49 protein-coding genes, 2 pseudogenes and 1 riboswitch (2 of these 52 cut by a window edge) are annotated in these 55,888 nt (G+C 72.5%); of the genes and pseudogenes, 32 read left to right on the forward strand and 19 right to left on the reverse strand.

Annotated features, from left to right (window positions below; translation table 11 throughout):
• Both ABZ858_RS20295 and ABZ858_RS20300 read right to left on the reverse strand, forming a co-directional pair.
• Nucleotides 1-489: the 5' portion of an iron dependent repressor, metal binding and dimerization domain protein gene (locus ABZ858_RS20295; protein WP_361380040.1), read on the reverse strand. It extends 246 nt beyond the left edge of the window; the window shows 489 of its 735 coding nt (coding positions 1-489); its start codon is at nt 487-489; the stop codon falls past the left edge of the window.
• Between the two features lie 8 nt (nt 490-497).
• Nucleotides 498-1,031, reverse strand: coding sequence for a YbhB/YbcL family Raf kinase inhibitor-like protein (locus ABZ858_RS20300; protein ID WP_361380042.1), 534 nt, complete (start codon nt 1,029-1,031; stop codon nt 498-500).
• Nucleotides 1,032-1,220: 189 nt separating this feature from the next.
• Here ABZ858_RS20300 and ABZ858_RS20305 point away from each other — a divergent pair, with 189 nt between their 5' ends.
• Together ABZ858_RS20305 and ABZ858_RS20310 are read left to right on the forward strand one after the other, a co-directional pair.
• The gene (locus ABZ858_RS20305) at nt 1,221-1,913 is read left to right on the forward strand and encodes a GntR family transcriptional regulator (RefSeq protein ID WP_361380045.1); all 693 of its coding nucleotides are present in this window, start codon (nt 1,221-1,223) and stop codon (nt 1,911-1,913) included.
• Between the two features lie 128 nt (nt 1,914-2,041).
• Nucleotides 2,042-2,158: pseudogene (locus ABZ858_RS20310) on the forward strand (RNA polymerase subunit sigma-24); the annotation flags it as partial.
• 63 nt (nt 2,159-2,221) lie between these two features.
• On the opposite strand, the gene ABZ858_RS20315 reads toward ABZ858_RS20310, so the two are convergent.
• Nucleotides 2,222-3,133 carry an aldo/keto reductase gene (locus tag ABZ858_RS20315; RefSeq protein ID WP_361380048.1) on the reverse strand — a complete coding sequence of 304 codons (912 nt, stop codon included), beginning with the start codon at nt 3,131-3,133 and terminating at the stop codon, nt 2,222-2,224.
• 236 nt (nt 3,134-3,369) lie between these two features.
• Nucleotides 3,370-4,395: an Lrp/AsnC family transcriptional regulator gene (locus ABZ858_RS20320; RefSeq protein WP_361380051.1), complete on the reverse strand. Its 1,026-nt coding sequence runs from the start codon at nt 4,393-4,395 to the stop codon at nt 3,370-3,372.
• Between the two features lie 136 nt (nt 4,396-4,531).
• Here ABZ858_RS20320 and ABZ858_RS20325 point away from each other — a divergent pair, with 136 nt between their 5' ends.
• The 6 genes from ABZ858_RS20325 (at nt 4,532) to ABZ858_RS20350 (ending at nt 12,005) form a co-directional block, all read left to right on the forward strand.
• Nucleotides 4,532-5,968, forward strand: coding sequence for an MFS transporter (locus ABZ858_RS20325; protein ID WP_361380054.1), 1,437 nt, complete (start codon nt 4,532-4,534; stop codon nt 5,966-5,968).
• Nucleotides 5,965-7,212, forward strand: a complete 1,248-nt coding sequence (locus ABZ858_RS20330; RefSeq protein ID WP_361380056.1) for an amidohydrolase — start codon at nt 5,965-5,967, stop codon at nt 7,210-7,212. Before ABZ858_RS20325 ends, ABZ858_RS20330 begins: the two co-directional genes overlap by 4 nt.
• 339 nt (nt 7,213-7,551) lie before the next feature.
• The gene (locus tag ABZ858_RS20335) at nt 7,552-7,962 is read left to right on the forward strand and encodes a hypothetical protein (RefSeq protein ID WP_361380058.1); all 411 of its coding nucleotides are present in this window, start codon (nt 7,552-7,554) and stop codon (nt 7,960-7,962) included.
• A 110-nt stretch (nt 7,963-8,072) separates the two neighbouring features.
• Nucleotides 8,073-8,136: riboswitch (Fluoride riboswitch) on the forward strand.
• A 40-nt stretch (nt 8,137-8,176) separates the two neighbouring features.
• Nucleotides 8,177-9,844: an energy-dependent translational throttle protein EttA gene (gene ettA, locus ABZ858_RS20340; protein WP_361380061.1), complete on the forward strand. Its 1,668-nt coding sequence runs from the start codon at nt 8,177-8,179 to the stop codon at nt 9,842-9,844.
• Between the two features lie 24 nt (nt 9,845-9,868).
• Complete coding sequence (locus tag ABZ858_RS20345; RefSeq protein WP_361380064.1) at nt 9,869-10,270, forward strand: hypothetical protein; 402 nt, start codon at nt 9,869-9,871, stop codon at nt 10,268-10,270.
• A gap of 10 nt (nt 10,271-10,280) precedes the next feature.
• A complete protein-coding gene (locus tag ABZ858_RS20350) occupies nt 10,281-12,005 on the forward strand; it encodes a dynamin family protein (RefSeq protein WP_361380067.1) in 1,725 nt (574 codons plus the stop codon).
• An 85-nt stretch (nt 12,006-12,090) separates the two neighbouring features.
• On the opposite strand, the gene ABZ858_RS20355 is transcribed toward ABZ858_RS20350, so the two are convergent.
• Nucleotides 12,091-13,647 carry a hypothetical protein gene (locus tag ABZ858_RS20355; protein ID WP_361380070.1) on the reverse strand — a complete coding sequence of 519 codons (1,557 nt, stop codon included), beginning with the start codon at nt 13,645-13,647 and terminating at the stop codon, nt 12,091-12,093.
• Nucleotides 13,644-15,197 (reverse strand): hypothetical protein, encoded by a 1,554-nt coding sequence (locus ABZ858_RS20360; protein WP_361380073.1) that lies wholly within the window; start codon nt 15,195-15,197, stop codon nt 13,644-13,646. Before ABZ858_RS20360 ends, ABZ858_RS20355 begins: the two co-directional genes overlap by 4 nt.
• A gap of 448 nt (nt 15,198-15,645) precedes the next feature.
• Between ABZ858_RS20360 and ABZ858_RS20365 the strand changes: the two genes are divergently transcribed.
• The 11 genes from ABZ858_RS20365 (at nt 15,646) to ABZ858_RS20415 (ending at nt 26,220) form a co-directional block, all read left to right on the forward strand.
• Entirely contained in the window at nt 15,646-16,632 is a 987-nt protein-coding gene (locus ABZ858_RS20365; RefSeq protein WP_361380076.1) for a phosphatase PAP2 family protein, read from the forward strand.
• Nucleotides 16,633-16,812: 180 nt separating this feature from the next.
• The gene (locus tag ABZ858_RS20370) at nt 16,813-17,775 is read left to right on the forward strand and encodes an NADH-quinone oxidoreductase subunit H (RefSeq protein WP_361380079.1); all 963 of its coding nucleotides are present in this window, start codon (nt 16,813-16,815) and stop codon (nt 17,773-17,775) included.
• On the forward strand, nt 17,775-18,458 hold the full coding sequence (locus ABZ858_RS20375; protein WP_361380082.1) for a hydrogenase: 684 nt from the start codon (nt 17,775-17,777) through the stop codon (nt 18,456-18,458). Before ABZ858_RS20370 ends, ABZ858_RS20375 begins: the two co-directional genes overlap by 1 nt.
• Nucleotides 18,459-18,478: 20 nt before the next feature.
• The gene (locus ABZ858_RS20380) at nt 18,479-19,951 is read left to right on the forward strand and encodes a proton-conducting transporter membrane subunit (RefSeq protein ID WP_361380085.1); all 1,473 of its coding nucleotides are present in this window, start codon (nt 18,479-18,481) and stop codon (nt 19,949-19,951) included.
• Entirely contained in the window at nt 19,948-21,474 is a 1,527-nt protein-coding gene (locus ABZ858_RS20385) for an NADH-quinone oxidoreductase subunit C (RefSeq protein WP_361380088.1), read from the forward strand. Before ABZ858_RS20380 ends, ABZ858_RS20385 begins: the two co-directional genes overlap by 4 nt.
• 35 nt (nt 21,475-21,509) lie before the next feature.
• The gene (locus ABZ858_RS20390; RefSeq protein WP_361380091.1) at nt 21,510-22,307 is read left to right on the forward strand and encodes an NADH:ubiquinone oxidoreductase; all 798 of its coding nucleotides are present in this window, start codon (nt 21,510-21,512) and stop codon (nt 22,305-22,307) included.
• Nucleotides 22,304-24,439: a proton-conducting transporter membrane subunit gene (locus tag ABZ858_RS20395; protein ID WP_361380094.1), complete on the forward strand. Its 2,136-nt coding sequence runs from the start codon at nt 22,304-22,306 to the stop codon at nt 24,437-24,439. Before ABZ858_RS20390 ends, ABZ858_RS20395 begins: the two co-directional genes overlap by 4 nt.
• Nucleotides 24,440-24,485: 46 nt before the next feature.
• On the forward strand, nt 24,486-24,947 hold the full coding sequence (locus ABZ858_RS20400; RefSeq protein ID WP_361380097.1) for a universal stress protein: 462 nt from the start codon (nt 24,486-24,488) through the stop codon (nt 24,945-24,947).
• A gap of 64 nt (nt 24,948-25,011) precedes the next feature.
• Nucleotides 25,012-25,362, forward strand: coding sequence for a DUF190 domain-containing protein (locus tag ABZ858_RS20405; RefSeq protein WP_361380100.1), 351 nt, complete (start codon nt 25,012-25,014; stop codon nt 25,360-25,362).
• A 31-nt stretch (nt 25,363-25,393) separates the two neighbouring features.
• Complete coding sequence (locus tag ABZ858_RS20410) at nt 25,394-25,678, forward strand: DUF211 domain-containing protein (protein ID WP_361380103.1); 285 nt, start codon at nt 25,394-25,396, stop codon at nt 25,676-25,678.
• Nucleotides 25,675-26,220 (forward strand): hypothetical protein, encoded by a 546-nt coding sequence (locus tag ABZ858_RS20415; RefSeq protein ID WP_361380106.1) that lies wholly within the window; start codon nt 25,675-25,677, stop codon nt 26,218-26,220. The genes ABZ858_RS20410 and ABZ858_RS20415 overlap by 4 nt, the downstream gene beginning before the upstream one ends.
• A 36-nt stretch (nt 26,221-26,256) precedes the next feature.
• On the opposite strand, the gene eno is transcribed toward ABZ858_RS20415, so the two are convergent.
• The 3 genes from eno to ABZ858_RS20430 form a co-directional block, all read right to left on the reverse strand.
• A complete protein-coding gene (gene eno / locus ABZ858_RS20420) occupies nt 26,257-27,528 on the reverse strand; it encodes a phosphopyruvate hydratase (protein WP_361380109.1) in 1,272 nt (423 codons plus the stop codon).
• Nucleotides 27,529-27,566: 38 nt separating this feature from the next.
• Nucleotides 27,567-28,778, reverse strand: coding sequence for an MFS transporter (locus tag ABZ858_RS20425; protein ID WP_361380112.1), 1,212 nt, complete (start codon nt 28,776-28,778; stop codon nt 27,567-27,569).
• Between the two features lie 258 nt (nt 28,779-29,036).
• Nucleotides 29,037-30,809 (reverse strand): M4 family metallopeptidase, encoded by a 1,773-nt coding sequence (locus ABZ858_RS20430; RefSeq protein ID WP_361380115.1) that lies wholly within the window; start codon nt 30,807-30,809, stop codon nt 29,037-29,039.
• A gap of 279 nt (nt 30,810-31,088) precedes the next feature.
• On the opposite strand from ABZ858_RS20430, the gene ABZ858_RS20435 reads away from it, so the two are divergent.
• Nucleotides 31,089-32,057: a transposase gene (locus tag ABZ858_RS20435; protein WP_361380232.1), complete on the forward strand. Its 969-nt coding sequence runs from the start codon at nt 31,089-31,091 to the stop codon at nt 32,055-32,057.
• On the opposite strand, the gene ABZ858_RS20440 is transcribed toward ABZ858_RS20435, so the two are convergent.
• Nucleotides 31,958-33,463 (reverse strand): sigma-70 family RNA polymerase sigma factor, encoded by a 1,506-nt coding sequence (locus tag ABZ858_RS20440; RefSeq protein WP_361380118.1) that lies wholly within the window; start codon nt 33,461-33,463, stop codon nt 31,958-31,960. The two genes, ABZ858_RS20435 and ABZ858_RS20440, sit on opposite strands and share 100 nt — an antisense overlap.
• A gap of 326 nt (nt 33,464-33,789) precedes the next feature.
• Here ABZ858_RS20440 and ABZ858_RS20445 point away from each other — a divergent pair, with 326 nt between their 5' ends.
• Complete coding sequence (locus ABZ858_RS20445) at nt 33,790-34,911, forward strand: abortive phage infection protein (protein WP_361380121.1); 1,122 nt, start codon at nt 33,790-33,792, stop codon at nt 34,909-34,911.
• 13 nt (nt 34,912-34,924) lie between these two features.
• On the opposite strand, the gene coaD is transcribed toward ABZ858_RS20445, so the two are convergent.
• Nucleotides 34,925-35,470: a pantetheine-phosphate adenylyltransferase gene (gene coaD / locus ABZ858_RS20450; protein WP_361380235.1), complete on the reverse strand. Its 546-nt coding sequence runs from the start codon at nt 35,468-35,470 to the stop codon at nt 34,925-34,927.
• On the opposite strand from coaD, the pseudogene ABZ858_RS20455 reads away from it, so the two are divergent.
• Nucleotides 35,357-35,818: pseudogene (locus ABZ858_RS20455) on the forward strand (His/Gly/Thr/Pro-type tRNA ligase C-terminal domain-containing protein); the annotation flags it as partial. The gene coaD and the pseudogene ABZ858_RS20455 overlap by 114 nt on opposite strands.
• 28 nt (nt 35,819-35,846) lie before the next feature.
• On the opposite strand, the gene ABZ858_RS20460 reads toward ABZ858_RS20455, so the two are convergent.
• Nucleotides 35,847-36,698 (reverse strand): helix-turn-helix transcriptional regulator, encoded by an 852-nt coding sequence (locus ABZ858_RS20460; protein ID WP_361380124.1) that lies wholly within the window; start codon nt 36,696-36,698, stop codon nt 35,847-35,849.
• 151 nt (nt 36,699-36,849) lie between these two features.
• On the opposite strand from ABZ858_RS20460, the gene ABZ858_RS20465 reads away from it, so the two are divergent.
• The 6 genes from ABZ858_RS20465 (at nt 36,850) to ABZ858_RS20490 (ending at nt 42,594) form a co-directional block, all read left to right on the forward strand.
• On the forward strand, nt 36,850-37,143 hold the full coding sequence (locus ABZ858_RS20465) for an Atu4866 domain-containing protein (protein WP_361380127.1): 294 nt from the start codon (nt 36,850-36,852) through the stop codon (nt 37,141-37,143).
• Between the two features lie 78 nt (nt 37,144-37,221).
• Nucleotides 37,222-38,685 (forward strand): MFS transporter, encoded by a 1,464-nt coding sequence (locus tag ABZ858_RS20470; protein WP_361380130.1) that lies wholly within the window; start codon nt 37,222-37,224, stop codon nt 38,683-38,685.
• A gap of 40 nt (nt 38,686-38,725) precedes the next feature.
• Entirely contained in the window at nt 38,726-39,496 is a 771-nt protein-coding gene (locus ABZ858_RS20475) for an SDR family oxidoreductase (protein ID WP_361380133.1), read from the forward strand.
• Nucleotides 39,497-39,581: 85 nt separating this feature from the next.
• Nucleotides 39,582-40,190 carry a TetR family transcriptional regulator gene (locus ABZ858_RS20480; protein ID WP_361380136.1) on the forward strand — a complete coding sequence of 203 codons (609 nt, stop codon included), beginning with the start codon at nt 39,582-39,584 and terminating at the stop codon, nt 40,188-40,190.
• Nucleotides 40,187-41,473: an MFS transporter gene (locus ABZ858_RS20485; RefSeq protein ID WP_361380139.1), complete on the forward strand. Its 1,287-nt coding sequence runs from the start codon at nt 40,187-40,189 to the stop codon at nt 41,471-41,473. The genes ABZ858_RS20480 and ABZ858_RS20485 overlap by 4 nt, the downstream gene beginning before the upstream one ends.
• Nucleotides 41,428-42,594 carry an epoxide hydrolase family protein gene (locus ABZ858_RS20490; protein ID WP_361380142.1) on the forward strand — a complete coding sequence of 389 codons (1,167 nt, stop codon included), beginning with the start codon at nt 41,428-41,430 and terminating at the stop codon, nt 42,592-42,594. Before ABZ858_RS20485 ends, ABZ858_RS20490 begins: the two co-directional genes overlap by 46 nt.
• A gap of 30 nt (nt 42,595-42,624) precedes the next feature.
• Here the strand turns inward: ABZ858_RS20490 and ABZ858_RS20495 are convergent, their stop codons facing one another.
• A complete protein-coding gene (locus tag ABZ858_RS20495; protein ID WP_361380146.1) occupies nt 42,625-43,059 on the reverse strand; it encodes a MarR family transcriptional regulator in 435 nt (144 codons plus the stop codon).
• An 89-nt stretch (nt 43,060-43,148) separates the two neighbouring features.
• On the opposite strand from ABZ858_RS20495, the gene ABZ858_RS20500 reads away from it, so the two are divergent.
• Nucleotides 43,149-43,988, forward strand: a complete 840-nt coding sequence (locus ABZ858_RS20500; protein ID WP_361380149.1) for an alpha/beta fold hydrolase — start codon at nt 43,149-43,151, stop codon at nt 43,986-43,988.
• Nucleotides 43,989-44,058: 70 nt separating this feature from the next.
• Here ABZ858_RS20500 and ABZ858_RS20505 read toward each other — a convergent pair whose 3' ends face one another.
• The 4 genes from ABZ858_RS20505 to ABZ858_RS20520 form a co-directional block, all read right to left on the reverse strand.
• Nucleotides 44,059-44,247, reverse strand: coding sequence for a hypothetical protein (locus ABZ858_RS20505; protein WP_361380152.1), 189 nt, complete (start codon nt 44,245-44,247; stop codon nt 44,059-44,061).
• Nucleotides 44,248-44,268: 21 nt separating this feature from the next.
• Nucleotides 44,269-45,468: a hypothetical protein gene (locus ABZ858_RS20510; RefSeq protein ID WP_361380155.1), complete on the reverse strand. Its 1,200-nt coding sequence runs from the start codon at nt 45,466-45,468 to the stop codon at nt 44,269-44,271.
• A 337-nt stretch (nt 45,469-45,805) separates the two neighbouring features.
• Nucleotides 45,806-46,516 carry a response regulator transcription factor gene (locus ABZ858_RS20515; RefSeq protein WP_361380158.1) on the reverse strand — a complete coding sequence of 237 codons (711 nt, stop codon included), beginning with the start codon at nt 46,514-46,516 and terminating at the stop codon, nt 45,806-45,808.
• Nucleotides 46,513-47,808 (reverse strand): sensor histidine kinase, encoded by a 1,296-nt coding sequence (locus ABZ858_RS20520; protein WP_361380161.1) that lies wholly within the window; start codon nt 47,806-47,808, stop codon nt 46,513-46,515. The genes ABZ858_RS20515 and ABZ858_RS20520 overlap by 4 nt, the downstream gene beginning before the upstream one ends.
• A gap of 318 nt (nt 47,809-48,126) precedes the next feature.
• Here ABZ858_RS20520 and ABZ858_RS20525 point away from each other — a divergent pair, with 318 nt between their 5' ends.
• The 3 genes from ABZ858_RS20525 (at nt 48,127) to ABZ858_RS20535 (ending at nt 53,308) form a co-directional block, all read left to right on the forward strand.
• Nucleotides 48,127-48,819 carry an ABC transporter ATP-binding protein gene (locus tag ABZ858_RS20525; RefSeq protein ID WP_361380164.1) on the forward strand — a complete coding sequence of 231 codons (693 nt, stop codon included), beginning with the start codon at nt 48,127-48,129 and terminating at the stop codon, nt 48,817-48,819.
• Entirely contained in the window at nt 48,816-51,233 is a 2,418-nt protein-coding gene (locus ABZ858_RS20530; protein WP_361380167.1) for an FtsX-like permease family protein, read from the forward strand. Before ABZ858_RS20525 ends, ABZ858_RS20530 begins: the two co-directional genes overlap by 4 nt.
• 413 nt (nt 51,234-51,646) lie before the next feature.
• Entirely contained in the window at nt 51,647-53,308 is a 1,662-nt protein-coding gene (locus ABZ858_RS20535) for a beta-propeller fold lactonase family protein (RefSeq protein WP_361380170.1), read from the forward strand.
• A gap of 209 nt (nt 53,309-53,517) precedes the next feature.
• On the opposite strand, the gene ABZ858_RS20540 is transcribed toward ABZ858_RS20535, so the two are convergent.
• Together ABZ858_RS20540 and ABZ858_RS20545 are read right to left on the reverse strand one after the other, a co-directional pair.
• A complete protein-coding gene (locus tag ABZ858_RS20540; protein WP_361380173.1) occupies nt 53,518-54,672 on the reverse strand; it encodes a hypothetical protein in 1,155 nt (384 codons plus the stop codon).
• Nucleotides 54,669-55,888, reverse strand: the 3' portion of a protein-coding gene (locus tag ABZ858_RS20545; RefSeq protein WP_361380176.1) for a hypothetical protein. Its footprint extends 220 nt past the window's final position; 1,220 of the gene's 1,440 nt are visible here — the last part of the coding sequence; its start codon lies off the right edge, out of view; the stop codon is at nt 54,669-54,671. The genes ABZ858_RS20540 and ABZ858_RS20545 overlap by 4 nt, the downstream gene beginning before the upstream one ends.

The raw sequence follows: 55,888 nt of genomic DNA on the forward strand, positions 1-55,888 counted from the left end.
GTCGAAGCCTGGCTCCACGGTGTCGTCCCCACCGAGGCCGACACCGGGACCGGGACCGACGCCGGAGCCAGGACCGAGTTCCGCCAGGCCCGGGATCGGGTTGCCGTACGGTGAGTGCGTCGGGTGCCGCAGCAGGTGCAGGACGCGGCGTTCGACGGCCTCGCTCATGACGTGTTCCCAACGGCAGGCTTCGGTGTGGACCTCCTCCCATTCCAGGCCGATCACGTCGAGGAGCAGGCACTCCGCGAGCCGGTGCTTGCGCAGGACGCGTACGGCCGTCCGGCGGCCCTCGTCGGTCAGTTCGAGGTGCCGGTCGCCGGCCACGCGCAGCAGGCCGTCGCGTTCCATGCGGGCCACGGTCTGGCTGACCGTCGGACCGCTCTGGTCCAGGCGCTCGGCGATGCGGGCGCGCAGCGGGACCACGCCTTCCTCCTCGAGTTCGAGGAGGATGCGCAGATACCTCTCGGTGGTGTCTATGAGCCGGGACATGCCCGTGGTCAGGCGGGCGTCTCGGCGGTGGCGGTCAGCACCGCCCGGCCGAGGATGTGACCGGCCATGGTGAAGCCGAAGACGGCCGGGGTGGCGTCGGCGGGGACCCCGATGGCGGCGACGTCGAGGGCGTGCACCACGACGAAGTAGCGGTGGGGGCCGTGTCCGGCCGGCGGGGCGGCGCCCATGTAGCGGGCCAGCCGCATGTCGTTGGGCAGTTGGAAGGCCCCTTCGGGCAGGGTCGAGCCGGTCTCGTCGCCGGCGCCCTCGGGCAGCTCGGTGACCGTGGCGGGGATGTCGGCGACCGCCCAGTGCCAGAAGCCGGAGCCGGTGGGGGCGTCGGGGTCGTACACGGTGACGGCGTAGCTCTTGGTGCCGTCGGGTGCGCCGCTCCAGGACAGCTGCGGGGAGATGTCCTTCCCGCCGGGCAGGCCGGAGGCGTGCTGCTCGGACGGCCAGGCGGCCCCGTCGGTGACGGTGGTGCTGGTGACGGTGAAGGACGCCGCCTCCGGGAGGCGGGCGAAGGGGTCGTTGGCGCTCATCGCGGTGTTCCTTTCAGGGCTGTGCTGGGGTGGCGGTGCGGGCGACGTCCGGGGCCGCGGGCCGCGGGGTCGACAGCCGGGCACTACGGCAAAACCCACCGAGTCGGGGCCGTCGCGTCTTCCGATCACCACCGAATCGACAGTAACACAGATAATCGATTATTCGAGGGATCGTCTACACTGAGGCTCATGACTGGTACGGCTCAGCCCTCACCCCCCTCCGGAAAGCAGATGCTCTCCGAGCAGGTCTACGCACAGCTGCGGGACGCGATCCTGCGCGGCGACCACGCCCCCGGCGACGCCCTCAAGCCGCAAGTCCTCGCCAAGGAGCAGGGCGTGAGCCTGGCCGTGGTGCGCGAGGCACTCGTGCGGCTGGTCGGCGAGGGCTTCGCCGACCGGCTGCCCAACCGCGGCTTCGCCGTCCCGGCCTTCTCCGACCACCGCTGGCAGCAGATCGCGGAGGCGCGCCGGACCATCGAGCCGGTCATGCTGCGCATGTCCATCGAGCGCGGCGATGTCGACTGGGAGGCCCGCGTACGCGCCGCCCACCACCGCCTGGTCCGCACTCCGGTGCACGCGCCGGAGGAAGGCGAGTACTACAGCAGTGCGTGGTCCGAGGCCCACCGCCTCTTCCACCGCACCCTTCTGGAGGGCTGCGGCAACCCCGTCCTGCTGGAGACCTTCGACCGGATGTGGACCGCCAGCGAGCTGACCCGCCGCTGGTCGGCGCACCGCGATCCCGACCGGGACGGCGCCCTGGAGCACCGCCGGCTGGAGGAGGCGGCACTCGCCCGCGACGCCGACACCGCGGCCGAGGTCCTGGCCCTGCACCTCACCCAGACGGCGGACGTCCTGACCGCCGCGCCTTCCTCCAGCCTGTGACGCCCGCGAACTGATCCCCCACACTCCTCTCCCCCACGGCGGGCGGGACGGCTCCGCAGGCCTGTTCAACCGCCGTGCGGCGAGCCTGGGTTCGCGCCGTGACCTGCCCCACGCCAGTCGCATGTCAGGTCCGGGCCCGGCGGCCGCGCTCCGCCGCGGACCGGGCACACCGGCGCCAGGCCACCGAGCGGTTCCGCACCGCCGCGGCCGGCGGTGACGTCAACGCCCTGATGGAGCTGCTCTCCCTCCGAGTACGGTTCACGGCATCGGAACGCGGCAAGCGGGTCCCGTACGACCGGCCTTCGGGGCTATGCCGCGCCGCCGGTCGCAGCCAGGCCGATGAGTTCCAGTTCCTCCGCCGAGAGCCGCAGTGCGCCGACCGCCATGTTCTGCGCGAGGTGGTCCGGGTCGCCGGTCCCGGGGATGGCCAGCACATGGGGGCCCTGGTGCAGGGTCCAGGCCAGCCGGACCTGGGCCGGGGAGACCCGGCGCGCCCGGGCGACGGCGCGCACCTCCTCCCCGTCCTCGGCCACCGGACCCGCCTCCCGCCCGGGTCCGGCGATCGCGAAGAACGGGACGAAGGCGATGCCGAGTTCGCCGCAGTGGTGCAGCAGGGCCTGGTCGTCGCTCGACGCGCCGACTCCGTACGGGTTCTGCACGCAGGCGACGGGGGCGATGGCGCGGGCCTCGGTCAATTGGGCGGCGGTGACATGGGAGACGCCCAGGTGCCGGATCAGTCCGGCATCGCGCAGTTCCGCCAGCGCTGCGAAGTGGTCGCTGATCGCTCGTGTCCGCCGACTCGGCGGCACCCGCAGGTTCACCACGTCCAGGTGATCCCGGCCGAGTTGCCGCAGGTTCTCCTCCACCTGGCCACGCAGCTGCTCCGGTGTGGCCCACCACCACGCGCCCGAGGCGTCGCGGCCCGGCCAGACCTTGGTCGCGATGACGAGGTCCTCCGGGTACGGCGCCAGTGCCCGGTTGATCAGCTCGTTCGCGGAACGTGTCGTCGAGAAGTAGTAGGCGGCCGTGTCGATGTGGTTCGCACCCAGCTCGACCGCTCGCCGGAGCAGGGCGATCGACTGCTCCCGGTCGCGCGGGACACCTCTGTCGAAGGGCGCGGTACCGGTCAGGCGCATCGCGCCGAACCCGAGGCGGTTGACGGTCAGATCACCGAGTCGCCATGTACCGGCGGCTGCGGCGGTGTTCGTTCGCTGACTCATGAAAGAGGCTCCTCACTACGGGGGGGGGCGGGGCGGACATGCGACGGTTCGTCACGGGACGCACGCGCTGGCTTGCCGGCCACCTTCCTGACTGCCCGCCAGGTGGCTGCGGTGCTGCGGCACGGTCGCATCCGCACCGGTGCTCGGGTCGCGCTCGCCCGGGCATGAAAAAAGCCTCCTCGGCGGATCGTGGTCCGCGCCGAGAAGGCTTACGTGTGTCGGCACTATAGCAGCTTCTACCAGCACTGGATCGGCCGCGTCGCGACACGGCGTCCGTCGGCGTCCAGCAGGTGGCCCATGCGTTTGACGGTGCGGACGCCGATGACCCGGTCGGTGATCTCCAGGGACGGCAGCCGGGCGTGCATCGCCGTCTCGTGGTGCTGTACGGCTCCGATGCTCGGCAGCCAGTAGGTGGCGAGGAGGTTGGCGCCGCCGGTGACGGCGGCGACCAGCCGGCAGCCGGGCAGGGTCGCCAGGGTACGGTGCAGGCCGTTGGCGTCCCTGACCGGTGCGCGGCCGCGGAAGGTCACGCTCACCGGGAGTCCCGTCAGGTGCCGGGCCATGTCGCAGCGGAACGCGACCGTTCCCGAGCGGGTGAGTCCGCCGAGCCGGCGCCGGACGGTCGCGGCGCTGGTGCCCAGGCGCTCGGCCAGCGCGGCCAGTCCGAGGCGACCGTCGTGGGCCAGGGCCTCCAGCAGTTCCCGGTCGATGTCCCCGAGCGCGGCCCTGGACCGCTCGCCGCCCTGGTCCGTCCGGTCGGGACGGGCCAGGGCGGAGAGCTGGGCGGAGTCCAGGGAACCGAGCCGCCACCGGCTGCCCTCCGTGTACAGCGAGGTCGCGAACAGGCATTCCACCGCCGTCACGCCGGGCAGCCGGGCCAGGTGTTCGTCGATGAACCGGTGCACCCCGGCCATATCTCGCGCCAGTACGTCCAGCAGCAGGTCGGCGCCGCCCGGAGCGGTCAGTTCGACGGTGGCCGCCTCGTCCAGCCCGGCGATCCGTGCGGCCAGGGCCTCCCGTGCCGCGGGCCGGCACTTGACGAGGACGAACGCGCTGCACCGGGTCCGGGAGAAGGCCGGGCCGGGTACGGCGGACAGCCATGCCAGCCCTTCCCCGGTCAGTCGCTCCCAGCGGCGGGCCAGGGTCACCGCCGTCACTCCCAGCGACGGCGCCAGGTCGGTCCACGCGGCACGCGGCTGGATCTGCAGGGCGTGCACGAGGGCGAGGTCCAGTTCGGTGGTGCTGCCCGATTCCTTCATCATGCTCGGCTCTCCCGCACGATTCTCCCGAAGTCGGCGACCGGTTCCGTCGGCGCTCGCACTGTAGTCACCACTTCGTGCCCCGGCCAAGAGCAAGGGCAGCGGGCAGGGGCACCGGGCGAGGGAAGAGGGTGAGACGATGACGCGTGCCATCGACCGTGGCCGAGGGCTGCTCGCGGTCATGACGTTGATCGTGGTCTGCAGCGGAGTGGTCCAGGGATATCTGACGCCGCTGCTGCCGGCGGTGGGTGACCGCGTCGGGATCGGCGGGGTGGGGCAGAGCAACCTGTACCTGCTGTCGCAGCTCGCGTTCGCGGTGCTGACCCCGCTGCTGTCCCGGTGGGGTGACATCTGGGGGCACCGGCGGCTGCTGCGGATCGCGGTCGCCATGGTGGCGGCCGGTTCGCTGCTGATCGCCGTGCGTCCGACGACCGCCACGCTCGCGGTGGGCATGGTGCTCCAGGGCGCTGTCGTGGGCTTCTTCCCGCTGCTCGCCGGAATCCTGCGGTCCCGTGCCCCGGAACACGGCCGCACGGGAATGTCGGTGCTCGTCGGCGTACTGCTGCTGTCCATCGGCACCGGCGGCCTCGTCGCCGGCTCGCTGAGCGAGGAGCACGCCCTCGCGGGCCTGTGGACCGCGGTCCCCTTCGGTGTGCTGGCGCTCGCGGCGGCGTTCGCCCTGCCCGCCGGAACCGCGCCGCGCGCGGGCCGCTTCAACGCGCCGGCCGCCGTCCTGCTGACCCTCGGGCTGGGCGCGCTGATCCTGCTGCTCACCGAGGGCGGCTCCTGGGGATGGCTGTCGGTGCCCTCCGCGCTCGGCGCGGTGGCCGCGACGGTCCTCCTCGCCCTGTGGGTGAGGGTGGAACACCGGTCGGACCACCCGCTGGTGAACCTCTCCCTGCTGCGCAATCCGCGGCTCAGGCTCGTCAGCGCGCACACCTTCTGTGCCGCGTTCGGCGCCATCGGCTTCCTCGGCGCCAACGCCGTCTTCCTCGGCGCGCGGCCGGACGGTGACGGCTACGGGATGGGCCTGGGGACACAGGCCATCGCGCTGGTGTCGCTGGCGATGGTGACCGCGGGCTTCTGCGGGTCCACGGCGTCGCCGAGGCTGGCCCGTCGCGTCGGCGACCGGGCCATGATGGTCGTCACCGGCTGTCTCGGTGCGCTGGGCTTCCTGTCGCTGACGCTGTTCCACGACACGCTGCCGCAGTACCTCGTCGGCGCCCTGCTGGTGGGTGCGGCGACCGGGATGTTCGAAGCGGTCACCCGGACCATGTCGGTGGAGGTGGTCGAGGAGACGGAGACGGCCCTGTCCGTCGGCATCAACGAGCTGGCGCTCTCCCTCGGGGCGGCGATCGGTGCCGCGCTGATCAGCGCGCTGTTCGCCGGTCATCCCGGACCCGGCGGCGGTGTGGCCGGGCCGGGTTACCTGTGGGCGTGGGGGGTCTGTGCGGCGGTGGCGCTGGGCGGGGCACTGCTCGGCCTGCCGTTCCGCGACGGACCGCGCGAGCGCGGTGACGGACGGCGCCCGGCCACGCCGGCCCCCGGACTCGCCCCCGCCGAGGAGGCGGCATGACGCGCGAACGCACGGACACCTCGCAAAAGGACGCCCTCACGGCCGTCACGGCCGCCGTCGAATCCTGGCGGGGGGACCTGATCGGCCTGAGCCACAGCCTGCACGCGGAACCGGAGACCGCGCTGCGCGAGCACCGGTCGGCCGCGAAGATCGCCTCCCTCCTGGGGAACGCGGGCTTCCAGGTGACCCGGGGCGCGGCCGGGCTGCCGACCGCTCTCGTCGCCACCTACGGCACGGGCGAACTGGTGATCGCGCTGTGCGCCGAGTACGACGCGCTGCCGGGCATCGGGCATGCCTGCGGGCACAACGTCAACGGCGCGGTGGCCGTGGGCGCGGCCCTGGCCCTGGCGGCCGTCGCGGACACCGTCGGGATCACCGTGAAACTGGTGGGCACCCCGGCCGAGGAGGACATCGGGGGCAAGGTGCCGCTCCTGGAAGCGGGCGTGTTCGACGACGCCGCCGCGGCGATGATGGTGCACGCGGCCCCGGAGGACTCGGTCGGCGCCTCCTCGCTCGCCGTCGGCGCCTGGGACGTCACCTACCGCGGCACCCCGGCCCATGCCGCGCTCGCCCCCTGGGAGGGAGTGAACGCGCTCGACGCCGTGGCCTTGGCGCACACGGCCGTCGCCATGCTGCGCCAGCAGTTGCCGCCCGGCACCCTGGTCCACGACGTGGTCCGCGAGGCGGGGCACGCGGTCAACGTCATCCCCGAGCTGGCGCGGGCCCGCTACGAGGTGCGCGCCCGCACCCTGGACGACCTCGTCGCCGCCCGCAGCCGGGTCCGGGCCTGCCTGGAGGCGGGCGCCCTGGCCACCGGAGCGGCCCTCGAACTCGTCCCGCACGGCTATGACTTCGCCGAGCTGCGCCAGGACCCGTTCCTGACCTCCGCCTACCTCCGGGCCGCCCGCGCCCTGGGCCGCGAACCGGTTCCCCGGCACGGCGAGTTGACGGCCTCCACCGACATGGGCAACGTCTCCCACGCCGTACCGTCACTGCACCCGTGCATCGGCTACGACACCGGCGGCGCCCTCCAGCACACCGCGGACTTCACCCGGTACGGGAACGGTCCCGGCGCCGACCGGGCCGTCCTGGACGGCGCGACCGCCCTCGCCCATGTCTCGGTGGAGCTGGCCACCGATCCCCGACAGCGGGCGGAGTTCCTCCGGCGGGTGGCCGGGCGCCGGGCCACCCCCGCCACCGCCCGGCCGGAGCCGCGCAGCCCTGCGGGACTCGACACCCCGTAGGGGCCGGCCCTGCCCCCGGCCGCCGAGGTCCCGAGGACGGCGGCCGGGTGGGAGGCGTGGACGGCGGCCGAGGCCCCGAGGGCGGTGACCGGGTCGGAGTCGTAGACGGCGGCGGCCCGCAGAACGTACGGGCCTCCCCCGGGTCGCCCGAGACGTGGCCGCTGCCTGCCGCATGGGCAGCGACGTGGCCGCGGCCTGCTGCATTGGCAGCACCGAGATCACCGGGTCGGGGGAACAAAACACCGGCTGCCGAGCCGGACCCCCCGAGAAGGTGTGACCATCACGCAGAGATGACCCGGCGACTCCGGCCGGTCACGACCGCACCAGGAGGACCCACCGATGGACCTGACCGTGAAGCACCTCTTCCGCGTCGCCGCGGCGATCGCCATAGCCGCGCCGGCCCTGCTCGGCACCGCCGCCTCCCCCGCAGCCGCTGCCGTCGAACGGGCGCATTGCGACCGCGCCCAGCAGGACATGTGGGACGACGGGCCCAGCCGCACCATCACCGCCCATCGGTGCGGCATCCCGTCCCACGGGAGACGCTGGTACACCGTCGAGATCGACACCCTCGTGCAGACCCACCACAAGGGCGACTCCCTGGACGGACCAGCCGACCGGACCAAGACCCTGCACCGCATGACCATCAGGTGCCTCGGCCACACCTCCGACGAGGACGCCGACGCCGACACCGGCGCCCACACCGGCGCCGACGCCGACGCGGTCATCTGGTTCGGCTGCCCGCCCCTCTGACGCCACGGGCCGACGGTCCGGGGCCGGCCCGGGACGCCGCGCCGGGACCGGCCCGGGACGCCGCGCCGGGACCGGGTTGGCATGAGCATCCGGTCGGGCGCACCATGGACGGTGAGACGGGCGATGAGGCTCGCCCTTGACCGCACGTCCTGTGCTGATGGCCTCTGCGAGCACCGGCCGCCGCCCTGGCGGCCCGGCCACGGAGGCGCCACGGATGTACGTGTACACGATGCGCAAGGCCCGCATGGCCCATGGTGACAAGGTCGTCCTCGACGACGTCACCCTGTCCTTCCTGCCGGGCGCCAAGATCGGGGTGGTGGGTCCCAACGGCATGGGCAAGTCCACCGTGCTGCGGATCATGGCGGGGCTGGAGCGGCCCACGAACGGGGACGCGTTCCCGGCTCCCGGCATCAGCGTCGGCATCCTGGAACAGGAACCGTCGCTCGACGACACGACGACCGTCCAGGGCAACGTCGAGGAGGGCGTGGCGGAGGTCCGCGGCGCGCTGCACCGGTACGAGGAGGTCACCGCCCGTCTCGGTGCGGCCGGCGGCGAGGAGACGCAGCGGCTTCTCGACGAACTCGGCTCCCTCCAGGAATCTCTCGACCACGCCGGTGCCTGGGATCTCGACTCCCGGCTCGACCAGGCCATGGACGCGCTGCGCTGCCCGCCACCGGACGCTCCCGTGCGCGACCTGTCGGGCGGCGAGCGCCGCCGCGTCGCGCTGTGCCGGCTGCTGCTGTCCCAGCCGGACCTGCTCCTGCTGGACGAGCCCACCAACCACCTGGACGCCGAGTCGGTGGCCTGGCTGGAACAGCACCTGGCGGACTACCCGGGCACGGTCGTGGCCGTCACCCACGACCGCTATTTCCTGGACAACGTCGCCCAGTGGATCCTGGAGATCGACCGCGGCCACGCCTACCCGTACGAAGGGAACTACTCGACCTACCTGGAGACGAAGGCGGCGCGCTTGCGGGTGGAGGGCCGCAAGGACGCCAAACGGCAGAAGCGGCTGGCCGACGAGCTGGCCTGGGTGCGCTCAGGTGCCAAGGGCCGGCAGGCCAAGTCCAAGGCCCGGGTGCAGCGGTACGAGGAGCTGGCGGCCGAGGCGGCCCGGGCCCGGAAGCTGGACTTCGAGGAGATCCAGATCCCGCCGGGACCGCGGCTGGGCGGCCTGGTCCTCGAAGCGGACCGTGTCACCAAGGGCTTCGGCGAGCGGCTGCTGATGGAGGATCTGTCCTTCTCCCTGCCGCGCGGCGGCCTGGTCGGTGTCGTCGGCCCCAACGGGGTGGGCAAGTCCACCCTGTTCAAGATGATCGTCGGCGAGGAGCAGCCGGACGACGGTGTGTTGCGGCTCGGCGGCACAGTGAAGATCTCCTACGTCGACCAGAACCGCACCGGCCTGGAGCCGGACCGTACGGTGTGGGAGGCCGTTTCCGGCGGCCTGGACCACATCCGGGTCGGGGACATCGACATGCCCTCGCGCGCCTACGTGGCCACCTTCGGCTTCAAGGGCCCCGATCAGCAGAAGCCCGTGGGGGTGATGTCAGGAGGGGAGCGCAACCGGCTCAACCTCGCCCTGACCCTGAAGCAGGGCGGCAATCTGCTGCTGCTGGACGAGCCCACCAACGACCTGGACGTCGAGACGCTGGCGTCGCTGGAGAACGCGCTGCTCGACTTCCCGGGTTGCGCGGTCATCACCGCCCACGACAGGTGGTTCCTGGACCGCATCGCCACGCATGTGCTCGCCTGGGAGGGCGGCGCCAACTGGTTCTGGTTCGAAGGCAACTTCGCCGACTACGAGGCCAACAAGCTGCGGCGGCTCGGCCCGGAGGCGACCCGCCCGCACCGGGTCACCCACCGCCGGCTGGTGCGCGGCTGAGCCCGCCACCGACGGGAGCCTGCCATGACAGACCTCGATCACGAGGCGGTCGCTGCGGTGCGCACGGCCCAGCTCACCGTCGTCAACGCGAAATGGCGCATCTGCGAGGAGCAGGCCGTCGCACGGCTGGCCGGCACGGCCGGCCTGGCGTGCACCCCGCTGTTCCCCGGGCACCGGGTCATCCAGGTGGTGGCCTGCGACGGCAGGCTGCTCGGCCGGACCCGGCGCCACGACGACGGCCGTACCGCCCGCTGGGTCGCTGTTCCCGCCGGCACGGCCCGCGAGATCGGTGCCTACCGCACCCCGCACGCGGCTGCCCGCGCTCTGGCCCGCCGGGACGGGACACGCCGCCTGCGCGTGACCGACTGTCCGGCCCAGGACCCGGTTCCCCGGGAGTCGCGTCGCACACCCGGTCACGACAAGTAGGGAGACGACTGTGCCCACAAGCCCCGAACTCGCCGGGATCCACCGCCGGCTGTCCGCCCTCACGGCCACCTGTCCGGGCGATGACGACGACCGGCGGGCACTGGGCGCGCTGGCCGACCAGCTGTGCCGGGACCGCTTCCGGGTGCTGGTGGCCGGTGAGGCCAAACGGGGCAAGAGCACCCTGCTCAACGCCCTTCTCGGGCGGGACCTCCTGCCCACGGGCGTGATTCCGGTGACCGCGCTGGCCACCACGGTGCGGCAGGGCACGCCGGAAGCGGTGACCGTGCGTTTCACCGACGGCCGGGTGGAGCGGCACCCGACGGCCGCGCTGGCCGAGTTCGTCACCCAGGCGGCCAATCCCGGCAACAGGCGTGGCGTCACCGAGGTCGTCGTCACCGTGGAGGGCACGCTGCCGGCGCCCGGGGTGGAACTGGTCGACACTCCCGGCACGGGGTCCGTGCACGTCCAGAACACCGACGAGGCCATGGCCACGCTGCGGACCATGGACGCCGCCGTGTTCGTCGTGACGGCCGACCCGCCTGTCTCGGCCGCCGAGCAGGAGCTGCTGCGCAGGGTCGGCGAGGCGTCCGTGCGGACCTTCGTCGTGCTGAACAAAGCCGATCAGCTCGGTGCGGAGGACCTGCGGGAGGCGGTGGCGTTCACCCGGCACGTGGTGGGCGAGGCGCTGGGCCGTACCGTGCCGGTGCTCGTGTGCGCGGCACGCGAGGGCGTACGGCGCGGCGTGGACGAGCTGGCCGCCGCGCTGACCGGATACCTCACCGAACACCGGGACACCGACCTGCTGCGTTCCCTCACCCATCGCACCCGGCAGCTGGCGGCAGGACTGCTGGACGAGGTGCTGCTGGCCCGCGCCGTCGCCGGTCTCGACGCCTCCCGCAGAGACGAGCGGGTGCGGGCGCTGCGGGCCCGGCTGGCCACGCTCGACCAGCGCCGGGAGGAAGCCGCCGACCTCGTCCGCGCCCAGGCCCGCCACATCCTGGCTGAGGTCGACGCCGCCGCCGGGCACGCCGCCCGGGCCCTGACCGCGCAGGTCACCGCGGCCTGGACCACCGCATGGGAGCAGGAGTCGGCCCGGTGGCCGCGCCGGGAGCGCGAGGCCGAGGGCCGACGCCGGCTGGTGGGGCTGACCCGTCCTGCCGTGGACGTCTGGCGCCGTTCGCAGGAGGAGGTGGTGACCGAACGTCTTGCCGCGCTCGACCAGCGCGTCCGCGAACGCCTCGCGCACGACCTGGACACCTTCCGCGACAGCGTGGCCGACCTGCTCGGGGTCGGCCTCGCCCTCCCCCAGGACGGCGGCCCGCTCACGCCGAACCCCCGATTCCGCTACCACTTCTCCGAGGACATCGGTCAGACCGAGCTTCTCGCCGGGTGGGTCCGCCGGAGCCTGCCCGGGAGCGCGGGCCGGGAGCGCGCCCGCGCGCACGTGGCCGACGAGGCGGCTTCCCTCGTCCCCATGCAGGTCGGCCGGGTACGGGCGGACCTGCAAGAACGGCTCGCGGACAGTACGCGGCGGCTGGTGCGGGCCGTGGCCGCCCGGTACGACGCGGTCGCGCACCGCCTCACCTCGGCGCTCGACCAGTCCCAGCGCCGGGGAGCGGCAGCCGACGAGGCCGGCGTACTGGCCGAGCGTGAGCGGATGCTGCGTCAGGTCATCACCGAACTCGGGTCCCCGGGCCAGGCAGCACCGACAACCGGGCATCCTGGAACATCCTGAAAGGCGCCTGGCGCGAGCGTGATCCTGCTGGATCTGGCCCCTCAAGCGACGGCGGCCGTCCGCCGCGCAGGCCGGCTCCCCGTCCTCAACGCCGCAGCGCGCGGGAACCCGGTTCCCTCTCCTCACTCCCGTCGTCCGAAGGCGTGGGCCGGGTGTGGAAGACCTGCTCGTACAGGTCGGCGCCGTGGCTGGTCGGTTGGGGGGCGCCTGTGACCAGGCGGTGTGTGCGTCGGCCGTCGGGGGTGCGCTCGGCCCGCAGGAACACGGTGCCCGAGTGGTGCGCGGGCGACGCGTACAGGCTGCGGGCCAGCTCGTACAGGTGGGTGACACACACGGCTTTCACGCCGGCCTCGGTCAGGGCCCGCAAGACCTGCCGGTTGATCTCCGCGCCCTCCCGCTCATCGGTGGCGGCGAACGACTCGTTGAACAGGACGATGCTGCGTGCGGTGAGCCGGTCGGCGATCCTGTTCATCCGTGCCAGTTCCTCGTCCAGCTTGCCGCTGACCATGTCGGCGTCCTCCTCCCGCCGGAAGTGGGTGAACACCTGGTCACGCGGGTCGGCCGCGAAGGAACCGGCGGTGACGAACATGCCGCTCTGCGCCATGAGATGGGCCAGCCCGAGACCGCGCAGGAAGGTGGACTTGCCGCCCTCGTTGGCACCGGTGACCACCAGCAGGGTGGCACCGTCGGCGTCGACGTCACTGCCGACGACGGGGCGATCGCCGCGCAGCGCGAGGCCCACGTCGTACAGGCCGCGGCAGGTCAGGACGGGAGCCCCCGGGGCGGCGGGAGAGGGCCGGCACACCGGTGCGTCCTTCGCGGCGAGCGCCTCGCGCAGGTCGAGGCAGCCGACGTAGAAGGCCAGTTCGGCACGGAGCATGGCGAAGAAGCTCAGGATGTGGTCGCAGGAACGTGCCAGCGCGTCGGCGGCCAGATCGAGGCCGCGCCCGCGCAACTCACCCAGCGCCTTCGCTCCGGCCTCGTCACGTTCGGGCAGGTGATACGTGTACGCCGCGGGCCCGGACGAGGCGAACAGGTCGCGCCAGCCTCGCTTGTGCGGCGGTTCGCGCAGTACGTGGCCGGTGCCCTTGCAACCGGTGGTCAGCCGGGCGCTGACCAGGACGCCGCCCTTGAAGCGCAGCCGTTCCAAGTGGTCGTGGACGACGGCGAAGTAGTCGTCGCCGAGTTCGCCGGCCAGCATGGCGAAGAACCGGGTGAACCCGTCGGAGCGGAACTCCGCGCCGTGTGCGTCGCCCAGGCGCCGCAGTCGTCGCAGCATCTCGACGAAGAGGTCCATGACGTCGATCGACCGGCTGAGGGACGACTCGGGTGAGCGGATGAAGCTTCCGAGTATCTTCCGTTCCCGGGTGACGGCCTCGGTGGCCAGCGCGTACAGGTCCCGTACCGGGTCCGGCCGGTCCAGGCAGTCGGCCAGCACGTCCTGCCGGTAGCGGATCGCCTCCGGGTCGGTCAGCGGAGACATGAGGACCCGGCGCGCGCACTCGTGGAGGAAGGCGTCGCCGCCGGCCATCGCCGCGTACAGCGTGTCGAGGTCCAGGTCGCGTACGAGGTCGTCCTCCTGCCGGGGAGGCTCCGCGTCCCATGCCAGGTCGCGGTCACAGTGCAGGAGGTGGGTCTTCACGGCCTGATCCGTTCTCTGAGGCGCTGATAGGTGAGTCCGTGGCGTTCGGCCACGGCGACGGCGTGGGAGAGTCCTTCGGACGCCCTGCGCTCGATGCGGAAGGCAGGTGTGGCGGAGGCATCGACGGTGGCGACCATGCTCACGGTGGTCTCGTCCAGTGTGGACAGTTCGTCGACGAAGGTGACGCAGACGCCGATCAGGCCGCGGTCGATGAGCTGTTCCAGGGTGCGGGTGCCGAGCAGGACGGCGTCGTCGAGGGTGGTGGAGGTGAACACCTCGTTGAGGATGACGACACCGGCCGGTGTGGCCCGTTCCACAATGGTGCGGAGGCGGACGAGGTCGTCATGCAGTTTTCCGCTCAGGTCGGTGAGGTTCTCGCCGTGCTCGAAGTGAGTGAACAGCCCTTCGCACAGCAGCAGTCGTGCTTGCCGGCCGGGCACGGGGCAGCCGAGTGCGGCCAGGTGGTGCAGTTGGCCGAAGGCACGGGCGAACGTGGTCTTGCCGCCCTGGTTCGGTCCCGACACCACCAGGAACCGCTCGGGTCCGCGCAGCTCGAAATCGTTGAGGACGACCTCGGCGCCCTCGGCGACGAGTTTGTCCGCGAGCACGAGGTCGAACGTGTCGCGCGCGGCGACCTCCCGGTCCCCTTTCCCGCCCTCCAGCACCTCGGGCAGGCAGAACGGCAGTCCTGCCTGCTCCAGCGGTGCGGTGTACGCCCGGTAGGCCAGGTAGAACTGGATCTCCCGGTCGAAGGCCGTGACACCGGGGTCGGGGAAGTCCGTGTGATGGTGCCGGAAGTCCTCCAGTTCCTCGAAGACGTCCGGGTACAGCAGGGCGACCCGGTCCAGGACCGCCTCCTCCACATGGTTCATCACCTCGTCCGAGCCGAAACGGAACCGGTGGCTCTTCGTCTCGCCCTGCCGGAACTTCTCGAAGTCGGCGAGGACTTCGCCCCCGTAGTCGCCCTGCCCCTCGTACGGGCTCACCTTGACGCGTCCGGGAGTGATGAGCAGGCAGTAGCGGATGTCGTCCAGACGTTCCTGGAGCTGCCGCGCGTCACGGGCCAGCCTCGCGAAGGCGTCGGAGTCCACGTAGGAACGGACGTACTCGGCGATCGCCCGCAGCGCCTGCGCGCGCGGCTCGTGGTGTGCCAGGTCGTCGGCGAGCGCGGCGCACGCGCCGGTGTAGGCGTGGACCGCCTCCAGGAGCCAGCCGGCCTCCTGGTAGCGGTGCCGCATGGTGTCCGCGCCGCGCAGCCGGTCGCGGACACCGCGCATCCGCTCACCGAAGGCATCGATCCGTTCGGCCAGGTCCGGCAGGTCCGCCAAGTCCCGGAAGACCGCGTGCCGGTGGGCGATCACGCGGGTGTCGGGCACGCGGCTGCGGAAGAAGGCCGCGAGGCGGTATCCGGGCCCGTGTGAGTCGACGCCGTCGACGAACTGATCGAGGTTCAGGTCGGGGAAGCAGTCAGGGACCGGTGACGACTCCTCGGGCCGGACACAGCCGTCGGGGAACAGCACGCTCAGTGCGGACTGGGCGGGACCGGCCATGGCGCTGTCTTCCTCCTTCGTGCGTACGCACGCGGGGGTGGGACAGGAACCATTGGCCATCTCGGCGGTTCGGCCGCCGGCAGACCGGAAGCCACGGCGGGATCCACCGCCGCTCGGCGTGGAGAGCACGCCCGGACATCAGTTCACCACGATGTGTATCCGGCCTCGGCCGCGGTAAACCACCGCGCCGCCGGGCCGCGTCGCGCCGACGGTGCGCCCGCTGTGCGCGGCCGACGGCCACACCACCGGCCAGTTGCCACCGGCGCCCGAGGTTTACGGCCTCCGACACCGGATACAAGGGAGACCAGTTGTTGTTCGGGCGTGCTCTTCGCGCCGAGCGGCGGTGGATCCCGCCGTGGCCGCCGTGTGCCGGTGGCCGAACCGCCGAGACGGCCAATGGTTCCTGTCCTGCCCCGCGTGCGTACGCACGAAGGAGGAAGACAGCGCCATGCCCGCGCCCCGCGACATCGTGACGGAACCGGCCCGCTTCCCGGACGGACTGCCGAGCGGTTCGGCACGCGCCCTCGGGGGCCCGCCCGTATCCGAGTCGCTGCTCGCCCACCTCGCGAAGGCCGGCCCTCATGGCCCGCGCCTCCTGCGCATCCTCACCGCGCTCGGCCCACCGCTGGTCGAGCGGCTCGTGGCGGAAGGACAGGCCGGCGGTCGCACCGTCGCCGTCCCCTCCCCCGCCGAGGGCGACCTCGGACTTCACGCGACGTCGCTCTCCCGCACGCGGACCAGGCCGACCGCACCGGGGCGCGCCACCCGGACCGCAGTCCTGAGCGCGCTGTCCCTCGGGCTCCTGACAGCCTCCGTCCGCAGCGGTTCCCCCGCCCCGTGGGAGAGCCGCTGGATGCCTGCCGCGGCACGCGGGATGCCCGCGGTACGCACCTGGCGGGCTGTCACCGCGTTCGGTTCCCGTCCGGTCGGCTACGCGGCGGTCGCCGTTCTCCGTGTGCTGCCGTCCGCCGGTCGCGGGCCGGTGTCACGGCTCGGTCCGCCGGCCGTCCTCGCCGCCGCCGATGTGACCAGGACGCTGCTGTGCCGTGCGGTGGGCCGCCCACGGCCCTCCGTGGCCGAGCGCCTCACGTCCGTCGACGGTGCGAGCTTCCCGTCCCGGCACACCATGACCGCCCTCATCGCCTGGGACCTGGCCCTCGGGAACCGCCGCGCGGCGACCGCCGTCACCTGCGCCGTGGCGGCCAGCCGGCTGAAGCTGCGCGCGCACTGGCCCGCCGACGTCGTGGGCGGCTGGCTCTTCGGCAGCGCCTGCCTCGCCCTCGCGGATCTCTGCGGCCCGGTCTCCGAGGCGGGCCAGGACCGGCGCAGGCCACGGCGGCCCCGGGCCGGAAGCCGACGGACGGCCCTTCGCGCGGGCCCCTTCGCGCGCGCCGCCGTCGCACGGAGGGTGGCCGCCGGTGCCAGGTCCCATTAGGCGCACCCCATTTGACGGCCGCCACCTGCGCGATCACCCTGGAGCGCAGGTGATGGGCCTCACCTTCGACCGCGGATGTGCGCCGCTGATGGGCTCTACGGATGAACCGCACCCGTTCGTGGTGCCCTTCCCGCAGGAGGCGCAGATGGCGGCCGACACCCGCGCACCGTGGGGGCCGCCGTGGCCGTGACCCTCTCCCCCTACGTGGTCCAGGCGCTGCAGCCGGTGACGGTGCTGGTGGCCGCGCCCGCGCTGTCCGGCTGGATCGCGAAGGTCGAGGCGCGGCTTCAGGGGCGGCGCGGCCCGCGCGTCCTGCAGCCCTACTACGACCTGGCCAAGCTGTTCCGCAAGGAGGCCCTCGCGCCCCACGGGGCGAGCTGGTTCTTCCTCGCGGCGCCCGTGGTCGCGATGTGCTGCTACCTGACGGTCCCGCTGCTCATCCCGGTCCTGACCACGTTCGGCCTGCCGCTGGGCTACATGGGCGACATCATCGGCGGCAGCTTCCTGCTCGCCCTCGCCAGCTTCTCCGTCGCCGTCGCGGCGGCCGAGAGCGGCGGCCCCTACGCCCAGCTGGGTGCGAGCCGGTCCAAGACGTTCGGGGCGATCACCGAGCCGGTGATGCTGTTCGTGGTGTTCACCGTCGCCATGATCACGGCGACCGACCTGCCGTACGCGCAGGCCGCCGCCGTGCGCTCCTCGGGCGACCAGGTCATCCGCCCGGCGCATCTGCTGGCCTCCGCGGCGCTGTTCCTGGTGATCCTCTACGAGACGGCCCGCATCCCGGTCGAGACGCACACCGGCACCAACGAGTTCGGGATGATCGAGGAAGCGCGCGTCTTCGAGCACTCGGGGCCCCACCTGGCGCTGCTGAAGTGGGGGTCGGCGATGAAGCAGCTGATCCTCTACACCATCCTCATCGACGTCTTCCTGGCTCCCTGGGGACTGTCCTCGACCACCGGCGTGCTCGCCGTGGTCCTGGCGATCGGTGCCCTGACCGGCAAGGCGGCGCTGCTCGGCTGTGTGGTGGCCGTCATCGACAACAGCTTCGCCAAACTCCGCCTGTTCAAGATCAGTGAGTTCGTCGCGGCGGCGTTCCTGCTCGCCGTCCTCGCGGTGTTCACCCTCTACCTGGGAGGCGGCTGATGGCGCTCCTGCTCTCCGCCGGCACCACCCCCACCACCTTCGAGGGCGCGACCAACACGGTGGCCGTCCTGCTCCTGCTGACCGAGTTCGCGATGCTGCGGGCCGCCCTGTCCCGCTCCCAGGTACGCCTGTACGCGGCGCAGTCCTTCCTGGTCTCGGTGCTCGCGGTGATCGTGGCCGCCGCCCGCGACCTGCCCGAGCTGTACGCCCTGGCCGTGGTGTCGCTCCTGCTGAAGGTCCTCGCCGTGCCCTGGCTGATCAACCGGCTGCTGCGGGACGCCCGGGTGGAGATCGCGGGCTCCGGCGCGATCGGCGTCGCCGCGGCCACCCTGCTGTCGCTGGCGCTCGCCGGGTTCGGGTTCTTCACCGTCGGCTCGCTCGACCTGCGCAGCCCGTTCCTGCCGCCCGCCGCGCTCGGCCTGTCCATGTCGATCGTGCTGGTCGCGTTCGTCCTGATGATCGTGCGACGCGACGTCGTCTCCCAGGCGGTCGGCTTCTACTCCCTGGAGAACGGCGTCTCGCTCGCCTCGCTGGTCGTCGCCGCCGGGATGCCGCTCATCATCGAGGTGGCGTTCCTCTTCGACCTCCTGGTGGCCGTCGTGGTGTTCGGCGTGCTGATGCGCGTGCACCACCACCGCACCGCGTCCCTGTCCACCGAGTCCCTGACCTCGCTGCAGGGCTGACCGGGAGCCGAGGAGAGACCGTGACCGTCGTCCTTACCCTGCTGGCCGTACTGCCGCTGCTGCCCGCGGCGGCGGCCCTGGCGGCGCCGCCGCGCCCGGCGCAGTACCTGACAGCGGCCTCGGGCGTGGCGTGCTTCGTCCTCGCCTGCGCCCTCGTCCCCGGCGCCGGACGGGGCGAGCTGCACACGGGCATCCTGCGGGCCGACGCCCTGTCCACCGTGTTCGTGCTGGCGACCGCGTTCGTCTACGCCGGGTGCGCCGCGCACAGCATCGGCTATCTGCGGCACGACGAGCGCAGCCACGACTTCCCCCGCTACGCGCGGCGCTTCTACCTCGGTCTCAACCTGTTCGCCTGGTCCATGCTCTGCGCCCCGCTGGTCGACGGCCTGGCTCTGCTGTGGGTCGCCGTCGAGGTCACCACCGTCATCTCGGCCCTGCTCGTCGCCGTCGAGAACACCGAGGGAGCCACCGAGGCGGCGTGGAAGTACGTGCTGATCGCCTCCGCGGGGCTGGGTGTGGCCCTGCTCGCCACGATCTTCATGTACTACGCGGGCTCGCAGGTCCTCGGGCAGACCTACGACCTGGGTTTCGCCCCGCTGCTGGACGCGGCGGCGCGCCTGCCGCACACCGCGGTGCGGCTCTCCTTCGTCCTGGCCGTGCTGGGCTTCGGCACCAAGGTCGGCCTGGTGCCGGTGCACACCTGGCTGCCCGACGCCCACGCCGAGGCGCCCAGTCCCGTCTCCGCGATGCTCTCCGGCTCCCTGCTCGCGATCAGCTTCTACGCCGTGCTGCGCTACTACCAGGTCACCGCCGCCGCGCTCGGTCCCCGCTTCCCGGGCACCGTCCTGCTGGTCTTCGGGATCGCCTCCCTCCTGCTCGCCGCCCTGTACGTCCTGGACCAGCACGACATCAAGCGGCTGCTGGCCTACTCCAGCGTCGAGCACATGGGCATCCTCGCCGTCGGCGTCGGCTTCGGCGCGCCGATCGCCCTCGCCGGTGTCCTGCTGCACGTCCTCGCGCACGCCGCCGCCAAGGGCAACGCCTTCATGGGCGCGGGGGCGCTGGTGCGCGCCTTCCGCACCAAGGAGATCCACCGGCTGCGCGGCGCGGCCCGTGTGCTGCCCTGGTCGGGACCGATGTTCCTGGCCGCGATCCTGGCCCTGTCGGCGCTGCCCCCGTTCGGGATCTTCCGCAGCGAGTTCCAGATCGTCGCCGGGGGCCTGCGATCAGGGCACTACGGTCCGGCCGCCGCGCTGGTCGTACTGGTGACCTGCGCCTTCCTCGGCCTGGCGATCGCCGCCACCCAGGTCGTCCTGACCCCCGCCCCCGCCGGGGTGACGGAAGGGCTCCGGGAGCCGGGAGCGCGCAGTGTGTGGATGGTGGTCCCGGTATTGGTGGGCCTGCTGGCCCTTGTCGTCCTGGGGCTCCACCCGCCCGCCGCGCTGGCCGACCTGCTGGCCCGCGGGGCCGCCGAACTGGGAGGCCGCCCATGACCGCCCCGCGATCGGACACGGGTGCGCGCCTGCTGGGCACCGACGCCTGGTGCCGTGTCCTGCGCCGCCGGGCCGTGGGACACGGGCACGAGAGGGCCCGGTTCGCGGGCCTGTTCGGCACGGGCCAGGCGGACGGCTCGGTACGCCTGCTCGCCGTGCTGTTCCCCCGCGCCGGCGCCGAACCGCTGGTCGTGGAGACACTCCTGCCGCCGGAGCGGCTGGCGTACCCGGCGCTGAGCCCGGAACTGCCGGCCGCGTTCTGGTACGAACGGGTCCTGCACGATCTGTTCGGCGTCGTCCCCGAAGGCCACCCGCGTCTCGACCCGCTGATGCTGCCCCTGCAGGAACCGGACCGGACCCCGCTGCCGGGAGCCACCCGCCGGCCCGGACCGCTGGTGCCCGACGAGTCCGCGATCCCCCGCGCGGTCACCGGCCCCGGGGTGTTCACGATCCCGCACGGCCCCGTCCGCTCCGGCGTGGTGGAATCCGTCGAGTACCTGGTGGAGACACCGGGCGAGGACATCCCGCGGGTCCAGATCCGCGTCTTCCACAAGCACCGCGGTGTCTCCAAACGCTTCGAGGGCCTCACGCCAGGCGACGGGGTCCTGGCCGCCGAGCGGGTCGAGGGCATCGCCTCCGTCGCCCACGCCCTCGCCTTCAGCCACGCCGTCGAGCAGTGCGCGGGCCTGACCGTCCCGTGGGCGGCCTGCCTGGTCCGTGTCCTGCACGCCGAACTCGAACGCGTCGCCAACCACCTCGACGTCATGGTCAGGCTCACCGACGCCGCCGGACTCGCCGTCGCCACCGCCCGCTTCGCCCTGCACAAGGAGCGCGTGCTGCGCCTGACCGGCCGCCTGTGCGGCAGCCGGTTCGGCCGGGGCGTCGTGGTCCCCGGCGGTGTCGGCGGCCTGCCCCGCCTGGCCCCCGCCGTCCTCGACCGCGAACTCGCCGCCCTGCGCGCCGCCGTCGTCTCCGACTGGCGCGCCGCGCTGCGCACTCCCTCGTTCCTGGACCGGCTGCGCGGCACCGGCCCGCTCGAACCGGCCGTGGCCCGCGCGCACGGCGCGCTCGGCCCGATCGGCAGGGCCTCGGGAGCCGGCCCCGACGTCCGCTACGAGCGCCCCTACGACGCCTACTCCGCGCTGGGGCTCGGCGCACCGCCCGAGTACGGCGAGGGCGACGTCATGGCCCGGACCCTGGTGCGCGAGGCCGAGGTCACCCGCTCCTTCGAACTGCTGCACCAGACGAGCGGTGAGCTGCGCGCGCTCGACGGCGACCCGGCGGTGCGGGTCCCGGTCCCGGACGGTGTCAGCGGGTACGGCGTGGGCTGCGCCGAGGCGCCGCAGGGCGAGGTCCTCTACCTCCTGCGCATGGCGGAGGGGCGCGTCAGCCGGTGTGTCCCGCGGTCGGCGTCCTTCCACAATCTCGTCCTGTTCCACGAGGTGTTCGCCGGTGACGTCCTCACGGACTTCCCTTTCATCGAGGCGAGCTTCGGCCTGTCGATCGCGGGGGTGGCGCTGTGATGCCCTGGTTCACCCGTGGCCTGCGCGAAGGGATCGTGACCACCACGTATCCCCGCAGGCCGGACCCGTACGCGCGGGAGTTCCCGGCAGCCGTGGCCGTACGGCCTTCCGCGCCGCCCGTCACCGCGGACGAGATGGGCGCGCTGTGCCCCACCGGCGCGCTCTTTGCCGCCGCGGACGGCACGGCCCGGCTGGACCGGGGGCGCTGCGTCCTGTGCGGGCGGTGCGTCCGGGTCCGTCCGGACGTGTTCGCCGAGGCACCGGGCGCGGAGACGGCCGTCACCGCCCCGGCCGCGCTCGTCGTCCCGGAGTGCGCCGAGGACGAGGCGGGTCTCGACCGGGTCCGCGCCCGGCTGGCGGCGCGCACCGCCCTGTTCCGCCGGTCGCTGCACATCCGGCATGTGGACGCCGGGTCCGATGGCAGTGAGGAGTGGGAGATCGCGGCCCTGACCGGTCCCGTCTACGACATCCACCGCCTGGGCCTGTTCATGACGGCGAGTCCGCGTCACGCCGATGTGCTGATCGTGACCGGGGCGGGCGCCCGCGGTATGGCGGCGCCGCTGCGGCGCACGTACGAGGCGACCGCGCGGCCCGTCGTCGTGATCGCCGCGGGCACCGACGCGTGCAGCGGCGGCATGTGGGCCGACACCTATGCCACCCACTCCGGCGTCGGCGGGCTCCTCGATGTCGACATCTGGGTGCCGGGTTCCCCGCCGAGCCCGTTCTCGCTGCTCCAGGCCCTGCTCCTGGCCACCGGGCGGCTCGACGGCTCCACGGACACCACCACACCCGCGCGCTCCGGGCGTGCCGACGGTGAGGAGGACACGCGGTGACCACGCTCATCCTGGCCGGTCTGCTGCTGTTCGCCGCCGCCGTGCTCCTGGACACGTGCGTGCCCGGATCCGCGGTGCGCAACCGGCTGCGTGCCGTCCCCTACCTGCTGTGCGCTGCGGGCAGCGGCTGCCTCGCGGCGGTCGGCGCCACCGCCCTGGGCCGGTCTCACCCCACCCCGGAGCTGAGCTTCGGCCACTGGCTCGGATTCGGCACCGCCGGCCTGAGCGTCGACCACTTGTCCGGGCTGTTCTGGCTGCTGACGTTCGGCGTCGCCGTCGCCGCCTGCCTGACCGCCGCGGGCTGGGCGTCCGGACGCGTCACCGGGCGGGGGCCCGCCGCGTACCACGCCCTGGTGCTCGCCGCGGTCGCGGTGGTGGAGAGCGCGGACAACGCCTTCCTGTTCCTCCTGGCCTGGGAGGGCCTCACCCTCGGCTTCTACCTGCTGACCGCCGCCGAGCACCGCCGTATCGGCCCCGCGGTGGCCACGTTCGGCTTCGGCAAGGTCTCCGGTGCGGCCCTGCTGCTCGGCCTCCTGCTGGCGGCCGGCCACACCGGCACCTTCACGCTCGCCGGCTTCGCACACCTGCCGGCCGGCCCGGTGCGCTCCGCCACCTGGGCGCTGCTCGTGCTCGCCTTCGCCGTCAAGGTCGGGCTGGTCCCGGTCCAGGTCTGGCTGCCCCGGGGGTACGCCGCCGCTCCCGCCGGGCTGCGGCCCGTGATGGCCGGCGTCGCCGTCAACGCGGGCTTCTACGGCCTGTGGCGCACCCTCGCGCTCCTCGGCCCGCCGCCCGCCTGGCTCGCCCTCACCCTGCTCCTGCTGTCCGGCCTGACCGCGTTCCTCGGCATCGCCCACGCCGCCGTCCAGGCCCGCCTGGAGCGGGTCATCGCCTACTCCAGCGTCGAGAACGCCGGACTGATCTGCACCGGTTACGCCGTCGCCCTCGTCGGCTCCCTCACCGGCAGCGACCGGCTCACCGCCGCCGGCCTGATCGCCGCCACACTCCAGACCGTCGCCCACGCCATCGCCAAGACCCTGCTGTTCGCCGGAGCCGCATCCCTCGAAGAAGACACCGGCACCGGCGACCTCGAACGGCTGCGCGGCACCGCCCGCCGCCTCCCCTGGGCCGCCACCGCGGTCGCGGTCGGCGCCGTCACCCTCGCCGGGCTGCCGCCCACGGCGGGCTTCGTCTCCGAGTGGTTCCTGCTGGAGAGCCTCATGCAGCAGTTCCGGCTCACCACGTTCCCCTACGGTCTGGCCCTGGCCGCGGCGGGCGCCCTGATCGCCCTGACCGCCGGGTTCGCCTCCGTCACCTTCGTCCGGATCGTCGGCATGATCGTTCTCGGTCCCCGCCGCGACGACACGGTCCGCCGGGCCCCGCGCCGGGCCGATCTGGGGACCGCGGGGCGCGCGGGCGTGCTGGTGCTGGCGCTGGGCGGGCCGGCCGTCGCGGCCCTGACCCCGCTGCAACTGCGGGTGATCGGCCAGGGCCTCACCCCCTTGGTGCCGCGGCAGTTCAGCTCCGGCGCGCTGGTCTCGCCCTGGGTCGTCCAGCCCGTCTTCGCCGCGTTCTCCAGCCTCTCCCCCGGCTGGCTGTGGCTGGTCATGCCCCTCCTGCTCGCGGCGGTCTGCGTCCTGCTCGTGGCGGCCTCGCGCGGCGGGGCCCTGCGGGTGCGGCGGGTACCGGCGTGGCGCTCGGCGAGCGGCGGCGTCCACGGGGACGACCAGTACACCCCCTTCGGCTACGCCCATCCCACCCGCCGTGTCCTGGGCGCCGTACTGCGCACCCGGACCCGCGCCACGCCCAACACGGGCAGCGCACCCGACACCGGCGGCACATCCGGGGCCCGCGGCACATCCGAGGACGGCGGCGCGTCCGCTGCCGGCACCGACGTCGGCTCCGGCTCGGCCCGTACCGACCCGGTGGCCACGGCGGCGACCGGCGGCACGCTCGACTACGCGTCCGACGTGGTGGAAGTCGTCGAGGTGTATCTGTACCAGCCGTTCTACCGCCCGGTGCGCGCCCTGGTGTCCGGGGCCAAACGGCTCCAGTCCGGCCGCCTCGACGCCTATCTGACCTACATGCTGATCGTCCTGGTCGCCGTCCTGGCCGTGGTGGTGGCCCTGTCATGACCGAGCCGGGTCCGAGCACGACCCCGAGCAGAAGGAGGAAGCGCCGATGACCGCGTCGCCCTTCCACAGGATCCTCGTCGGCTGGGACGCCTCGCCCGCCGCCCGCACGGCACTGGCCACCGCGCTGGCTCTGGCCGGGGACAGGGGCAGCGTCATCGTCCGGGCCGTGCTCGTCCCCTCCGAACACACCGAGACCAGCGGCGAGCAGTCCCGGGACCTCAGCGCCCAGCGCACCTGGGCGCAGGAACAGTTCGACCAGGCGCGGCAGGCCCTGCCCGCCGTCGCCGGGCACGTCCGCCTCGACTGGGGAGAGAGCACGGACATCGCCTCCGACCTGATCACGAGCGCCGCCGAGCAGGGCTGCGATCTCGTCGTCCTCGGTCGCCACGGTGAGGACAGCCGCCTGCGGACACGGCCTCTGGGGGCCGTGGTACGGCAGGTGACCGAACAGGCCGGCCTTCCCGTACTCGTCGTCCCCGCCGCGACGGCCCACCGGGGCGGCGGATGAGGGCACCGAAGGATTCCAGAAGCCACGGCAAGCACCGCACACCCATGGGAACGGAGCACCGAACATGAGCAGGCGCAACCGGGTCGGCCTGAAGGTCACCGTCTTCGTCGGCGAGCACGACACCGTCCATCACACGCCCCTGGCCACCGAGATCGTGCACCGGGCCCACAAGGCCGGCATCGCCGGGGCGAGCGTCTTCCGTGGTGTCGAGGGATACGGCGCCCACTCCCTCATCCACACCCAGCGCCTCCTGTCCCTGAGCGAGGACCTGCCCATGGCGGTCGTCTTCGCCGACTCCGCCGAGAACGTACGGGCCTTCCTGCCCCAGCTCGACGACGTCGTCCGTGAGGGAGCGGCCATCATCGAGGAATGCGAACTCGTCCGGTTCCTCCCCGACGACGAGCCCCGTACCTGACGTCCGGCAGCCAGCGGGAAGGAGACCTCTCATGCCCATCCGCCGACTGGTCCTCGACGTCGACATGGCCATCAGCGAGCCGAGCCTGCCCCACCTCGCACGGAAGATCGAGGACGTCCCGGGTGTCCAGGCCGTCAACATCTCCGTGACCGAGATCGATGTCGAGACGATCGGCACGGACGTCACCGTCGAGGGCGACGACCTGGACCCGCAGGCCATCCAGCGGGCCATCGAGCACGCGGGAGCCGTCGTCCACAGCACCGACGAAGTGGTCGCCGGCGCCTACACACTCGAAAGGACCCCCCGCAAGCGATGACCCTCTCGCCGGGGAAGGCCGTCGCGAAGGTCCGGCTCCCGCTGGTCCTCGGGTTCACCGACGGCCTGCTCAACGCCCTCACCCTCGCCGCCGCCTCCCTCACCGGTACCGGCACCCCCGTCAGCTGGGGTCTGGCCGGCCGGGTGGGCGGCGCCGCCCTCGTCACCGCGGCGTTCACCGTCATGGTGGCCGACTACGCCGAGCGCCGGGCCCACCTCGTGCATGTCGCCCGGGAACTCAGCCTCAGCCAGAGCGGCCGGATGGCCGCCACCCACCTGGGCCGCCTCGCTCTCCTGCGGTCCTACGGCGCCGCCGTCGTCGCCTGTCTGTCCAGCTTCGTCGGAGCGGCCCTGCCCCTCGCCCTGGGCGCGGTGCTCCCCGGGCCGCCCTGGATCGTGGTGATCCTGGCCGTCCTGGCCCTGTCGGTCCTCGGTGCCGTGCTGGCCCGCTTCCTCGCCGCCCGCCCGGTCCTGTGGGCCCTCACCATGGCGGCGGGCGGCGTCGCCACGACGCTGATCGGCATCCGGCTCCGCATCACGTGACGTCACCGGGACCGGCGGCCGGCTCCGCCGGGGCCGTCAGCCGGCCGCCGGCCCGAACGGCAGGGCGGGTGCCGACCCGGCGATCTCGATGAGCCTGTTGTACTTGGCGACGCGTTCGCCGCGGGCCGGGGCGCCGGACTTGATCTGGCCGCAGCCGGTGCCGGTGGCCAGGTCCGCGATGAAGGAGTCCTCCGTCTCGCCGGAGCGGTGGGAGACCATCTGCGTGTAACCGGCCTCGCGGCAGATCCGCATCGCTTCGAGCGTCTCGGTGACGGTGCCGATCTGGTTGACCTTGATGAGGGCGGAGTTGGCCACCTTCTTGCCGATCGCCTCGGTGATGATGGCCGGGTCGGTGACGAAGATGTCGTCGCCCATGATCTGCGTGCGGCCGCCGAGGCGCTCGGTCAGGCGCGCCCAGCCCTCCCAGTCGTCCTCGCCCAGGCCGTCCTCGATCGACCAGACGGGAAAGCGGTCGACGATGGCCTCGTAGCGGTCGATGAGCTGGTCACTGGAGAGGTTCTCGCCCGCCACCCGGTAGCCGCCCTCGTGGCGGAACTCGCTGGCGGCCGGGTCCAGGGCGATCGCCACACCGTCCGGGCCAGGGGTGTAGCCGGCATCGGTGATCGCGCCGACCAGGAGTTCCAGGACGTCCTCGGGGCGGTCCACGGCGGGGGCGAACCCGCCCTCGTCGCCCAGGCCGGTGGCGTGTCCGGCGGCGGCCAGCCGGGCCTTCAGCCTCGCGTAGACCTCGGCCCCGGCACGGACGGCCTCCGCGAGGCTCGGCGCGCCGAGCGGGGCGAGCATGAACTCCTGGAAGTCCAGGTCGTTGGGGGCGTGGACGCCGCCGTTGACGACGTTGAAGTGCGGTACCGGCAGCCGGGGGGTGGTGCCGGCGACCCGGGCGAGGTGCTGCCACAGTTCCTGCCCGGCCAGGACGGCCTCGGCGCGCCAGGCGGCGAGGGAGACGCCGATGACCGCGTTGGCGCCCAGCCGTTCCTTGGTGTCGGTCCCGTCCAGTTCGATCAGCGCCCTGTCGATGTCGGCGGCCGAGGCGAACGCGCGGCCGGACAGCGCCCGGGCGATCTCGCCGTCGACGTTCCCGGCGGCGTCCAGCACGCCCTGCCCGTGGTAGCGGGCCTGGTCCCCGTCCCGCAGTTCGACGGCCTCCCGGGTGCCGGTGGACGCGCCGGAGGGGACACCGGCGCGGGCACGGGTGCCGTCGGCCGTGGTGAGGGTGACGGCGAGGGTGGGACGGGCGCGGGAGTCGAGGATCTCCACGGCGTGGAGCTGAGCGATCTGCAAGGTCATGTGCTTTTCCTTTCACGGGTGTGGCGGGACGCGAGAGGTCACGTGTCGTGCCTCGCCTTCAGCAGCAAGGGGATCGCGGCAAGTTGCAGCGTGACGGAGAAGACCACCAGGCCGGTCACCGAATGATCGTAGAGTGCGCCCAGCACGAGGCTGCCCGCGAACCAGCAGAGGCCGAACCCGGTGTCGAAGAGCCCGAAGGCCGAGGCCCGGCGGCCGGCGCCGGTCATCGCGGTGACCGCGGCTTTGACGATCGACTCCTGAGCGGCCATGCCGAGCCCCCACAGGGCCATGCCGATCACGGCCGGGGCGGCGCCGCCGAGGAACACCAGGGGAGGGAAGCAGGCGGTCAAGAGGGTCGCGCCCGCCACGGTCCACAGTCCCCACCGGTCGAACAGGCGGCCGAGGGCCAGTGCGGCGAGCGCCTCCGTGGCCATGGCCCCCGCGTACAGCACGGGGATCCAGGCGTCCGCCACGATGTGGTCCTGGCCGAAGCGGTAGGCGATCAGCGGGTAGTCCGCGTAGGCGGCGGCGATCAGGCCCATGCCCGCCAGGTAGATCCAGAACGCCCGTGGGGTGCCCCGGCGCCCGGGGACCGCTTCGCCCGCCTCCAGATCGGCCGGGTGCGGATACCGCCGCCGGGCAGCGGCGAGGACGAGCAGCGTGAGGACCGCCGGAACGGCCAGTACGGCGAAACCGCCCCGGTAGGTGCCGTGGAGATACAGCACACCGGCGACGACGAGTGGCCCGATCATCGCCCCGGCGGCGTCCAGCGCCTCCCGCACGCCGAACACCCAGCCCCGCCCCAGCCGGGCGGTGGCGTGGGCGAGCATGGCGTCCCGGGCCGGATTGCGCATCGCGCGCCCGCTGCGCTCGGCGACGATCAGCAGGGCGGCTACCGGCCAGTTCCCGGCGAGGGCCAGCAGCGGTACGACGACCATCTGCAGGGTGTATCCGGCCGCGGTGATCGGCCAGTACCGTCCCGTGCGGTCGGCCGCGTAGCCGAAGACGGAGCGCAGGAGGTAACCGAGCAGTTCACCGCCGCCCGCCACCACCGCGACGACCAGGCCGCTCGCACCGAGGGACCCGAGGAACGGCCCGGTGATCCCGCGCGCGCCCTCATGGGTCATGTCCGAGAACATGCTCACCACGCCGATGAGGAGCACGAACCGCAGTGCTGCCTGCCTTCCCCGGCCAGGGCGCCCCACGGGTGACGGAGTGGGGGCCCGCTCGCAGCGCGCGGGAAGGTTCATGGCGTGTGTCCTCCCGGTCGTATCCGTACAACCAGGGACCGTCAGCGGCATCGGCCGCGGTTGGCGGTGAGCCCCATCACCGGCTGAACACAGCATGTACGTGTCCAGTGCCCAGGGGGCACGCGCACAAACCGGACCGGAACGCCTGAGCCCGCCCCGGGGGCCGGTGGCCCGGGGCGGGCGCGACGGGAAGGTGGAGGTCCGGCCCGCCCGGCGGCTCGTGGTGGCCGGGCGGGCCGGACGTCGGGGCGCGGTGGATCAGGGCTGGTTGGCCGCGGTCACGTTGACCGCCGCCCAGGCCTTGCCGACCGCGGCGTACTCGGTGCTGGTGGTGCCGTAGAGGTCGCCCGCCGCCTTCAGGGTCGCCTTCCGGGCGTCGTGGAAGTCGGTGGTGGAGACCATGTACCGGGTCAGGGCCTGGTAGAAGACGCGCAGTGCCTTGTCACGGCCGATGCCCTGGACGGTGGAGCCGTCGTAGGTGGGCGAGTCGTAGGTGACGCCGTTGACGGTCTTGCGGCCGCTGCCTTCGGCGAGGAGGTAGAAGGCGTGCGAGGAGACGCCGGAGCCGGCGTGCACCTCGGCGTCCACGGTGGACTTGCCCCAGTAGTCGACGGTGCCTTCGTACCGGTCCAGGGAGGGCTTGTCCAGGCGGCGCAGGAAGCCCTGGTCCAGGCCGAGCTGCTCGCCCATCAGGTAGTTGCCGGTCGTCGGGTTCGTGGCGAACTCGGTCGCGCTGCCGAAGATGTCGGCGAGCGACTCGTTGAGGGCGCCCGGCTCGCCGTACTGGCCCTTCGCGTCGGTCCTGGTCGGCTCCAGCCCGGCGGTGGCCGCGACGACTCCGTGGGTGAGTTCGTGGCCGGTGATGTCCAGCTGCACCAGCGGCTTGGTGAAGGTGTCGCCGTCCCCGTCGCCGTAGATCATGCAGTGGCAGCTGTCGTACCAGGCGGCGTTCCCGTAGTCGGTGCCCCAGTGCACCACGCCCCGGGGACCGGCGCCGTCGTTCTGGATGCCGTTGCGGCCGAACGTCTTCTTGTAGAAGTCGAAGGTGGCGGTGAGCCCGTGCGAGGCGTCCACCGCGGCGGTGGCGTTGTTCTTGGTCGTCCCGTCGCCCCATGTGTCGTCGGAGTCCGTGAGCGGGGTGGCGGCGGAGAAGATCGTCGAGTCGGTGCGGCTGGCGTGCTTCGCGTCGCGGATCTCGGCGTTGCCGCGGGTGGTGTCCTTGAGCAGGTACGTCCGGGCGGCCGTCTGGGTGGTGTTGAGGGTGACGGTGCCGGAGAAGAGGGAAAGGCCCTTGCCCACGGCCGGGGCGGGGTAGGTGGTGCTCCGGCCCGAGGCGCGGACGAGCGCACTGCCGCCGGCGGTCTTCGGGTGCGGGGTCTCGCCGCGCTGGTGGAGTCGCGCCACGACACGCTGCGACAGGAACGCGTCGGCGGTGGGCGTGCTGCGCAGCACGGCGCCGGTGTTCGCGTCGACCAGGACGGTCCGGGCGGCGTCGGGCGAGTCGTCCGCGGCCGTGACGTCGACCTCGTACGCCAGGGTGCTCTTGCCCGCCGCGTGGTCCACGACCAGGCGCGTCGCGCCGGCCTGTCCGCCGGGTACCTGGGCGACGGCGTGCTTCTCGGCCTCCCGCTGCGTGAGTTCGGCGGTGGTGGAGGGCAGGGAGACCGTCCTGCCGGCGGCGCGGGTCACGCCGAGGTAGGTGGAGCCGGCGCCCAGGTGGATCACGAGGTCACCGCCGACGACCGGCACACCGCGGTAGAGCTGGGTGAAACGGACGTGCTGCTTTCCGTCCTGATCGGTCATCACGTCGACGGCCCTGAGCCGGGTCTGTGCTCCGACGCCGGTGGCGGCGGCGTGGGCGAACGCGGCGGCCTGGGCGGCCGCGACGGCGGCGGACGTGCGGCCGGCCACCGAGGCCGCCGCCGTGGGGGTGTGTCCGGCCGGTGCGGCCACGGCTGTGCCGGCGGTCGCGGCCAGGGCGGTGGCGGCGACGAGAGCGAGAGCCGTTCGGGATATTCGCGCGGAACGCATGCGTGGTCCTCGGAGGTCAAGATGTGGGGAGGGGAGTGCGCGTGCCCCTCGCCCGGGACGGCTGAGGTGCTCGCGTTGAAGGGACCCTGGCATGCCTGGCATGTCCACGTGAAGGATGCGGCGGAGTAGATTGCCGAACCCTTTATTTCCGCCGCTCATTGTGAAATGGGCGCGGTGCCGGCGGGGTCCGGCAGCGGGCCCCGCGTGCGAAGGGCCGAGCACGACACCGCGCCGGAGAATTTTCCGTTACGGCTGAACGGCTTCGGGGTCACCGGCAGCATGACGCACATTCATGACTGCCCGGCGGTGCACGCATCACCCCTCGGGACGCCAGTACCGGGGCAAGTGCAGGTGCCATCGCCGGTGCAGGTGCCTGTGCCGGTGCCGCTTCGGGTGCGGGCGCGCCCGCGGCACCTGATCGACAGTGAGCCGCCCGGTTCGCGGCGCGCGGAGCCGTACGAGCGGGAGGTGAGAGCGGACTTGGCCCTGGAAAGGGTCTGGGCACGTGTCGCGCCCCTGCTGCCCCCGCCCGCCAAGCGGCGGTTGACGCATCCGGGCCGAAGGCCCGTGCCCGACCGCGTGGCGCTGTCAGTGGTGCTGCACGTGCTGCGGGAGGGAATCCCCTGGCACACCGCCCGCACCGGGGAACTGGGTTGCTCCGGTATCACCGCCTGGCGCCGCCTGCGCCGCTGGGCACAGGCGGACACATGGCCCCGGATCCACGAGGCCGTACTCGACGGACTCGACGACCTGGACGACCTCGACGAACCCGCGCGTCACCGAGCCGCGCGCGCCCTCGGGTCGGCGCGGACGTGGGCGCACGGCTCCACAGCGCCTGCGGGCGTGAGTGCACGCTCCACAGCGCCCGCGGGCGTGAGCGCACGCTCCGCCGCGCACTCCGCACCGGCCCCGCTCGCCGCGCTGCCGGAACGGTACGCCCCACCGCTCAGCGGCAGCGGCAGCGGCGAGGACGACGACGCACTGGTCGCGGCCATCACGCGGGCGGTGGCCGCGGCGGACGACAGGGTGCTCGGGCCGCTGCTGAAGCGCCTGGCGGGCCGGGCCGACACGCGCGTGGTGCTGCGCCTGGGCGAAGCGCTCGCCGCGGCGGCCACGGTCGGCCTGCCCGAGGGCGCGTCCCGCAGCGGTCAGCGGGAGCCCGCCAGCACCTCGGTCCACGCGCGCTCGCTGCCCGAGACCACCAGCCCCACGCCCACGTCGGTGAACCGGCAGTCCACGAGGAGCTGACGCATGTGGTCCTCCGCCCATTCCCGCGCCACCGCCGCCGCGTCCTTGTCCCCGAACGTGGTGGCCTCCCCGACGGACGTCCAGGTGTACCCCGCCGCCGTCACCCGCTCCCCCACGTCGCCCGGCGGGCCGGCGGCGCCGCGGGCCGCGACGGCACGTGCGTCGCTCTCGGCCACGCGGGCCAGCCGTGGATCGGTCCGCAAGGGGACGCAACCGTTCTGTGCGCGCAGCGTGTTGGTCCGGTCGAGGAGGTCGAGCCGGCTCGCGGTCTCGGTCACCGGCGCGGTGGCGGACGGCGTGCGGGTACGCGTGGGGGTGGGCGCGGGCGGTGTGGTCGCGGTCGGACGTACTCCGGCACTCGTGGCCGGGACCGGGAAGACCGGCCGCTGCGAGGCGGCGGGAGCGGAGGCCGTGGGGCGGACGGGCGGGGCGGCATCGGAATGCTTCTCCGGCGCCCGGTACACCGCGATCAGCAGGGTGAGTGCGGCCACCGCCGTCCCGGCCGCGGCAGCCTTGGCCGCCGGGCCGGGCCGGAAGACGCGCCGTCCGGCGTCCAGCGCCCGGTGGAGGGAGGCCGCCCCGTGCGCCGCGCCGCCGTGAGCGGCCACGGCGGCCGCCCCGTGTCCCGTGAGCGAGGCGGAGTGCAGGGAGAGCGGAACCGCCACCAGCCCCATCCCGGCGAGCAGCCCGTCGACCGGGAGCAGGTCGGCGGCACGCCGTGCGCACCGGTCGCACCCGCGCACATGGCGGGCGATGCGCTTGCGCCACAGCGGACCGGGGGTCTCGTCCCACGTCTGGGTCAGCGCCCCGAGGGCTCGGCACTCGTCGCGGGCCCCCAGCGCCCGTACGACCTGCCGGCAGACGTCCAGTTGCTCCTTGACCCGCTGCACCCGCACCCCGGTGTGGGCGCGGGAGAGCCCCAGCGCCGTGGCGACATCCCCGCGGGTGAGTTCACCGGCCGCCTCCAGCCACCACAGGGACAGCACCTGTCGGTCGGTGGGGTCCAGCCACCGGGCCGCCTCGGCGACCTCCCGGCGCTGTCCCGACAGCCCCAGGCGCAGGATGGCCAGTTCGGCGAAGTCCCCTTCGGCCGGGCCCTCGGCCGCGGAGTCGAGGGGCAGGGGCCGGCGCTGGGCGACGGACCATCTCCTGCGGACCTGATTCATGGCGATCGCCACCAGCCAGGCCCGGAACCTGGCCGGGTCCCGCAGCCCGTCGAGACCGCTCAACGCCCGCAGCAGAGTGTCCTGCACGACGTCGTCGACATCCGCGTGGCCGTTCAGCGCCCGGCCGACGACGTTGTAGACCAGGGGCAGATACGCGGACACCAGCCGGTCGCGCGCCGCCGGATCTCCTCGCCGGGCGGCGGCGACCAGCGCTGTCTCGTCCGTGCTCTGCTCGCGCATCAGCTTCCCTCCGGTCCCGGCACCACTGGTGCCACACCAGGGAGACCCCGCACGACCCGCCGGACAACAGGAAACGCCGACGCGGCTCGCGTGACGTCCATCACAACGACTCTCCAGGAGCCGTTCCCGGGTGCGTGCCGGGCGGGGGGCGCAGCCGCGTCGCCTGGGTCTCGTACCACCGGGCGGTCGCGAGGGCGCCCGATCGACACCTTTCGGGCATCGGGTCATAGACCGTCGGCCCCCCACCGTAGACCATCGCCGGACAGCGCTGTCCGATGGCCCCCGGGCAGGGTGACCCTATGCAGAAGCCTGATGATCGTACGCACATGAGTCGGGGCCTCACGCGGGCCCGGTTCCTGGCCGGCATGGCCTCCGCGGGGCTGACCGCGACCGTGGCCCCCGCGGGCGCGGCGCGGGCGGCCGAGGCGCGGTCCGGCCTACGCCACCGCGGCGTCGTCTACACGGTCGGCGAGGGGGAGACGCCGGGCACCGCGTTCAGCACGGCGCGGATGCGGCAGGACATCCGCGCGATCCGCGACCGGCTGCACGCCGACACCGTCGACGTCACCGGCGACGGCGTGGAACGCCTCACGGCCACGGCCGCCGAGGCCGCGGAACGGGGCCTGCGTGTCTGGCTCCAGCCGACCCTCGGTGACGTGCCCGAGCGGGACGTTCTCGAACATCTCGCCGAGACCGGCCGGTTCGCGGAGCGGCTGCGCCGGCAGGGTGCCGCCGTGGAACTGAGCGTGGGCTGCGAGTTCTGGTTGTTCGTGCCGGGCATCGTGCCCGGCGCCGACGTCTTCGAACGCATCCGGAATCTCCAGGAGGGCCATGTGGACCCCGTCGCGATGCGGCGCCGCCTGGACCGGTTCACGACGAAGGCCGCGACGGTCGGCCGTTCCGTCTTCCACGGCCGGCTGAGCTATGCCGCGGCCCAGGACGACGAGGTCGACTGGCGGCTCTTCGACATCGTCGGCATCGACTACTACTCCTGCTTTCCCGACCGGGCCGACTACGTCCGGGAGCTGAGGCGCCACCTGCGGTGGGGCAAGCCGCTGGCCATCACCGAGTTCGGCACCTGCGCCTACGTAGGGGCGCCCGAGACCGCCGGCATGGGCTGGGACGTGGTGGACCACGACAAGCACCCCGAGGAGATCAAGGGCCACCTGATCCGCAGCGAGCACACCCAGGCCGCGTACCTCGCGCGACTCCTGGACGTCTTCACGTCCTTGGGCCTGTACGCGGCGATGGCATTCGAGTTCGTGACCCCCGACGCCCCGCACCGCCCCGGCGATCCGCTGCACGACCTGGACATGGCGAGCTACGCGATCACCAGGACCGTCCAGGACCGCCCGTTCGACCCCACCTCCGACTGGCACTGGGAGCCGAAGGAAGCCTTCCACGCCCTGGCCCGCCATTACTCGCACTACGCGCGCGAGCGACGGTAGAGCGCAGCGCAGGTCATTCCTGTCGGTTCATCGTGGTGACGAGTGTGGAGGAGACGTGGGCCAGGGCGGGGTCGGCAGCGAGGAAGAACGTCTCGACTCCGGCCAGCTCGTGGTTCATGCGGGCCATCGGCATCTCGTAGTCCAGGTCCCGAACGCCGCGGACTCCGCGGACGACGACGTCGATTCCGGCTCGGCGGCAGTAGTCGACCAGCAGGCCGGTGTGGGAGTCGACCGTGACGTTGCTCAGGTCAGCCGCTGCCGCGCGGAGCCGGTCCAGCCGTTCGGTGAGGGGGAGGCGGCCCGTCTTGTTCGCGTTGAACATCACGCACACGACGACCTCGTCGAACAGGAGGGCAGCGCGCCGGAGTACGTCCTGGTGCCCTTGAGTGACCGGGTCGAAGGATCCTGGGAAGAGGGCTCGCATGATCGGAAAGGGTAACAAGCGGCTGCCCAGGGCGAGGCCGCGTTCTACGGCCCCAAGATCGACGTCCAGGTCACCGACTGTGCCGGCCGGGAGTCCACCCTCTCCACCGTCCAGGTGGAGCGAGCCGTCGCCCATCTCGTCGAACAGCACGGCGGTGCCTTCCCCGCCTGGCTCGCCCCCACCCAGCTCGCGATCCTCCCGGTCTCCGAGACCTAATCGCCGGACGCCGAAGCGCTGGCCGAACGATGCGCCGACCTCGGGCTGCGCGCCGAGATCGCCGGTCCGGAACGCGGCAGTCTGGGCGCCCGCGTACGAGAGGCCCGGCTCGTTCCCCACCAAGCCGTCATCGGCGCCGAGGAAGCCGCTGACCACCTCGTCGCACTGCGTCTGCGGGACGGTCGACGCATAGGCCCGCAGCCGGTCAGCGACGCCCTGACCCACATCAGCGCCCTCGTCCAGACCCACAGCGGCGAACTGTGGGACAGCGCGAACCGTTCGCAGCGGGCGGAACTCACTGCCCGGCCGAGTCGGGCGCCGTCTGCCGCCCGCCGGCGTGCAGGGAGCCGAGGAGGGCCAGTGCGTGGGCGGACGGGCTGCCCGGCTCGGCGTGGTAGATGACGAGTTGCTGACCCGGCGCGTCTCGGACGTCGAAGGACTGGTACGTCAGGGAGAGCGGGCCGACGTCCGGGTGAAGGAGCTGCTTGGCGTCCCGGGTCTTGCCGCGCACGGCGTGCTGCGCCCACAGGCGCCGGAATGCGGCACTGTGCTCGGTCAGCGTGTCCACGAGGTCTCGCAGGCGCGGGTGTTCGGGATCGAAGCCGGCTGCCTGGCGCAGATTGGCGACGACGGCCTGCGCGGCCCGGTCCCCGTCCTGGTAGAACTGCCGTCCCGCCGGGTCGAGGAAGGTCATGCGGGCCAGGTTGTCCGCGGGGGCGAAGGAGGCGTAGAGCGCGTCGGCCAGGGCGTTGGTGGCCAGCAGGTCGAGGGTGCGGCTCATCACGAACGCCGGGGTGTGCGCGTAACCGTCCATCAGCTGTCGCAGCGCGGGGCTGACCCGCTCGGTGATCTGGACGCAGTCCTGGCCTTCGGGTGACACCCCGGCCAGGCGGTGCAGGTGGGCGCGGGCGTCCGTGTCGAGGAGCAGCGCGCGGCCGAGAGCGTCCAGCACTTGCGCTGAGGGGTGCCGCTCGCGGCCCTGCTCCAGCCGGGTGTAGTAGTCGGCGTTGACTCCGGCCAGGACGGCGACCTCCTCACGGCGCAGCCCGGCGACCCGGCGTACGCCGTGACTCGCCATGCCGACGTCCTGCGGCCGCAGGGCGGCGCGGCGTGCGCGCAGGAACTCCCCGAGATGGTTGTCGTCCATGCCCTCCAGGCTAGGCGGTGGCCCGGCCTGCTTCCTGGGTGTGTCGCACCCAGGCAGAGAACACCCTGGTACCCCCTCGCTGACCTGCGCAGACTCGGTCACGCAGCACACCACCGCAGCACATCACCGCTCACCGAGGAAGGAAAACCCGATGACACAGGACGCGCGGAGTGACCGTAGCCCCGGGAACGCCGATGTGGTCGGCATGTGGGTGACCGCGGACGGTCACATCCGTCAGGAGCTGCTGCCGGACGGCCGCTACGACGAGGCCCGAGGGGATCGGCGCAGCGCGTACACGGGCCGGTACACCGTGACCGGCGACCACCTCGACTACGTCGACGACACCGGATTCACCGCCACCGGGGACCTCCGGGACGGCGTGCTCCACCACGAACACCTCGTGCTGTACCGCGAGGAGAAGCCCTCAGAGGAGAAGCGCTCATGAGGGAGGCGGAAGCGCCCCCGCCCCGCACAGCCGTCCCTCCACCAACCCGCCCGACCGCCACCGGAGGAAGGCAGAGCAGTGAAACAGACCCGCGAACTCGCCACCGCACCCGCCCATGAGGCCGGAGCCGGCCCAGAGGCGTCTCCCGCGCCCGGCACCCTGGCCCTGCTGGTCCTGTGCGCGGCGCACTTCATGGACGCCATCGACCTGTCCGACGTGGGCGTGGCCCTGCCGGCCATTCAGCGCGACCTCGGCATGGCGTCGGCGTCCCTGCAGTGGGTCGTCTCCGCCTACGCACTCGGCTACGGCGGATTCCTCCTCCTGGGCGGCCGGGTCGCCGACCTGTTCGGCCGGCGGCGCGCCTTCCTGACCGCGGTCGCCGTCTTCGGCGTGGTCAGCGTGCTGGGAGCGCTCGCTCCGACCGGCGCCCTGCTGATCGCGGCACGGCTGGTGAAGGGCGTGGCCGCGGGCTTCCTGGCCCCGGCGGCCCTCTCCCTGATCACCACCGGCCGGCCGGAGGGCCCGCGGCGTGGCCGTGCCCTGGGGTGGTACGCCACCGCGGGCGCCTGCGGCTTCGTCGGGGGCCTCGTCCTCGGCGGCGTCCTGACCGCGCTCTCGTGGCGGCTGGTCTTCGCTCTCCCGGTGCCCATCGCCGTGGTGGCGTTCCTCGCCGGGCGCCGTCTGCTCCCGGCGGGTCCCCGGGGCGGCGCCCGGAGCAGCACCCGCGAGAAGATCGACGTTCCCGGCGCGCTGACGGCCACCGGCGGCCTGGTGCTCCTGGTCTACGCCCTCACGCAGGCTCCGTCGCACGGCTGGCTGTCGGTCCGCACCCTCGTCCTCGTCGCCGCGGCAGCCGGCCTGCTCGTGCTGTTCCTCCGCGTCGAGTCCCGGTCGCGCAGGCCCCTGGTCCCCCTGCACTTCCTCACCGGGCGCGCGACCGCGGGCACCAACCTGACGATCTTCGCCATGTGGGGCGCCTACACGTCGTTCGCGTTCCTCGCCACGCTCTACCTGCAGAACGTGCTGGACTGGTCACCGCTGTGGACCGCCGGTGCCTTCGTCCCGCTCGGCCTCGCCAACGGTGCGCTCGCGCCGTACGCGGGACGGCTCGCGGCCCGGTTCGGCGTTCACCGGATGATCCCCGCCGGAATGCTGCTCCTCGCGCTGTCCTACGCGCTGTTCTTCCGCATCGGCCCCGACAGTCCCTTCCTCACCGTGGTCCTGCCGGTCATGATCGTCAACGGGATCGGTACCGCGGCGACGTTCCCCGCGCTGAACATGAGCGCGGTGGCCGGGGTGCCCGACCGGGACCAGGGGCTGGCCGGGGCCCTGCTCAACACGTTCATGCAGATCGGCGGGGCCGTCGTCCTCGCCCTCGTCACCGCGGTCGTCGACGCCGGACAGCGGTCGGACCCGGGCCACCCGCTGGCGGGCTACGGCCCCGGCACCGCCGTCATCGTCGCCACCGTGCTGGCCGGTCTGACCGGCACCCTCCTCATCCGGCACCGAACCGACAGCCCCGCCCCCGACCGCGACCACTGACAGCACGGCCCCTCACCCCCACCCCACCAGGGAGTACCGCATGACTTCCACGCCCCCACCCCCCGAAGCAGCCGAGTTCGCCGGGAAGACCGCCCTCGTCACAGGCGCCGCGCGCGGTGTCGGCAAGGAGACCGTGGCACTCCTCCACGAACGCGGCGCACGCGTCGTCGCCCTCGACGTACGGCCCGAACTCGCGTCCCTGCGGGAGGAGTTCCCCGGGGTGCTGACGGTGACCGGCGACGTCACCGAGGAAGAGACGGCCACCCGTGCGGTGCAGTCCGCCGTCGATGCCTTCGGCGGACTGGACATCCTGGTCAACAACGCCGGTCGCACCCTGAACAAGCCCGTCACGCGGACCACCGCCGAGGACTGGGACAGCGTGATGTCCGTCAACGCCCGCGGCGCCTTCTTCTTCGCCCGCGAGGCCTTCCGGACCATGGAGGAGGGCGGCGGTGGCGGAGCCATCGTCAGCACCGGTTCCTACGCGTCCACGGTCGGCCTGCCCGAGGGAGCCGCGTACAGCGCGTCGAAGGGCGCTCTGGCCCAGCTGACCAAGGTGCTGGCGCTGGAGGGCGGTCCTCTCGGCATCCGCGCGAACCTCGTCGCCGCGGGCGTCGTCGAGACCGACTTCCTCGACACCTTCCGCCCCGACAGCCGCGCCTATCTCGCCTCCTTCGCCGGCGCCCATCCGCTGGGCAGGGTGGCACAGCCCCGGGAGATCGCGGAGGTCTTGTGCTTCCTCGTCTCGCCGCGGTCCGCCTTCGTCACGGGCGCCGTGCTCGCCGCCGACGGCGGCTTCACCGCGGCCTGAGCAGCTCCGCAGGCCCAGCCGGCCCAGCCGGCCCAGCCTCAACAGATAAGAACATCTGTTCCTTACGTAGTGTACTTTTGTTCTTATGGATGAGGCGGAGATACCCGACGGGCGGACGACAGCGGCCGACGAAGGGCGCCGAGCGCGCCGGTACGACCCGCGGCGCAGGGAGCGCGTGCTCGACGCCGCGCTGGAGGTGCTCGTCGAGGACGGCGTCGCCGGGCTCACGCACCGCAAGGTCGCCGCCCGTGCGGACGTACCGCTGGGCTCCGTCACGTACCACTTCGCGAGCCTGGCCGAACTGCGCACGCACGCGTTCGCCTGGTACGTCGAGCAGCGGACCGCCGAGTACGAGGCGCTCTTCACCGGGGTGGCGTCGCGCGAGGACCTGATCGACGTGCTGGTGGAGCAGGTCAGCGAAGTGCCGTCCCGGTACCGCAGCGCGGTCCTCGGCTTCGAGTTGCATTTGGCCGCACTGCGCGATCCCGCGCTGCGCGCGCTGACCCACGGGTGGACCGCCTCCAGCCGGGCGGTGCTGGCCCGTTTCACCACCCCGGAGACCGCCGCCCGTCTCGACGCCCTCCTGGAAGGAATGATCATGCACGCGCTGCTGTCCACGGAGCCGGAACCGCGCGAGGTGACACGGGCAGCCATCGTGCAGGCACTCGGCCCGGCCGCCGGACCGGCTGCGTGAACACGCCCCCAGGGGACCCGTACGCCCGCGAGACCACGCGCGCCGTACGGTCGACCCACCTGGTGTTCGCCCTGCTGGGCCTGGCCGGGGCGTCGTGGGCGTCCCGCCTGCCGCAACTCCGCGACCGGCTGGATCTGGACGCCGCGTCGGTGGGCCTTCTCCTGCTGCTCCTCGCGGTCGGTGGCCTGGTGGCACTGCCCCTGGCCGGCCCGCTCGTCGCACGCGTCGGGCCGCGCCGGGCCGTCACCGCGGTGGCCGTGCTCGTCGGCGCCGGACTCGGCGCGGTGGCCGTCGGCTTCGCCCTCTGGCCACCGCTGCTCCTCACCGGACTCTTCGTGCTGGGCACCGCCACGGGTTTCTGGGACGTCGCGGTCGCCGTGCATGCCGCCGCCCTCGAACGTCGGCTCGGGCGCGCCCTGATGCCCCGCTTCTTCGCCGGGTTCAGCCTCGGCACCGTGGCGGGCGCCTGCCTCGGCGCGCTCATGACGGTCCTGCGCGTACCGGTGAGCCTGCACCTCGGCGCGGTGGCCGTGCTCGTGACCCTGCTGACACCCGCGGCCGCCCGGCACTTCCTCCCACGGCCTGCTGCTGACACGGCACGGGTACCGCGAGGGAAGGCGCGAGCGGCCGGATCACAGGCATGGCGCGACCCGCGCACGGTCGCCCTCGGTCTCCTCGCTCTCGCCTTCGCGCTGGCGGAAGGCGCGGGCAGCAACTGGATCAGCCTCGCCGTCATCGACCGCCACCGCGCCACCGCCGCCGTCGGCACCCTCGCCTACGCCGCGTTCCTCACGGCGCTCACACTGGGCCGTTGGCTGGGACCGCTGCTCATCGACCGCCTGGGCAGACCCGGTGCACTGCGCGCGGCGGCCGCCACCGCCTGCCTCGGGATCGCCCTGTTCGCGACCGGACCCCGGCTTTGGACAGGCTTCGCCGGCGCACTGCTGTGGGGAGCGGGCGCCGCACTCGGCTTCCCCCTCGGCCTGAGTGCCGGCGCCGACGATCCCGCCCGCGCGGCCGCCCGGGTCGGGGTGATCACCTCGATCGGCTACTGCGGCTTCGTCTGCGGCCCGCCACTGATCGGAACCCTCGCCGACCGAACCGGCCTCGCACCGGCCCTGCTGGCGATCGCCGTCGTCATAGCCGCCTCCCCCGCACTCGCGGGCGCGGTACGCACCACCCCGCAGGCCACGGACAAAGAAAAAGAACAGGCCACGAACAAAGAAAAGGAGCACCCTTGTCGACCGCCGCGCCCCTCATCCAAGTCAGTGACGCCGACCTGAACGACCTCCGTGCCCGGCTGCGTGCCACCCGGTGGCCCGAACCCTGGCCGGTCGACGGCTGGGAGGCGGGCACCGACACGGCCGAACTCCGCCGGCTCGTCGGCTACTGGGCCACCGACTACGCGTGGCGAACCCACGAAGCCGCCGTCAACGCCCTGCCCTCCCACTTCGCCGACATCGACGGCACACCGGTGCACTACCTCCGTTACGAGGCCGAACACCCGGACGCCCTGCCGATCGTGCTCACCCACGGCTGGCCGAGCACCGTCCTGGAACTCACCACGCTCGCCGAACGACTGGCCACCCCGTCCCGCCACGGAGGCGACGCCCGCGACGCCTTCACCGTGATCGTCCCCTCGCTGCCCGGCTTCGCCTTCTCCCCCCAACGCCCCACCCTGACCGACGCCGAGCAGACCCATGACCTCTGGCACCGGCTGATGCACGACCACCTCGGTTTCCGCCACTACGCGGCACACGGCGGAGACCTGGGCGCCGGCATCACCTCACGGCTGGCCGAGGCACACCCCGAGGCGGTCGTCGGCATCCACCTGCTCGCCGCCGCGGCCCCCGCCGACGCCGACCCGGCCTCGCTGACCCCCGAGGAGACGGCCTTCCTCGCCTCTACCGCGGCCTGGCAGACAGAGGAAGGCGGCTACATGCACCAGCACAACACCCGCCCCCTCACCCTCGCCCCGGCCCTGGCCGACTCACCCGCCGGGCTGCTCTCCTGGATCACGGAGAAGTACCGCGCGTGGAGCGACTGCGGAGGCGACCTGTCCACACGCTTCAGCGACGACTTCCTCCTCACCCAGGCGTCCCTCTACTGGTTCACCGGCACGATCTCCACGTCCTTCCGGCCGTACTACGAGTACGCGCACCACCTGACCCGGCGAGTGCGGCGGGTGGAGGTCCCCACGGCCCTCGCCCTGTTCCCCGCCGACCTCGCCCGACCGCCGCGCAGCTGGGCCGAGCGCACCTACCACCTGACGCGCTACACCCACATGCCCCGCGGCGGCCACTTCGCCGCCCACGAGGAACCCGCCCTGCTCGCCGACGACATCACCGCGTTCCTCCGCGACCTCCGCTCGCCACTGCGCCGGGTCTCGCGGCCGGGTAGGTGAGCGTGGACGCGGACAGAAGGAAGGGGGCCGTCACGCGGTACGCGCCCGCCCGGTGGCCTCCAGCACCGCGGCCAGGAAGCGGCGTACCGTCTCCAACTCGCCCTGCTCAAAGCCTTCCGCGGCCACCACCACCTCCCCGATCACCGATCCGAAGAAGCTCCATCCGAGGTCCATGGCCTTCTCCTCCACCTCCAGCAGGACGCGCCGCCGGTCTGCCGTGTCCCTGCTGCGCCGAACCAGTCCGAGCCGCTCCAGCCGGTCCACCAGGGCAGTGGTCCCGGCGGAGTTCAGGCGCAGTTGCTCCCCGAGCCGGCCGGGCGTGGCCCGCGTACCGCCGCGTGCCGCGTCCAGCAGTTGGATCAACGCCCGTACATCGGTGGGATGCAGCCCGTGGCGCGCCGCGAACTCGGCGGCCAGCAGGTCGAATTCCACGGTGACCGCGCGCAGCAGGTGAACCAGTCCCATCGCCGGACTCTGATCGTCCATGCACACTCCCCTCGATCCGGCGATAATATCTCGCTGAACGAGATTATCGCCCATCGAGGGGAATGCTCATGTCTCTGTCCCCGTCCCGTGCCGCCTTCGCCGTTGCCTACGACGAGCTGCGCGCCCTCTGGCCCGAGTCCACCGAGGAACGCGATGTCGCCACGCCGTACGGGCGCACTCGGATCCATGTGTACGGCCCCGCGGACGGCAGCCCACTGGTGCTGCTGCCCGGCGGCTCGGCCACCGGCCTCGCCTGGTTCGCCAACGCGCCGGCCCTCGGTGCGCGGCACCGGGTGCACGCGGTGGATCTGATGGGTGACGCCGGCCGCACCGAACGCCGGGGCACACCGCTCAAGAGCGCCGACGACATGACGGCTTGGCTGGACGCACTCCTGGACGGTCTCGGGCTCGCCCGCACGCGCCTGTGCGGTCACTCCTACGGTGCCTTGCTGGCCGCCCGGTACGCCCTGCACGCGCCCCGACGCGTCGACCGCCTCGCTCTCATAGACCCCACCCAGGTCTTCGCCGGTTTCCACCCCGGCTACCTGCTGCGCGCGCTGCCCACCCTGATCCGCCCGAGCGAGGCCCGCGCCCGCGCCTTCCTGGCCTGGGAGACGGCAGGCACCCACCCGGACGAGACCTGGCAGCGCCTCTACGCACTGGCCACCACGGTGCCCGGCCGCAAGCTGTTCCCCGGTCCCCGCCCCCGGGCCGCCGACCTCCCCATGCCGACCCTCGTCCTGCTCGCGGAGCACAGTCGCGCCCACCAGGCCGAGAAGGTCGCCGCCCGGGCCCGCCGGACCCTCCCCCAGGGTGAGGTGACCGTACTCCCCGGAGCCACCCACCACTCCCTGCCACTCACCGCACCCGAACAACTGAACAACCGATTGCTGGAATTCCTGGCCTGACAGCACCCAGCGTCAGGGGCCACGGTCTCTCCGTACCCGGCGCTCCTGCGCACGTCCCCGACCCAACAGATCAGTTGGGTCCGCGACGGTGCTTGGCGTATGCCTGGTCGATCAGGGCCAGGAACTCGTCGATACTCTGCGGCCGCCGCTCGATCTCATGCTGTGTCGCTCGCGTGACGATGCTCCGCCACGGCTCCTGCGGCGGCAGGAGTGGAATGTTCGCCTGCGGCCATTCACGGGTGAGGGCCCACGCGGCCACGCGTCCGAGGCTGTAGATGTCCTATGCGGGAACGGCGTCATGCGGCTTGACGGACAGCTCAGGCGGAGCGAACCCGAGGGTGCCTATGTACGCGCCGGTGCGGCCGATGAAGGTGGTACGGCCACGGGCCCGCCGCACAGTGCCCCAGTCGGCCAGCGTCCACCGCCCGTGCAGCAGGAGAATGTTCGACGGCTTGAGGTCGCGGTGGCGCCAGCCGTGCCGGTGGGCCTCGGCCAGAACGGACGCCACCGCCTTGATCATGCCGGTCAGCTGCTTCGGGTCCTCCAGCTGAAGGGCCTGCTCTTCCGCGGTCGCCTCGGCCAGCGGCATGACGAACCACTGATGTGCGGCGTCGAAGTCGAGAACCGGCATGACATGCGGATGCTCGTGCAACATACGGGAGATCTCGATCTCACGTCCCATCCGGGCGGCCGCCTTCTTTCCCGGCGAGATCCGCCGCTTGAACGCGACCTCCATGCCCGACGCTTTGTGAACGCCCCGGAAAACTTCCGCTTGGCCGCCCTTCTTGGGGATACGCTCCAGGGCGTAGTCCTTTTTCACTCCGCGCGCGGCCTCGATCACCTCGCGGTAGCGCCCCAGAATCGGTGGTACTTCCTCCAGCGGCCCCACGGCACGTGCGAGCAGGCGACGGCTGAACCGGTCGATGAACCGCCGCACGGTCATCTCTGCGTTCGGTTCCCGCACGGCCCCATCGGCGTAGCAGGTGTAGGCGATCTCGTCGTAGAGCTCATCACCGCGGAACTGGTTCAGTGCCTCTTCGAGCCTCGGCTGGACGTATGTGCTTTCGCCCTGCTCCAGCATGATGAAGAGCCCGAGCTGCGGCGGCAACCCACCGTGGTCATGAGAACTCCGCGCGAAGAAGGCTCGTGACGCCAGCTCGTGGATCCGGTTCGCCAAGTTCTTCGAGGCGGAGATCCGGGGAAGTGGAGTGAAATCGATGGCTCCGAGCGGAATTTCGTCCTTGGCTACGACGATGTCCCAGCGGGTTTTCCCCAGACCGAAGGAACTCGGCAGATGCGCGGCAGGGCCCACCCGCACCCAGGAGCGATCGATGCCACGTTCGACAAGCGCATCGGCTGTTGCATCGATGACAGACGCCAGGTTCCGCGCGCCCACAGCACGGCGCTGGAGCGCGTCGTAGTCCCGCGTGTTGCGGTCGACCCAGTAGTTCCGGGCCGCGGCCGCCAACGCCTCTGTCATCAGATCTCCCTCTCTGCGTGAACACCGCCCGCCCGACTGCCCGCACTGACCGGCCCCCGGCCGCCTCGGTTCCCGCACCCGGCAGTCACTCGGTCCCGTACGACCAGGGTCACGTACCCACTACCGCCCAGGATGCCGGCGCTCGCCACGGCCCACAGGTCCAGCAGCCGGCTCCGGCGGCGCCCCCAACTTCGTACGCTCGGCGCGTCGGCCGTGCCCGCCAGGCACCGCAGCAGGAAGAGCCCGGCGCCGAGGGTGCGCACCCCGTTCCAGCCGACGTGAGCGTGCACCACGCCGGCCAGGGCTGAACCGATCGCCCCTCCGGCGAAGTAGCACGTCATATAGGCCGAGGTGATACGTCCGCTGCTCCCCGGCCCGGGGCGATCAGGCCCGTCTCGTAGGCGAAGACGACGGCCTGGACGCGGTCGCGCAGGTCCAGCTTGGACAGGATGCGGCCGACGTGGCTCTTGATCGTGGTCGGGCTCAGGAACAGCTGGGCGGCGAGTTCGGCGTTGCTGAGGCCCGTCGCGAGCAGGCGCAGTACTTCGAGTTCACGCGGGGTCAGGATGGAGAGATCGCGGTGCGGGGCGATGGTCTGCGGCGCGTCGTGGCGGGCGAAGCGCTCGATCAGCCGGCGGGTGATCGTGGGCGCGAGGAGCGCGTCGCCGGACTGCACCAGGCGTAGGGCGGCGACCAGGTGTTCGGGGGTGACGTCCTTGAGCAGGAACCCGCTGGCGCCGGCCGTGAGCGCGTCGTAGACGTAGTGGTCGAGGTCGTATGTGGTGAGGATGATGACCCGGGTCTCCCGCGTGCTTTCGCTCCCGAGGATGCGCCGGGTGGCCTCGATGCCGTCCATCTCCGGCATCCGGATGTCCATGAGGACGATGTCGGGCCGTGTGTCGCGGACCGCGGCGACGGCCGCGGCCCCGTCGGCCGCCTCGGCTGTCACTTCGATGCCGTCCGCGGCCAGGATCATCTTGAAGCCGGTACGTACGAGAGCCTGGTCGTCCGCGATGACGGCGCGCAGTGGTGGCCTGTCCGCTGTCATTCCGCGCTCCTCGGGATGCGTGCCGTGACCCGGTAGCCGCCGGACTGTGTCGGCTCGGCCGTCAACTCGCCCTGGTAGACGGCCAGCCGCTCGCGCAGCCCGATGTGGCCGCGGCCGCTGCTCTCCACCGGTGAGGAGTCCTTGGTGCCGCCGGTGTCCGTGATTTCGATCTCCAGATCGTCGTCGGTGTGGGCGATGGAGACGGACGCCTCCGCGCCGCGCGCGTGCTTGATCGTGTTGGTCAGCGCCTCCTGCACGACGCGGTAGGCCGCGAGGTCCACTCCCGGTGGCAGTGGCTCCGGCGGCAGCGACATCCCGACGCTCACGGGCGTCCCGGCGGCCCGTACCCGTGCGATCAGCGCGTCGAGCTGGGCGAGTCCGGGCTGCGGCTCCAGGCCGTCAGGACGCTCGTAGTCCGGGGCCGTCAACAGGCCCATCACGTGCCGCAGTTCGGCCATCGCTGCCCGGCCGCCCGCCTCGACGGCCAGCAACGCCTCCTTGGACTGCTCGGGCACCACATCCATCACCTTGCGCGCCGCGCCCGCCTGGATCACCATCACGCTCACATTGTGGCTCACGACGTCGTGCAGTTCGGCGGCGATTCGGGCACGCTCCTCCGCCACGGCCCGGCGCATGGCCTCCTCCTGGGCCGCCTGCAATTCGGTGACCCGGTCCCGGCTGGCCGCCAACCGCAGTTGCAGGAAGCGGACCAGGCTGGCGAGCATCCCGGCCACCAGCAGCACGAATCCCGGGCTCGACCATCCGGGGACCACCGGGTCCGCGTCCCGGAAAGCGAAACCCGACAACGCGGCGGCCATCACCAGAACGGCGATCGCCAACGTCCGGTAACGGCTGTACACGATGGCGCTGTAGGCAGCGATGACGCAGGCCAGCACGGTTGTCCAGGAGGCGGAGCCGCCGATGGCCAGGGTCGCGGCCAGTACGGTCACGAACACGGTCAGCGCGTACCGGCGCCGGAGCACCAGTGGCAGCGTCGACAGGACGACAAGGGCCCAGGGCACCGGGGGGAGGCTCGCGTCCACGGGTGCCTCGCCGGGGCCGGGTGGCGGCGGAGCCGGGACGCCGGTCCCGAGGTCGACCGTGGGGGGATGGATGTCCGCCGGTCCGCTGCCGGGGTAACGCACCGCGACGAACAGGGCGATGGCGGTCAGTACGACGGCCAGCACCGCATCGACGCGCACCGCTCGCCCGGTCAGCGGGGGCGCCTTCGCCTCGGGGCGCAGCGCGTCGGTCAGCTTCTGACGTCGGCTGCGCCGGGCTTCCGTCTCCATCCGCACATTGTGCTGTGCTCGGCGCCCGGCCCGCGTCCGCCTTGATGACCGGGGAGTTGTCCCCGAGGTCTACTCCTCGGGTAGGAGTCCGCGCCAGGATCGTCCGCGGGGAGGGGCCGATCTTGTTTCCGCGGCCGACGCGCGCGACGGGCGACCGCCTCTAGGTTCGCAGGGCCGGCAGCGACACGGCCGGCAACCCCTTCGTCGGCCCGACCCATTGGTGGCCCAACCCCGCTGGTGAGCCAACCCCTCTGGTGAGCAACCCCCTTGGCCGGCGACGACACCTGCCTCTCACGACCGTAAGGACGGACGACCCGCATGGACCACGTGATCGAACTGGAGGGTGTGGTGAAGCGTCACGACAGCGCCGGCGCGCCGGTGCTCGGACCGCTCACGCTCAGTGTCGCCAAGGGTGAGGCCCTCGCCGTGACGGGTCCTTCCGGCAGCGGCAAGTCCACGCTGCTGAATCTCGTCGCGGGCCTGGACAGGCCGACCGACGGCACTGTGTTCGTGGCCGGGCGGCGGATCGACCGGTTGAGCGAGTACTCCCTCGCCAGGTTCCGTCGCGCGCACATCGGCATGGCCTTCCAGTTCTTCCATCTTCTCGACGACCTCACCGTCACCGACAACATCCAGCTGCCGGCCCAGCTGACCGGGACCGGCAGGCGAGCGGCAGCTGCTCGGGCGGGTGAACTCATGCAGATGCTGGGCATTCACAAGCACGCCCGCGCCTACCCGGGCCGGCTGTCCGGAGGAGAGCGCCAACGGGTGGGTATCGCGCGGGCGTTGATCAACCGGCCCGCGCTGCTGCTCGCCGACGAGCCCACCGGTGCGCTCGACACCGCCTCGGGCCACGACGTCCGCGATCTGCTGAGGGAGCTGCACCGCGGTGGCCAGACCATCGTGCTGGTGACGCACGACCTGGCGCTGGCGAAGGCGTGCGCGAGCCGCACGGTCCACTTGGTCGACGGGCACGTCGCCCTCGACACGCACGCGCAGGCGGTCCGATGAGCCTGTTCGGTCACCGTGCGCTGGGCCGGGTCGTACGTTCCGGGGTGGGCCGGCGGCGGGTGCAGACCGTCGTGGTCGCCGTGGCCACGATGATGGCCGTGGCCTCGGCCGTGGTGGCCGGGTCGTTGATGGTCGCCGCGTCCGCGCCCTTCGACCACGCCTTCGCACGGCAGCGGGGCGCGCACCTCACCGCGCAGTTCGATCCGGCCAGGGCGAGTGCGGCGCGGCTGGCCCGGACCGGGGAGCTGGCCGGTGTCACCGCGAGCGCGGGGCCGTACCCCTCCACGGCGTTCCGCCCGGTGGACCGGACGGGCTTCCGCCTGCCGACGCTGACCCTGGTCGGGCGGTCCGGTCCGGCCGGTGACGTGGACCGCGTGGAGCTGAAGTCCGGCCGGTGGGTGCGGAAACCGGGCGAGATCGTGCTCAGCGCGTCGTTCGAGGGGCCGGGCGTCGGGGTCGGCTCCCCCCTCAAGGCTTCGGACTCGGCGAACGCCCCGACCCTTTCGGTCGTCGGCTTCGCCGTGTCGGCCGGCAGGAGCGCCGACGCCTGGACGGTCCCGGCGCAGGTCCACGCGCTGGCCGCGCGGGGCGAGCACCTCACGAGTCAGATGCTCTACCGCGTCGACTCCGCGGCCACGAAGGAGCAGATCCTCGCGGAGCGGGCGAGGCTCGCCGCCTCGGTGGGGCCGGGGGCGCTGCTGGGTACGCAGTCCTGGCTGGACACCAAGCGCGCCGCGGATCAAGGCGCGGCGGCGACCGTTCCGTTCGTGATGGCTTTCGGTGTGCTCGGCATCGTCATGTCGGTGGTCATCGTCAGCAGTGTGATCAGTGGTGCGGTCGGCACCGGGCTGCGCAGGATCGGCATCCTCAAGGCCATCGGCTTCACGCCGGGCGAGGTCGTCCGTGCTTACGTGGCCCAGGCGATGATCCCGGCCGGCGCCGGCATCACCGTGGGCGTCCTGCTGGGCAATTTCCTGGCCGTGCCGCTGCTGGCGGACACGGAGTCGGTGTACGGCACCGTCTCGCTGTCGGTGGCCTGGGGGGTGGACGTCGCGGTGCCGGTGGCCGCGCTGCTCGTCGTGGGGCTCGCGGCGCTGGTTCCCGCCCGGCGGGCCGGAAGGCTGCGCACGGTCGAGGCCATCGCGGTCGGCCGGGCGCCCCGCTCGGGGCGCGGGCAGTGGGTGCACCGGATGCTGGGGCGGCTGCCGCTGCCCCGGCCGGTGACCTACGGCCTCGCCGCCCCGTTCACGCATCCGGTCCGTGCCCTGGCGATGCTGCTCGCGGTGGCGTTCGGGACGGTCGCGGCGACCTTCGCGGTGGGGCTGACCTCGTCCCTGAGCGCGGTCGGCGCCTCGCAGGACCCCGAGAGCCGCGCCGCGATCACGGTCACGACGGTCAGGCTGAACGAAGCCACTCCTCCCCCGCCGCCACCTGTAGCGGGCGACGAGCCGAGCCCGTCCGCCGTGGGCGGCAGCGCGGCCGGCCCGTCCGGACCCATGGCCGCCGACCCGTCGAAGGTACGGTCCGCCATCACGTCACAGCCCGGCCTGGCGTCGTACTACGGCAAGCTACGGACCGAGGTCGCCGTGGCCGGGATCTCCGGCTCGGTCCGGGCCAGTCTCTACGAAGGCGACGCACGCGCCGGCGGCTACGAGCTGCTCGCCGGGCACTGGATCACCGGCAGGGGCCAGGTCGTGGTGCCCACACGGTTCCTGGAGCGGACCAGCACCAAGCTCGGTGACACGGTGCGGGTGACCTACGAGAAGCAGAGCGCCGAGCTGCGGATCGTGGGTGAGTCCTTCGACACCTCCGGCAACGAACTGGAGATCCACGCGGACATGGCCGACTTCCCTTCGGCCGAACCCACCACCTTCCTGGTCGAGTTGAAGTCCGGTGTCTCGGCCGACGCGTACGCCCACAGGCTGGCGGCGGCGGTACGGCCGCTGGGCGGCGACGCCACGACCGTTGCCCCGGCTGGGCAGAAGGGGGTCGTCCTCATCATGGATGCGATGGCGGTGCTGCTCACCGGCATGCTGGTGTGCGTGGCCGGCCTCGGCGTGCTGAACTCCGTCGTCCTCGACACCCGGGAACGCGTCCATGACCTGGGCGTCTGCAAGGCGATCGGCATGACACCGAGGCAGACGGTGAGCCTCGTGCTCTCCTCGGTGACCGTGATCGGGGTGACCGGCGCGCTGGTGGGCGTGCCGGCGGGGTACACGCTGCACAGCCTCGTCATGCCGGTGATGGGGCGCGCCGTGGGCACCGGCATGCCGTCACTCGTCCTCGATGTGTACACGCCGGTCCGGCTGTTCCTGCTGGGACTGGGAGGCGTCGTACTCGCGGTGCTGGGCGCGCTGGTCCCGGCCGGCTGGGCGGCCAGGGTCCCTGCGGTGACAGCGCTGCGCACCGAGTGACCGTGGCCGCGTCACCTTCGGTGCACTTCGTCGCGGAGCGCGGCAGCCACGGCGACCTCCGTGCCGGCGAGCCCGACGGAAGCCCATGCCTGCGGCCCCGCACCCACCAGCCCGAGCCGTACGGGACCGGGTCTGGCCGCCGCATCCACGGCTAGGCGCCGACGGCACCGGTGCGGCCGGAGACACGTGGTCCGTCCCAGGTCCTACGCCAGAGGTTGCAGGGCACGCGAAGCCTCTGGTCCATCTCCCCGGAGCCGGAGCCGAGTTCCGCCACCGCGCGGCCCTGCCGGGTGGTAGCGGCCAGGTGGTAGCGGCCGGCTGCCGGTGGTGGGACCGTGTGACCGCGCTGCTGCCGGTTCCTGGGGACTTGCGGTTCCCGCCGTCGTGGTGCGGACCCAGAGGAAGGGGCCCCGATGTTCTGGACGTTACTCGCCCGCCCGCCGCGCCGTAGAGTGCGCCACCGCTTCTCCGCCCTGATGGTGAGCCTGGTGCTGGCGGCCACCGGCGTGGCCGGTCTGGCCACCGCCGACGCCGCCGCCGCTGCCCCGACCGGTCCCCTGGTCTACGTCGCCAACAGCGGCTCCGGCAACGTCTCGGCGGTCGACAGCAGCACCAACACCACCACGGCCACCATCCCGGTGGGCGGCACGCCCCAGGACGTGGCCGTCAACCCGGCCGGTACCAAGGCGTACGTCACCGACACCGGCAGCGGCACGGTGTCGGTGATCAGCACCGCGACCGGGGCCGTGACCGCCACCGTCCCCGTCGGCGCCCTCCCCGACGCTGTGGCCGTCACCCCGGACGGCACCCAGGTGTACGTCACCAACCTCGGCGACAACACCGTCTCGGTGATCAGCACCGCCACGGACAGCGTCACCGCCACCGTCGCCGTGGGCGTGCGCCCCGTCGGCGTGGCCGTCAATCCGGCCGGGACCCAGGTCTACGTCACCAACGACAGCGACACCAACACCCTCTGGGTGATCAGCACCGCGACCAACACCGTCACCTCCTCCATACCCCTGCCCGCCCACGCGTACGGGGTGGCCTTCAACCCGGCCGGTACGCTCGCCTACGTCGCCCTGGTCAACGGCTACTCGGTCGCGGTGATCAACACCGCCGGCGGCACGGTGGCCTCGACCGTCCGGGTCGGCACCTCCCCTCGGGGAGTGGCCCTCTCCCCCGACGGCACACTCGTCTACGTCGCCAACTACTCCGACGGCACGGTCTCGGTGATCAACACCGCCACCGGCACCGTCACCGCGACCGTCCCGGCCGGGTCCGGACCGGAGGCAGTGGCGTTCAACCCGGGCGGCACCCGGGCGTACATCACCGATGTCAACACGAACACCGTGACGGTGATCGACACCGCCACCAGTACCGTCGCGTCCACCTTCACCGTCGGCGCCCATCCGGCCGGGATCGCCTTCGTCCCCGTGGCCCTCCCCACCGTGACCGCTGTCAGCCCGGCCGGCGGACCTACCTCCGGCGGCACGAGCGTCACCATCACCGGAACGAATCTGTCCGGCGCCGCGATCACCTTCGGCGGCCACCCGGCCACCGCCGTGATCTGCACCGCCACCACCTGCACCGCCACCGCGCCGGCCGGAACCGCGGGCACCGTCGACGTCCGGGCCGCCACGACGGCCGGCACCAGCGCGATCAGCCCGGCCGACCACTACACCTACGCCGACGCCGACCTGGGCGTGACCCTGGCGGCCACCGGCGTTCCCGGCCTGCTCAACGGCCACATCGACTACACCATCACCGTCAAGAACAACGGCCCCTCGGCCCTGACGTCCGCCACCGTCACCGCCACCCTCCCGTCCCCGATGACCGCCACCAGCAGTTCCTGCGCCACCACCAGTGGTCACGTCACGTGCGCCCTCGGGGCCCTGGCGCCCGGCGCCACCACCACTCGCGCCTTCACCGCCCCGGTCGGCCTGCTCACCCTGGCCCTGCCGTACACCGTCACCGTGACGCGCACTGCCAGCAGCCCCGTGGACACCAACCCCGCCAACGACACCGCCACCCGCACCTGCACCGTGGTCACCTCGCTGACGATCGACTGCGGCTGACACCGACACCACCGGAGCGCTGCCCTCGCGGTCCCTCGGCCGGGAGGTCGGCGCATTCGGAGGTGCGTGACCGCGTCGGTGGCAGCGTGCGGACGCTCACACGGGCCAGTCGGGCCACGCGCCCCACGGTCAGATGCCCTTCCACACCCGCAACCATGCGGCATCACGCCACGTGAGGGTCGAGCGCTCCGCTCCCCGTGCCGCGCCGCTCATCCGGTCCGTCCTCGTCGTCCTTGCTTGCGGTATCCGTCCAAGACGTCCTGCCGGAGCAGGAGACCGAAGCCGGCGGACTCCAGCCGCAGGCCCAACTGGGTCTCGTCGATGCCGAGATCGGACGCGGTGTCCGCGAGGTGCCAGTCGTTGGCGGCGAGCCTGCTGAGAAGGTGACCGCGTCGGACCTGGGTCTCGGACAGGCGAAATGTCTTGAGGTAGGCGGTCCTGCCCGAGTCGTCGATGATGGCCTCACCGATGTGGTTCTCCTGCTTGGGGCGGAACGGCGGCAGGAAGCGGGAGAGCGTGAAGCGTCCCATCCGGTACACCGACTGCCAGGTGTACGTATGCTCCAGCAGGCCGGTAGCCATGGTGGTGTCGTGGAAGTGCGTCCAGGCATCTTCCTGCTCGGCAACCGCCGTACGCAGGTCGGCCAGGGAGCGGACCCGCGAGTCGGGGATGCGGGCCCGGAAGTCCTGCACGGGCGGCATCAGCGTGCCGTAGTGGTGGATCAGTTCGCCGTACAGGTCTTGCAGAAGCGTCGGGTGGAGTGCGCGGTAGTCGTCGGGATGCGGGACCGCGAACGCCGCAGCGAGGGCATCGGCGGCGTAGACCAGCACGCCACATTGGCCGGGATGGATCTCGAAGACGCGCAGTGCGTCAGCGAGTCCGCGTACTTCGGCACCCACATAGGCTTCCTCGACGCGTGGGGAGAGCCCTTGGCGGATCGCACGCTGCGACCACTCCCGCCAGGCGAGCGAGGGACCGCCGAAGTGCAGTGCCAGGTAGCCTTCCAGCGCCAGATGCATGGGGAGGAACCGCAGCCGGTCCTTGGCCTGGCGGCGGGCCATGCGGCGGTGGAAGTGCAGGCCCGTCGTGGCGGCGGGAGCGGCCCTGTTGTCGGCCGAGAGCTGGGTGCCGTAGGCGGCTGCCGGCGTGCCGTCACCGGTCCACGTGGCGACGAAGCCGTGCGGGATGTAGGAGACATAGGCATGGTGCGGGCCGACCTCGACCAGGCCGGACACGTCGTCGTACAGCTCGGGGCGCAGGCGGAGATCCTCGACGGGTTCGTCCCGCAGGAGCGGCACCAGACGGACGGCGCCCCAGACCTGGGAGGGTCCGGTGGCCAGGCCGGTCAGGTCCAGTGTGGTCATCGCGCCTGCTCCTGCTGGTGCCCGTTCAGCATCCGGGCCGCACGGGTGTCCATGTAAGTGATCAGTTCGGTCAGCCCGGTGCGGCCTTCGGCGAACTGGGCGAGTTCCACCAGTGCGGGAAGGTCCTCGGCGTCACGGATGCCCGCGGTGGGCACCGACGCGGACAGCCGGCGTACGTCGAAATCGGCGGCGTCGTATACGGGGTTGAGATGCACGATGCTGGTGCGACGCTCGGGGTCGAGCCGGGTCCGCCAGATGCGCAGCACTTCGGCGGCCAGGCCGGGAGGTGCGTTGTCCCATCCGTCGGAGACGATCACCAGCCTTGACGGGGTGGTGTCCAGGGCGTCGAGGATCCGTCGGCCCAGTGGCGTCGGCCCGTACGGACGGGTCAGCAGTGCGTCGGTCCGCCCGGACGTCCACAGTCCGGTGTAGCTGCCGGCAAGGGCCGCGAGCAGGTAGTGGCAGGCCAGTGCCACGGCCAGCGGTCGACGACGCTTGTGAGCCGAACCGGACGCGGAAAAGCTGTCGTCCAGGACGGCGGTGACCTTGCCCCAGCTCCCCTGGTGCGAGCCGGCCATCCGGTCGGCGGCCGATTCCAGGGCGCGGGTCAGCTCGGCGCGTCGGCGCACGCGGTCCTCGACCGGCAGCGAGAGCACATAGGTCGCCAGGCGGGTCAGCGGCATCCCGGCCAGGTCGGCTCGTACCGCTGTGGTCCCGCGCCTGTGCGCGGACTCCTGCAAGCGCAGGGTCTCCAGGCGGGTCATCCGTGGAGCTATGCGCTCCAGGAAGACGTCCCGCGAGATGCCGTGCTGGGCGGCGAAGCCTTCGGCGGTCGTATAGGGAAGCTCGTACAGGGCGGCCTGCTCGTAGTGCGCGCGGCGCCACGTCTCCAGGAGAGGTGTCGCGTAGTGCGAGCGGGTCAGGGGCGCGAACACGAACGTCCGCAGTTCCTCACCGGCGGGGGCCAGGTGCGCGTGGCGTAGGGCTCGCTTGAGGCCGCCGCGGTACTTCACGGCGTCGAACGCCAGGTCCTGGCGGGCGGACAGCCAGTCACGCATGATGGCGCGGCTGCGGCGGTTGTTCACCCGGGCCCGGCGCAGGGCGTCGAAGAGTCCGTACACACGTTGCGGCGGCAGCATCGCCAGCCGGGACGCGATCAGACGACCCTCGCGGCGGCGCTGTTCGGCAGTGGCCTCACCCGTGGTTTCCAGCAGCC

The sequence above is a fragment of the Streptomyces sp. NPDC047017 genome (assembly GCF_040644175.1).
Classification (GTDB): domain Bacteria; phylum Actinomycetota; class Actinomycetes; order Streptomycetales; family Streptomycetaceae; genus Streptomyces.

Excerpts from the sequence above, each read along its gene's own strand:
- ABZ858_RS20300 (WP_361380042.1), bottom strand. The coding sequence starts at position 1,031 with ATGAGCGCCAACGACCCCTTCGCCCGCCTCCCGGAGGCGGCGTCCTTC.
- ABZ858_RS20305 (WP_361380045.1), top strand. The coding sequence starts at position 1,221 with ATGACTGGTACGGCTCAGCCCTCACCCCCCTCCGGAAAGCAGATGCTC.
- ABZ858_RS20315 (WP_361380048.1), bottom strand. The coding sequence starts at position 3,133 with ATGAGTCAGCGAACGAACACCGCCGCAGCCGCCGGTACATGGCGACTC.
- ABZ858_RS20320 (WP_361380051.1), bottom strand. The coding sequence starts at position 4,395 with ATGATGAAGGAATCGGGCAGCACCACCGAACTGGACCTCGCCCTCGTG.
- ABZ858_RS20325 (WP_361380054.1), top strand. The coding sequence starts at position 4,532 with ATGACGCGTGCCATCGACCGTGGCCGAGGGCTGCTCGCGGTCATGACG.
- ABZ858_RS20330 (WP_361380056.1), top strand. The coding sequence starts at position 5,965 with ATGACGCGCGAACGCACGGACACCTCGCAAAAGGACGCCCTCACGGCC.
- ABZ858_RS20335 (WP_361380058.1), top strand. The coding sequence starts at position 7,552 with ATGGACCTGACCGTGAAGCACCTCTTCCGCGTCGCCGCGGCGATCGCC.
- ettA (WP_361380061.1), top strand. The coding sequence starts at position 8,177 with ATGTACGTGTACACGATGCGCAAGGCCCGCATGGCCCATGGTGACAAG.
- ABZ858_RS20345 (WP_361380064.1), top strand. The coding sequence starts at position 9,869 with ATGACAGACCTCGATCACGAGGCGGTCGCTGCGGTGCGCACGGCCCAG.
- ABZ858_RS20360 (WP_361380073.1), bottom strand. The coding sequence starts at position 15,197 with ATGGCCGGTCCCGCCCAGTCCGCACTGAGCGTGCTGTTCCCCGACGGC.
- ABZ858_RS20365 (WP_361380076.1), top strand. The coding sequence starts at position 15,646 with ATGCCCGCGCCCCGCGACATCGTGACGGAACCGGCCCGCTTCCCGGAC.
- ABZ858_RS20375 (WP_361380082.1), top strand. The coding sequence starts at position 17,775 with ATGGCGCTCCTGCTCTCCGCCGGCACCACCCCCACCACCTTCGAGGGC.
- ABZ858_RS20385 (WP_361380088.1), top strand. The coding sequence starts at position 19,948 with ATGACCGCCCCGCGATCGGACACGGGTGCGCGCCTGCTGGGCACCGAC.
- ABZ858_RS20400 (WP_361380097.1), top strand. The coding sequence starts at position 24,486 with ATGACCGCGTCGCCCTTCCACAGGATCCTCGTCGGCTGGGACGCCTCG.
- ABZ858_RS20405 (WP_361380100.1), top strand. The coding sequence starts at position 25,012 with ATGAGCAGGCGCAACCGGGTCGGCCTGAAGGTCACCGTCTTCGTCGGC.
- ABZ858_RS20410 (WP_361380103.1), top strand. The coding sequence starts at position 25,394 with ATGCCCATCCGCCGACTGGTCCTCGACGTCGACATGGCCATCAGCGAG.
- ABZ858_RS20415 (WP_361380106.1), top strand. The coding sequence starts at position 25,675 with ATGACCCTCTCGCCGGGGAAGGCCGTCGCGAAGGTCCGGCTCCCGCTG.
- eno (WP_361380109.1), bottom strand. The coding sequence starts at position 27,528 with ATGACCTTGCAGATCGCTCAGCTCCACGCCGTGGAGATCCTCGACTCC.
- ABZ858_RS20425 (WP_361380112.1), bottom strand. The coding sequence starts at position 28,778 with ATGAACCTTCCCGCGCGCTGCGAGCGGGCCCCCACTCCGTCACCCGTG.
- ABZ858_RS20430 (WP_361380115.1), bottom strand. The coding sequence starts at position 30,809 with ATGCGTTCCGCGCGAATATCCCGAACGGCTCTCGCTCTCGTCGCCGCC.
- ABZ858_RS20435 (WP_361380232.1), top strand. The coding sequence starts at position 31,089 with ATGACGCACATTCATGACTGCCCGGCGGTGCACGCATCACCCCTCGGG.
- ABZ858_RS20440 (WP_361380118.1), bottom strand. The coding sequence starts at position 33,463 with ATGCGCGAGCAGAGCACGGACGAGACAGCGCTGGTCGCCGCCGCCCGG.
- ABZ858_RS20445 (WP_361380121.1), top strand. The coding sequence starts at position 33,790 with ATGAGTCGGGGCCTCACGCGGGCCCGGTTCCTGGCCGGCATGGCCTCC.
- coaD (WP_361380235.1), bottom strand. The coding sequence starts at position 35,470 with ATGGGCGACGGCTCGCTCCACCTGGACGGTGGAGAGGGTGGACTCCCG.
- ABZ858_RS20460 (WP_361380124.1), bottom strand. The coding sequence starts at position 36,698 with ATGGACGACAACCATCTCGGGGAGTTCCTGCGCGCACGCCGCGCCGCC.
- ABZ858_RS20465 (WP_361380127.1), top strand. The coding sequence starts at position 36,850 with ATGACACAGGACGCGCGGAGTGACCGTAGCCCCGGGAACGCCGATGTG.
- ABZ858_RS20475 (WP_361380133.1), top strand. The coding sequence starts at position 38,726 with ATGACTTCCACGCCCCCACCCCCCGAAGCAGCCGAGTTCGCCGGGAAG.
- ABZ858_RS20480 (WP_361380136.1), top strand. The coding sequence starts at position 39,582 with ATGGATGAGGCGGAGATACCCGACGGGCGGACGACAGCGGCCGACGAA.
- ABZ858_RS20495 (WP_361380146.1), bottom strand. The coding sequence starts at position 43,059 with ATGGGACTGGTTCACCTGCTGCGCGCGGTCACCGTGGAATTCGACCTG.
- ABZ858_RS20500 (WP_361380149.1), top strand. The coding sequence starts at position 43,149 with ATGTCTCTGTCCCCGTCCCGTGCCGCCTTCGCCGTTGCCTACGACGAG.
- ABZ858_RS20510 (WP_361380155.1), bottom strand. The coding sequence starts at position 45,468 with ATGACAGAGGCGTTGGCGGCCGCGGCCCGGAACTACTGGGTCGACCGC.
- ABZ858_RS20515 (WP_361380158.1), bottom strand. The coding sequence starts at position 46,516 with ATGACAGCGGACAGGCCACCACTGCGCGCCGTCATCGCGGACGACCAG.
- ABZ858_RS20520 (WP_361380161.1), bottom strand. The coding sequence starts at position 47,808 with ATGGAGACGGAAGCCCGGCGCAGCCGACGTCAGAAGCTGACCGACGCG.
- ABZ858_RS20525 (WP_361380164.1), top strand. The coding sequence starts at position 48,127 with ATGGACCACGTGATCGAACTGGAGGGTGTGGTGAAGCGTCACGACAGC.
- ABZ858_RS20530 (WP_361380167.1), top strand. The coding sequence starts at position 48,816 with ATGAGCCTGTTCGGTCACCGTGCGCTGGGCCGGGTCGTACGTTCCGGG.
- ABZ858_RS20535 (WP_361380170.1), top strand. The coding sequence starts at position 51,647 with ATGTTCTGGACGTTACTCGCCCGCCCGCCGCGCCGTAGAGTGCGCCAC.
- ABZ858_RS20540 (WP_361380173.1), bottom strand. The coding sequence starts at position 54,672 with ATGACCACACTGGACCTGACCGGCCTGGCCACCGGACCCTCCCAGGTC.